Raw genomic sequence first — 47,537 nt, forward strand, 5'->3', positions numbered from 1 at the left:
GGTGATGGGGAGTAGGGGTGATGGGGAGTGATAATATATTTTCTAAATCAGAGCTTAGTTATTAATTGTCAATTTTTATTAGTCTTGATCTGTGTTACTTTTGAGTAAGAGATACACCACGAATACTTTCAGGATATTTTGTAATATTTTCTATGTCCAATGTTAACGATTTTGTTTCGAGCATTATTCCCATCGCTCCAGAAAATTTTAAGTCTGGTTTTATAGCTATTATAGGGCGACCCAATGTTGGTAAATCAACTCTGATGAATCAATTAATCGGTCAAAAAGTTGCCATAACTTCCCCCGTTGCCCAAACTACTCGTAATCGTTTAAGGGGTATTTTAACTACCGATGACGCACAAATTATTTTTGTGGATACCCCCGGGATTCATAAGCCTCACCATGAATTAGGACGAGTTTTAGTTCAAAATGCAGTTTCAGCGATTAACAATGTGGATGTGGTTTTGTTTGTGGTTGACTGTGCGCAAAAAGCAGGAGGGGGCGATCGCTACATAGCCGAATTATTGCATAATAGTTCTACCCCCGTAATTCTCGGTCTTAATAAAGCAGATTTACAAAAGGGGAATAGTGAAGATATTGACGCTAGTTATCAAGAAATTTGTGAACCCCATTGGCAACAAGTAAAATTCTCCGCTACCAGCGGTTTTGGCTTAGAAAATTTACAACAAAAATTAATTAATAATCTCGATCATGGTCCTTACTATTATCCTCCAGATTTAGTAACAGATCAACCAGAAAGATTTATTATGGGGGAATTAATTCGGGAACAAATTTTACTATTAACAAGGGAAGAAGTTCCCCATTCCGTTGCAGTTACCATTGAAAAAATGGTAGAAACCCCCAAATTAACTAAGATATATGCGGCTATTAGTGTAGAAAGAAAGTCCCAAAAAGGTATCATAATTGGCGATAAAGGTAGTATGTTAAAAGAGATTGGCTCTGCTTCCCGTCAACAAATGCAAAAAATATTAAGTGGAAAAGTATATTTAGAATTGTTTGTAAAAGTTGAACCTAAATGGAGACAATCAAGATTAAGGTTAGCTGAATTTGGTTATCAAGTTGATAAAGGTTAATTAATAACTACCATGTTTGACTATAATTAATTAAGGCAAGAAAATGTTTTCCTATGGTCTTTTTCCTGCTTTGATAATTTTATTTTTTGAGAATTAATTTTAATTTTTTATAATGTTAAATCTTATTACAAATCCAGATCCAAATATCATTTTTTTATTAGCTTTATTACATTGTTTGATCGGTTTATCCGCTGGAATTGTCGCTGATACTAAAGGTTATTCTTTCGCTCTTTGGTTGCTAATAGGTGCGATCGCAGGTACTTTAGGACTAATCACCTCCCTACGTCTTAAACCCTTGATAAGAGCAAATTAGGACATATTAAACCCGATAAAATTCCCTTGACTCAATCATTTCAAAAGAAATATTCCCCATTGCTACCTTAAACTTACTCTCGATAAACTTCAGACTCTCCACGGGGATAGCCTTCCACAAATCCCGAGAAGCCCAAGTAATCACAAAAATAATCTCATCCTCACAATCTGGATTAATCCAAATCTGCTTATCCACAAATCCTTGATAATTTTTTAAATTACGAGTCCAAATTAACCTATCTTGCTCCAAAAAAAAACCATGATGGCTAGGGCAAACCCGAAACTTTAACCACTCAATAACCATCCCTAAACCTTAACAATAAATAATGTTGAATATTTTAATGATACGATTAAGACACCTATATAATTATAAGACTGATTAAAATTTATTGATCCCAATTATGCCTGATTTTTTATCCATCGCCTACTTTGAAGGTAATTTTGTTCCCTTTGCCCAAGCTAATATTTCCATTGCTACCCACGCCCTACACTATGGAACAGGAGCTTTTGGCGGCCTAAGAGGTACTATTAACCCTCAAAATCCCCAACAGGTGTTATTATTTCGCTTAGATCGTCACTGCAAAAGATTAAGTAATAGTGCCAAATATTTGCATTATGATTTATCCGCCACAAAAATTTATGATGTAATCACCGACTTTGTTCGTAAAAACGCTCCCACAAAACCATTTTATATTCGTCCTTTTGTTTATACTTCCGATTTAGGAGTCGCCCCCCGATTACACAACATCGAGAAAAACTTTTTTGTCTATGGTTTAGAGATGGGTGATTATTTATCCCCCGATGGAATTAGTTGCCGTATTAGCTCTTGGTATCGCCAAGAAGACCGTAGTTTACCCCTCAGAGGTAAAATCAGTGGAGCATATATTACCTCTGCCCTAGCGAAGACTGAGGCGGTGGATGCTGGTTTTGATGAAGCTATTTTAATGAATTCCCAAGGTAAGGTATGTGAAGCGACGGGAATGAATATTTTTATGGTAAGAGATGGTAAGTTAATTACCCCTAGTTTTGATCAAGATATTCTTGAGGGTATCACTAGGGATAGTGTAATTACCATTGCACAAAATTTAGGTTTTGAGGTTCAACAAAGGGAAATAGATAAGACAGAATTGTTTATTGCTGATGAGTTATTTTTATGTGGCACTGCTGCTAAGGTTACTCCTGTTAAGAGGGTAGAAAATTATCATTTACCCCAAGATAAACCTATTACTAAACAAATTAAAGACTCTCTCACTGCTATTACTGAAAATCGTGATTCTAATTATCAAGATTGGATTACGGTAATTGATCTATAAAATTTGATATGGTTGCGCTGATATTTAACTTCAATTAGGCATGGTAGCCTTCAATACATGCTACTTCCGTACAGGTTATAAGCATTATACTTTTTTTATAGATTTAGTATTAAACCTATTTTCTGTCCAATGAAGTTGTTTAAGGGCTAAATTGAGTTTTGCCGATGATCTTATAGCCCTATAATAGTATTTTATGGGGCTACAGCCTAAACAATAGTTTTACACATAATCCCTAGTCTTTTGATGATGGGATATTTAGTTTTTCAATTTATTATTTTTTTGTTATGAGTAAAGTAATCGAAATCCAAGATTCTCAGTTTAATGACGAAGTGGTTAAGTCTGGTGAAACGGTGTTAGCATATTTTTGGGCGCCTTGGTGTGGCCCTTGTCGTTTGGTTTCTCCTTCGGTTAGTTGGGTGGCGGAAACCTATGGCGATCGCCTCAAGGTGGTAAAATTAGAAGTTGATGCTAGTCCTGATAGTGTGGCTACCTGTAAGGTAGAAGGTGTACCAGCCCTAAGAATTTTTAAGGAGGGCGAAATCATTAATTCCCATGAAGGGGCTATTGGTAAACAGGGATTACAACAGTTTGTTGAATCAGCTGTTTAATTTTTTTGTGAGGGTGGAAAATGGGGAATAGTTTTTGATTGTCAATTAATCATCTCAAAATCTTTTATTATTTCTTAATTCTACCCTCTTGATTTTCATAATTTTCCCTTAGAAAAAGAGAGATAATTGTTAATCATAAATTTGAATATTAATTAACTGCTCTGTGTTTAAAGCTAGTTTAAAAATTAATATAGCATAATAAAATAATTAAAAAATAATGGAATTATCTAAGAGAATTAAACCATTAAAAAGTAATGTTTTTGCTGATATGGATCAGGCAAAATCTGAGGCAGTAAAAAATGGTAAAAATTTAATTGATTTGTCTTTAGGTTCAGCTGATTTACCTACCCCTAAACATATTTTAAGGGCGATCGCCTCTTCTTTGGATAATTCCGCAAACCATGGTTATTTATTACACCGAGGCACATCAGAATTTAGACAGGTAATAGCAGATTGGTATGGGCAAAGATTTGGGGTAAAAGTTGATCCTGATACCGAAGTATTGCCCCTCATTGGCTCTCAGGAAGGCACTGCCCATTTACCCCTAACTGTCCTAAATGAAGGGGATTACGCCCTAGTATTAGATCCGGGTTATCCTTCCCATGCGGGGGGTGTATATCTGGCAGGGGGGCATATTTACCCCATGGCTTTGTTAGCCGAAAATGATTTTTTACCCCAATTTGAGCAGATTCCCCATGACATTTTATCTCGCTCAAAAATGATGATTTTGAGTTATCCCCACAACCCCACCAGTGCGATCGCCCCTAAAAGTTTTTTTGAAAAAGCAGTTAATTTTTGTGAGCAAAATGAGCTTGTTTTAGTTCATGACTTTCCCTATTTAGATATTTATTTTGACAATAAAAAACCCCCCTCAATATTACAAACAGATCCAGAAAAAAAAGTTTCTATCGAATTTTTTACCTTTTCAAAATCTTATAATATGGGTGGATTTAGAATTGGTTTTGCCATTGGTAATAGTCTATTAATTACCGCCCTTAAACAAGTAAAATCAGTCATCGACTTTAATCAATATAAAGGCATTTTAGAAGGTGCTATGGTTGCCCTCACCTCCTCCCAAGAATGCGTCCAAGAAACCGTCAACATTTATCGTCAAAGACGAGACTTTTTAGTTAACTCCCTAAGAAATATTGGCTGGGAAGTCGATACCCCCTCCGCCACCCTTTATCTATGGGCAAAATTACCCCCTAAATACAACGATTCCATTAAGTTTTGTGTCGATTTAGTTCAAGCCACAGGAGTCGCCCTTTCCCCGGGGGCAGGTTTTGGGAAGCAGGGCGAAGGCTATGTGAGGTTTGCCCTAGTGCAACCTGTGGAGGTTTTGCAAGAGGCAGTAGATAGAATTGGGGTTTTCCTTCACACCATGGACAAAAACAAATTATTATGAGAATATGAAGGGTGAATAATTTAAAAAATCGTCCTTTTATTTGGCGATAGTATCAATTTAATACATTTATAACAAAAAACTGGAGAAGTAAAAATGGACTGGAGAATTGTTGTTGTATTGTTACCTCTAGGGATTGCCGCAGGTTGGGCTGTTTTTAATATTGGTGCAGTGGCTATCAGTCAATTACAAAACTTCCTTGCTAAACGTAATGAGCAAGGCTAAATGAATAATTGACAATTAACAATGGACAATGGACAATTGAAGCTAATTGGTTTCTGGTAACTTATTATTTAGGTATCTTGAATTAATCTTTATTTTTGATAAACGTGCAAAAAGTTCAGGAAAATATGTCCTATTAACTTTTTGGATTAATAAGAATAGAGATTAGAAAAAACCAGATCAATTAATTTTGGTTGTATATTGTCCGTTGTGTTGTGGAACAAAAAAAAGAGTTGTTGCGAAATCCGCTCAGGAGAGTAAACTAATCAAATTAATCAACGAATATATTAAAACAACCTCAATTCGAGATAATGATTGTCAGTCTGGTAGGGGACGTAGCATGCTGCGTCCGTACAGGTTACTGGTGACAGGTTGCAGGTAATAGTTTGTTAATTGTCCATTATCAATTGTCAATTGTCAATTTGTAAAAAATTTCCCCCTTTGTGTTTGTGAAAGATATAGTTCAACAAGATACCATAGTTGCGATCGCCTCGGCAGTAGTACCAAATCAGGGTAGTATTGGTATAGTAAGATTGAGCGGTGTTGATGCCCTAAAAATTGCCCAGAAAATATTTAAACCCCTAGGAAAACCAAAATGGCAATCCCATCAAGTCATTTATGGTTATGTAAAAAACCCTATTACCGATAAAGTCGTTGACGAAGCATTGTTGATTTATATGCAATCTCCCCGCTCGTTTACAAGGGAAGACGTGATAGAGTTTCATTGTCATGGGGGTATTATTCCCGTGCAACAGGTATTAGAATTATGTTTAGAATATGGCGCGAGGTTAGCCAATGGGGGGGAATTTAGTTTACGGGCGTTTCTCAATGGCAGAATTGACTTAACCCAAGCTGAAAGTATTGCCGAGATGATAGGGGCAAAATCTGCCTATGCTTCTCAAGTTGCCTTGGCTGGATTACAAGGAAAACTCGCCCAACCGATTAGGGATATGCGTCACAATCTTTTGGATATTTTGGCGGAGGTGGAAGCAAGAATTGATTTTGAGGATGATTTACCCCCCCTCGATGAGACACAAATTATTAAAGATGTTGAGCAAAATTTAACTAAGATAAAACATATTTTAGCCACAAAAGAACAAGGAGAATTGTTGCGCAGTGGTTTAAAAGTTGCCATTGTCGGGCGCCCCAATGTGGGAAAATCTAGTTTATTGAATGCTTGGAGTAAGAGCGATCGCGCCATAGTTACAGATCTACCAGGAACCACTAGGGATGTGGTAGAATCTCAACTGGTGGTAAATGGTATCCCCATCCAAGTATTAGACACCGCAGGTATTAGGGAAACAGAAGATACCGTCGAAAAAATTGGTGTGATGCGATCGCTCAAAGCCGTTAACCAAGCAGATTTAGTCTTGTTTACCATCTCTGGGGAAACAGGATGGATGTCAGAAGACGAGGAAATCTATCAACAAATCAAACACCTTAATATCATCCTTATCATCAATAAAATTGATATTGCTAAGGAAAACTTAACCTACCCCCCAGAAATAAGCCAGATAGTCAAAACCGCCGCCACCATCCAACAAGGTATTACCGACTTAGAAAACGCCATCATCAACACCGTAGAAACAGGCATCACCCAAGCCCAAGATTTAGACATCGCCATCAACCAAAGACAAGCCGCAGCCCTTACCCGTGCCAAAGTAGCCTTAAATCAAGTACAAGAAACCATCGATAATCAACTACCCCTCGATTTTTGGACTATTGATTTACGTAGTGCCATTCAAGCCTTAGGAGAAATTACAGGGGAGGAGGTGACAGAGTCGGTTTTAGATCGAATTTTTAGCCGTTTTTGTATTGGTAAGTAGGGGCGGCCGAAAAGTGCTTAGGTTAGGATATTAAGAGGGATGGGGAGTATGGGAGATAGGGGGTGATAGCTTACACTAAACCCGTAAATAAAAATGGCGTTGGTAAATTAAGATATGATTTTTAGTTGAGTTTGGCAATAGGGAATGGGTAATGGGCAATAGTAATAATAGTTTTTATACTATACATTTACTGTAATTCAATAATGCTTCATACTCAAAATCAGCAATGCCATAAAAATATACCCTAGTTCAATTTATTGAACGATAAACCGTTAGCCTTGTAATTTATTGCAAGGGGAGTGATGATTTATTTTCTGTGGATCATTTTTCATTAAACCCTAACGACTTGTTTTAATTCTCATGTTAAAATGTCTTAATAAAAGTATCATTTCAAAATATATTAAATTTTCAGCACTTTTAAAGACAATTATCATTATTACATTTTAGTTATTAACTAACCTTAAAATCAACCCCCACGGGGTAAGTTTAATCAAACATTCTAATTATAAATCCAGTCAAACTATGACGACAAAAACTGATAACAAAAACAATTTGTTCTCTTGGCAAATAATATGTGTTTTCTTGGTACTTTTTTTTGGAGGAGTAGGATTTGCGGCCACCTCCATGTTATTAAGGTTACCAACAAATAATAGTTGCAATAGGTTGTCTTTGTTATTTAGTTCTGCTACCAACCGCTTATACTGCGCCCAGCTGAGGGCTGAAGATAATACCGTAGAAGGTTTTTTGGGAGCTATTGATTTAGTGGCAGATTTACCAGAAGATCATCCCCTGATTAGTGAAGTTGATCGATATATTACCACATGGTCCGATCGCATCTTAGCCATTGCCCAAGACAAATACGAACAAGGTAAGTTAGAGGAGGCGATCGCCATTGCCGAAAAAATTCCCACCCGTGAAGCTAACCAAGAATTAATTACTCAAACCATCGCTACATGGCAAGAGGTTTGGGAAGAGGGAGAAAGTATTGTGGCTGATATAGAAGAAAAGTTGCGCCGTGGACAATGGAATCAAGCATTTTTGGAAACCGTTAAACTTCTCGACTTAGATAATAACTATTGGAGTAGTACCCGATACGATGAAATGGTACAAACCATTACCCTTGCCCAAGAAGAAAGTGGCGAACTAGACGAGGCCTTTGCCTCCATTAACCGAGGAGGCATTGATAATTTAATTAAAACCATCGAGATTGCTTCAAAAATTCCCCAATCTAGCTTTTCCTATGATCGAGCAAGGGAATTAGCCATGGATGCCGAAAACCAAATCATGGATATTGTCACAGATTTAATAGATGATAATAACTGGAGCGAAGTTAGCGCCATTGCCCGTCAAATTCCTAACAATAGCCCCCTAAGAGATAAGGCCAATGATTGGTCAAGTTTAGCTAGTGCAGGAAGAAACGCCAATTTAAACACTGTATCGGGTTTGAATTTAGCCCTTTCCCAATTAGATAAAATTTCCCCTGATAGCGGGGTTTACTCTGAAAGTAGGGAGCTAAAAAATCGCTGGACTTTACAAAAAGAAGACCTAATTTATCTTACCGAAGCAAAAGACTTGGCAAGACCGGGTAATATTGATAGTTTACAACAGGCGATCGCCCGAGCCGAATTTATCAGCGACGAAAATCCTTTACACTCCGAAGCCCAACAAGAAATCAGAAAATGGAGAAGGGAAATTCAAATCAAAGAAGATCAACCCTACCTCAATCGAGCAAGGGAATTGGCCGCCCGTAATACCGTCAGCGGTTGGCAAGAAGCTATCACCCAAGCCCAAATGATTGAACCTAACCGAGCCTTACATAACGAAGCCAGAAACCTCATTGCCCAATGGAGAGGTAACATTCAACGGGTAGAAGATCAACCCACCCTCGACAGGGCCATAAACCTCGGTAGTCAGGGTAGATACCAAGAGGCGATTAATGTGGCTAGTAGCATTGCTAGTAATCGTTCTTTACATGGGGAGGCACAAACTAGAATTAGATCATGGCGTAGGGAAATTACAGCCCGACAAAACTTTGAACAGGCGAGTCAAATTGCCCAAAACAGAGATGCTCAATCCCTTTCCCGTGCCATTACCATTGCCCGTCGTATTCCTTCTTCTACGGATGTTTCTGCTCAGGGTAGAAATGCTGTTAACACCTGGTCAGAAAAGCTTTTAGCCATTGCTAGACGCACCAATTCTCTACAGGAGGCCATTAATATTGCGGAGATGATTCCGTCCGGTACTTCGGCTTATAATGCTTCTCGTCGAGATATTCAACAGTGGCGCTCTCGTTTAGCACCTCCCCCCGCTCCTCCTCGCAATAATAATACAAATCCCAATAATGTTACTCCCCGTAATAATGATTCTGGTTCAGAAATTACCCCTGTGCCTGAAAATGAGTTTCCCCCAGAACCAACTTTGGAGCAAACCAGTTTTTAATGGGTGGTGAGAAGGGGCAAGAAACATTTTATGATAGTTTTGCCTTTGTTTTATTTCTTTTGTTGTTATGAATATTTCTATTAAGAAACCAATTTTAATTTCTGGTGTGGGGCTTTCTTTCCTGATTTTTATCGGGCAACGGCTATCTATGTCTTTTCCCCATCTGGGGGAGTATGGTTTTTGGGGTTTAATTTTGGTAAGTGGTTTTTTTTGGTTGTTTAATCCTCGTGCTAACAAGGATGATTCTGTTACGGTTTTTGAGCCTATTACCCCAGAGATTTTTGATCAAGCCCTTGAGCAAGTTAAGCGGTTGATTACCATTTTTGCTCAGGAGTCCGCTTCTTCAGATACTATTTTTACTCAACGTCTTCAAACTATTGTTAAGGGCGATCGCACCATAGCCCACGTTGCCATGGTTAGTAACCATAAATTAAATAGTCAATATTTAAAAAATATCCTAGAACAAAAGATCCCCAAAAATACTTGTCAATTTACTAATTTTACCGCTTCTTCCCTAGATTATCATACCTTTGAAACACTACTTGTTGATTATGATTTAGTGTTACTTATGGTACAGGGAGATTTGACAGAGTCGGAAAAAGATATTATTCAAAAATTAATTAGTAATCAACAAAAAACTATCTTAGTATTTAATCAGTCTGATTATAATTTACCAGAAGAACAAGAAATCATTAAAGCACAATTAAAGAATAGAATTAAAGGCATTATTAACCTCGAAGAATTAATAATTATTTCTACTAAAAATGAAGTAATAAAAGTAAAAAAATATCAAGATAAAGAAAACTATCAAGAATGGCAAGAAAATATTAATCCTCAATGTGAAAATCTTCTTAATTATCTTTCTCAAACCCTTACCGAAAATTTATCTGATTTATTTTTAGCTACCAATTATAGACAATTATTAAAACTCAAAAAAGATATTCATCAACAAATTAATATTATCCGAAAACAAAAAGCCTTACCCATCGTTGAAAAATATCAATGGATTGCCGCATCCGCCACCTTCGCCAATCCCGTAGCGAGTTTAGATCTTTTGGCCGTCGGTGCTATTAACACTCAAATGATTATCGATTTAGGTAATATTTATCAACAAAAAATAACCGTTAATCAGGCTAAACAAATATCCCTTGAATTAGCTAAATTAATTATGAAATTAGGTATTGTGGAATTGTCCTCAAGGGCGATCGCATCTATCTTGAAAACCAATACTATTACTTATATTGCAGGGGGAGTAATGCAAGGTATCAGTGCCGCTTATTTAACTAGAATTTGCAGTTTAAGTCTCATCGAATATTTAGAAAAACAAGATATTAGTACCGCAAAAAATCATTCTACACTAAACATTGACTTTATTAAAAAAAGCATTGAAAAAATATTTAAAGACAACCAAAAATCAGAATTTTTAAATAACTTTATTGTTCAAACTACACAAAAACTAGGATGGCAGAAAGTATAACAAATGTCTAAAAAAACCTTAGCAATTTTTACTCGCTATCCCGAAAAAGGTAAAACAAAAACTCGTTTAATTCCCGCTGTAGGTGCTTCAAAAGCCACTCAAATTCAAAAATTGATGACCGAAAATATATTAAAAATAGTAGAAAAACTAGAGGAAGAAATCACAATTAAAATATATTATACAGGGGGTAATCAAACCTTAATGGAACAATGGCTAGGTAAACAATGGCAGTTTATACCTCAACAGGGAAAAGACTTAGGAGAAAAAATGTTTTCCGCCATAGAATCTAGCTTTAAAACAACAAAAATGCCCGTCGTCGTCATTGGCATTGATTGTCAATCATTAACCATTGATATTTTAAAACAAGCATTTTTAGCCCTAAACAATCATGATTTAGTATTAGGAAAAGCCGAAGATGGTGGCTATTACTTAATAGGTTTAAAAACTCCCCAAAAAGGAATATTTAATAATATTAAATGGGGAACAAATGCTGTTTATAAACAGACTATAAGTATTGGTGAAAAACATAATTTATCTGTGTTTAATCTACCTATTTTAGCTGACATTGATAGACCAGAAGATTTAGTTAATTTACCTCAAAATATAAAAAATTTATTAACTATATAAATGAATAATAAGGAGATAAGGCCATGGGGAGTAAGGTTGATAATAGTTTAATTTATTGAACCAAATACTGTTAGCCATGTAATCAATTACACGGCGGGGCAACTGGCAAGATAAAATCTATTTATAATGAATTTCCCGAATTCGATATTAGTTTCTATGTCGATATTTTTGAAGAATACCTTGCCTTTAAATTAATATCTTAGACGCAACTTTTGTGGGAAAAATTATTATCATTATGGTAACTAATCTATAATTTCTATCGGCCTTCTTTCATTGCCTACTTTCCTGTTAAATTTAAATTCAGCAATGCCCCCATTAATATTAAGATTTTCATTTTTTTCTTCATCCCTTTAAATTATATCAACCATGAAAATTGCGATCGCCCAGTTAAACCCCATTATTGGGGATATTAAAAATAATGCCCAAAAAATTATTGAAGTTGCCCATCAAGCCTCCCAAGACAACGTCGAATTATTATTAACCCCAGAATTATCCCTATGTGGTTATCCCCCCAAAGATTTACTATTTCGCCATGATTTCATTACCATGATGGCAGAAGAATTAAAGGCGATCGCCCTTAAAGTACCAAAAAATATTAGTCTTCTCATTGGTTTAGCCACAGAAAACCCCCAAGCCATGGAAAAAGGAGAAAAACCCCTTTACAACAGTATCGCCCTAATCCAAAAAGGAGAAATAAAACAAATCTTCCATAAACAACTGCTTCCCAATTATGATGTCTTTGAAGAAAAACGTTATTTCGCCATCGGTAAAAATAGCAATTACTTTGAAATAAATAACATCAAAATAGGAGTAACTATCTGCGAAGACTTGTGGAATGACGAACTATTTTGGGGGAAAAAAAATTATAAAATAAACCCCATAAAATCCATTCAAGAAAAAGGAGTAGAATTAATCTTAAACCTTTCAGCATCACCCTACGTACTTAGGAAACAACAACTAAGAGAAACCATGTTAAAATACTTAGTTAATAGACATAAAATACCCATTATTTATGCAAATCAAGTAGGGGGAAATGATGACCTTATTTTTGATGGAAATAGTTTTGCCGTCAATAAACAATCCCAAATAGTAGTAAGAGGAAAAGGCTACCAAACAGACTTAATCTACCTAGAATACTCATCACAAACCAAAGATATATTACCAGGCAACATCGCCACCATTGCCACAGAAGAAGAAGAAATCTATCAAGCCCTTATCCTTGGAGTCAAAGACTACGCCCATAAATGTGGCTTTAATAAAGCAGTATTAGGTTTAAGCGGTGGTATCGATTCCGCCCTAGTTGCCAAAATAGCCGTGGATGCCCTCGGCAAAGAAAACGTCTTAGGAGTGTTAATGCCTTCTCCCTATAGCTCAGAGTATTCTATCATCGATGCACAACATCTAGCCAAAAACCTAGAAATCAAAACCGAAAAAATACCCATCAAACCGATGATGGATAACTTTAACACCTCCCTTCAACCTGTATTTAACGATAACACCTTTGGCATTGCCCAAGAAAACTTACAATCTCGTATCCGAGGCACGATTCTTATGGCATTAGCCAATAAATATGGCTATCTTCTCCTTTCAACGGGCAACAAATCAGAAATGGCTGTAGGATATTGCACCCTATACGGCGACATGAATGGAGGATTAGCCGTCATTGCTGACATTCCAAAAACCAAAGTTTTCGGCCTTTGTCGTTGGTTAAACCATGAGCAAGAGATTATCCCCAATAATATTATCATTAAACCCCCGAGCGCAGAATTAAAACCAGAACAAAAAGACGAAGATTCTTTACCTCCATATCCCATTCTTGATGAGATTCTCGAACGTTATCTTAATTTTCATCAGTCGGAGAAAGATATTATTAACTCAGGTTACGACTACGACACCGTTAAAAAAGTCTTAAAATTAGTCGTGAGAGCAGAGTTTAAAAGGAAACAAGCCCCCCCTGTCTTAAAAATAACTGATAGGGCTTTTGGCACGGGTTGGAAAATGCCCATCGCTAGTCGATGGTAATAACCCATTATCCTAATCCTAATTCTTGTTTTAATAATTGAATCGATTTATCACCAATATAATTATCACTACAAATTAATTTGGGTGGGCGTATTAAATCTTCTTGGGTGGCTAAAATCATTTTTTTTACCCGAGAATAACTATGATTGTCGCAAATAATAGTATGCGCCCGACTAACTAAATTTTGAAGCCGACGATAATCATTGGGTTGGGCTATGATTGTCATAACTTCGTTGCCCCGTAAACTTTGTACCATCATTTCTGCTACCCTTAAAATACCGCTACTTAAACTGACAATTCCTAAACAAGAATCGGCGGGTAATTGTTTGATTATTTGTAATTCTTTGGCATAGTCAGATATATCTACGGGAATGACTCGGATAGATGGCAAGGTTATGATTTCTAATACTTGAGTCACAAAATAACGGCTAGTAACGATGGTGGCTGAGTTTTGTTGCTTAATTATTTTGTGTAATTCTTCGAGGGGAATTAGTTGAATGGGCATCATCAGGGCTTTTTCTAATTCTAATACGATTAATTTTCCCGCTCCCATGTCTGTGGATGGCACTGTCACGAATACAAGGGCGTTACAACTAAGTCTCCAGTCGATTTCTGCTAAAAATAATTCTTTGATTTGTTCGAGGTTTGAGCCTGAAAGTAATAATTGATCTATATTTTGACTGATAATTTGTTCAATTTCTGAGTTTTGGGGGGCGGTTAAATGTTTTAGGGGGGGAATTCCTTCATTTCCTTGGGCTTTGACGTAAATTCCTGAGCCTGTGAGGGATTCTACTAAACCGACTTTTTCTAGTTTTTGATAAACTTTACTGATGGTGTTGCGGTGTAATCCTGTAATTTGGGCTAGTTGACGGGTGCTAGGGAGTTTATGCCCCGGAGGATATTGCCTGGAGGCGATCGCAAATTGAATCTGATCAAATAATTGTTGTGAGGGGGAAATATCACTATCGGAGTGAATTTGGAAGTAAACCATAATCGGTCTTGGATTTTGGTGTTATTAACCCAAAATTTGCCATCAAAAAAGGGTTAGGCAAACTATAATTAACATTTAATTATTATAATCGCTCTAACCCTATCTCGAAATCTATTTGCCACCCAAGATTTGTTTTTTCAAACCATTAAACTCCGCAAATAATTCTTCACGGGTAGAAGCCTTAAGTAAATAGCGGGTGGTAAACCATGCACTGTAACCCAATCCTACCAATTCGAGAATGGAGGATAATAGGGGAATATTACCAATGGCATCTAATACCGAAAGAGTAATATAAACCGTAACCGCCGCCGTGACAATTAACCCAAGGGTAGTAAGGGGTTGTTTATATTCTCCAAAAAAGTTACCCAATTGCTCTGGCACTCCAGACAAAAAGTCCACCGCCACATCAACCCATTCTTGCCAAGGTTGCTCTCCCCCTGAGGCGGGTTGACTTGCGCTAATAATACCGCCCATTTCGTTATCTACTTTGTCCATGGTTTCTGAAGTTTTTGATTCTGTATCCTTAAATTGAGATTCCATAATAATAATTCTCCCTGATTTTTATTTAAATGAAAAATGTTACAGTCAGAATAACCCAATTATTAAATTTACTGACTTTTGCTCATATTATCAAACACTTTTACCAATTTTGGCTGAATTTCTTCGCACTGGTTCATTATTTTCCTTGATTAATCCCTCAAAGTGAACTTTTAATCAGGAATAATTCATTTATTGGCGTTGGAGTGTTTGTTTTTTGTCAAAACTTTATTAATAATAAACTATTAGCTCATTTTTTATTTATCACTAATCATATATCTCTGATTTTTAATACTTTACTAGGTTTGGCTATTTGTTGGACTTTTTTTAGTTTCTTTTTCATCAATCTTAATAACTGTTTACATATCATCTTTTTATGACTAAATCTTCCCCCGAAACATCTTCTATCAAAAAACAACAAATTAAGGAAAATTCTCTAATTATTTTGGTTGGTTTAATAATGGCGATCGCCATTAGAATTTTTATTGCTGAACCCCGTTATATCCCATCAGAATCCATGATACCAACTTTGGAGACGGGCGATCGCATCGTAGTAGAAAAAGTATCTTACAAATTTTCTTCTCCCCACCGTCAAGACATCGTTGTTTTTACTCCTCCTCCTCAGCTGCAAATTCTCGGTTACGAAACCAGTCAAGCCTTTATTAAACGTATTATCGCCATGGGTGGAGACATGGTGGAAGTAAAAGATGGACAAGTATATGTTAACGATATTGCCCAAAAAGAAGACTACATCCTAGAAACTCCTAATTACACCCTAGCGCCAACCATCGTACCAGAAGGAGATTTATTTGTGATGGGGGATAACCGCAATAATAGCAACGATTCTCACCTTTGGGGCTTTTTACCGCAAGAATATATCATTGGCAAAGCAATTTTTCGCTTTTATCCTTTAAACAGTATAGGTCAAATTTGAAAATGACGGCGTTGGTGAATGAAGGTATGATTTTTAGTTTGGTTGGGCAATAGTAATAATAGTTTTCATACTATACATTTACTGTAATTCATAATGTTTCATCCTCAAAATCAGCAAGGCCAAAATGACAAATCATATCAAGTCCACATTCAGAGAATATGTGCGATCATGAAGTGCTGGGCTACGCCCAATCATATAATCAAATCTTATGTTTAAACACTTGTAGAGGTTATAGCCTCTTTTTTTTATGCTTCATTGTCCAATTATGAAAAGATTATGATAAACTCTTATCTAGCAATTATGACAAGATTATGAAAATCAATGTTCAAAAAAATAGCCAAAATTAAATTAATCGTAGTAACCCTTTTCACCATCACAGCTTGTGGTAACAACCAAGTAATCAACAACACCGACGAGAAACTAAACGTAGTAAGTACAACTACCATCATCGCCAACCTTACCGAAGAAATAGGCGGAGAAGCCATTAACCACACAGGAATATTAGCCAGAGGAGCTGATCCACACTTGTACGAACCTGTACCACAGGATAACATCACCCTCGAAAATGCTGACCTAATTTTTTATAACGGTTATAACCTCGAACCCAATTTAATTAGACTCATTGACTCATCAGGGGTAAACGCTCAAAAACTAGCCGTAGCCGAATTAGTAACACCCCTAGATACCGAGGGAGAAGAAAATGTCCCCGATCCCCATGTATGGGGTAACGTAGAAAATGTTATTATCATGGTTAGGGGTATTGAAGAACAACTAATAGAAATATTGCCCCAAGAGGAAGAAACCTTCAGGCAAAATGCTGAAAACTTAGTCGAAGATTTAGAAGAATTACATATTTGGATACAAGAACAAATTGACACTATTCCCCCTTCCCAAAGGCAGTTAGTTACTACCCATGATGCCTTCCAATATTATGGGTTTGCCTATGGTTTAGAAATACCCGGTACTTTAATCGGTATTAGCACAGAAGAGCAACCAAGCGCCCAAACCGTCAGGGATTTAGTAGAAACTATTAATTCTAAGGGGGTAAAGTCGATTTTTGCTGAAACCACTATCAATCCTACTTTAATCGAAACCGTTGCCCAAGAAGCTGGGGTAGAGGTTGCACCGAATGAATTATACGCTGATTCATTGGGGGTTGAAGGTAGTGAGTCAGGTACTTATATTGGTATGATGAGAGCTAATACGGAAACTATTGTTAATGCTTTGAGTAGTCAATAAATATTAGGGCTGTAGGCGAGTGACAAGGAGTTGGAAAATAGCAAGACAAATAAAATCAATTATCGATGATTAGCTATGGTAAAAATAATTAAAAGGCGATCGCACGGCATCCAAAAAGTATATGATATAGGAGTAGAAAAAGACCATAATTTTTTATTAGCAAATGGTTTAGTAGCTTCTAATTGCTTTAACAAATCTCACTCTACCGCCTACGCCTATGTTACTTATCAAACAGCATATTTAAAGGCAAATTATCCCGTAGAATATATGTCGGCCCTGATGAGCGCTAGTAGTGATAGTCAGGAAAAAGTAGAAAAATACAGGGAAAATTGTCTTAAAATGGGCATAGAGGTTAAATCCCCTGATATTAATAATTCCCAAAAAGATTTTACCCCCGATAATAATACGATTATTTTTGGCTTATCTGCCATTAAAAACTTGGGCGAAAGTGCGATCGATAATATTCTTCATGCAAGGCAAGAAGCAGGGGGCAATTTTGAAGACATCAGCGATTTTATGGGTCGCATAAATTTAAAAACCGTCAACAAAAGAGCCTTAGAAACCTTAGTTTATGCAGGGGCATTTGATACCGTTCATAGTAATAGAAAACAACTTTTAGAAGGTTTAGAATTATTAATTAGTTGGTCACAAAAAAGACATCAAGAAAAGGAAAGCGGACAGCTAAATATGCTTGATTTATTGGCTTCTAATGACAAAAATGATACTAATGAAATAGTTTATGCCAATGCTCCTCAACTGCCTAAAATAGAAGATTTTTCTGCTCAAGAAAAACTAAAATTTGAAAAAGAATACTTAGGATTTTATGTTTCTGAACATCCTTTAAAACCCTTTATAGATTCAGCTAAAATCCTCGCTCCTATCAATATCGCTGATTTACCCGAACAAAAAGCAAGAAAAAAAATCTGTGTAGTAGCCATGCTTACCAGTATTAAGCCTCACATTGATAAAAACGGCAATACCATGGCATTTTTAACCGCTGAAGATATTTCTGGACAAGTAGATGCGATCGTTTTTGCCAGTACCTATGATGAAGTTAAAAGCCAACTTAGGGAAGATGTCCCCGTGATTATTTGGGGTAAAGCAGATAAAAATAAAAGAGATGATAAATCCCAAATTATTATTGATTATATAGAAGTAATTGATCAAGTCAAAATGGTATTAATTAATCTCAACTATCATCAAGCTGATAATCCAAAATTGCAAGGAAAATTAAAGAGTATTTTACAAGAACAATCAGGAGAAAAAAATAAAGCTAAAATACCAGTTTTTGCAGTTATCAACGAACTACAAGAAAAGATTTTTATTCGCCTCGGACACAACTACTGGGTACAAAATGCAGAAAACACAATCAACGCTTTACGCAACGCAGGATTTAGCGCCTATGGTCAATGTTTAAATCATTCAATTCAAGAAAAACAAACTATTGAAAATCATTAATTATGTAAATATGAAATAACAATAATTAATTATGCTCTAGCTATTATTAGTGTTTAAAAATTATCATAAAATAAAACAATATTATTTTAAATATACAACTTTACATATTAAATATCTATCAATAATAAAACCGTTATATGATTATGTGTAATCAAAAAAAATATTACAAACAACTGTACAAAATGAAAAGCCTAATCAGGTTAACATCTCTTTTTACAACCCTAACCATTTCAAGTATTTCCTTTTCAGGAATTGCGAAAGCTGAAATGATTGTAGAGACACAAGACGGCAGACAATATACCCTCCCCTTAACAAGAGGAGAAGTAAAAATCATTCGTTTTAGTGAAGACAATACAAATCACAGCGCCTTTGACTCTGCATTTAATTCCGTATGGCAAGGCCGCTGGAATACCTCCGAAGGGACAATGAATTTATCCCAATCAGGAAATATGGTTCAAGGGAGTTATAGTCAGGATAACGGGAGAATCAGAGGACAGGTTACAGGCAATACCCTCAATGGCTATTGGATTGAAAACGGTTCAGCTCAAAGATGCTCTCGAGCTATGGATGGTTCTTTTCATTGGGGGCGAATTTCCTATAAAATGAACGCTAATAGATCCGAGTTTGAAGGTTTGTGGAGCTATTGTGATGGCGAACCCAACAGCGGTTGGAACGGCTCAAAATCTTAAAATAAAAAGCCTTATCCATGCTTTTAGTCAGAGATTACATAACAACCACTAAATGTAACTCTTTTTCTGAGAAAAGTGTGACAATTTGTAAAATTTTTGTTAACAATGGTAAATAGCAAGTCATAAAAAAAGGATTTATTTTGGAAAACCATTAAGATATATCCTTGACTCATGCTATATTAAGAAAAGTTAATGACGTACTGGGAATATTACTCAGTATCAATTTCAGTTTTCTCTCATAAAACAGAGAAAACATCATAGTAAAACTCAAAAAGTTAAGAAAAGAAACATTATGACTATTGCAGTCGGACGCGCTCCAGCGCAAAGAGGGTGGTTTGAAGCCCTCGACGACTGGCTCAAAAGAGACAGATTCGTTTTTGTGGGTTGGTCTGGAATCCTTCTTTTCCCTTGTGCTTATATGGCTTTGGGTGGTTGGTTAACAGGTACTACCTTTGTAACTTCTTGGTACACTCATGGTTTAGCTAGTTCCTACCTCGAAGGTGCGAACTTCTTAACCGTAGCAGTATCTAGTCCTGCTGATGCTTTTGGTCATTCCATCCTATTCCTATGGGGTCCCGAAGCTCAGGGCGATTTTACTCGCTGGTGTCAAATCGGTGGTTTATGGTCTTTCGTAGCATTACACGGAGCTTTCGGTTTAATCGGCTTCATGCTACGTCAATTTGAGATTGCTCGTCTGGTCGGTATTCGTCCTTACAATGCCATCGCATTTTCTGGCCCTATCGCCGTATTTGTCAGTGTCTTCTTAATGTATCCTCTAGGACAATCTAGCTGGTTCTTTGCTCCCTCCTTCGGAGTAGCAGGAATCTTCCGCTTTATCTTGTTCCTACAAGGATTCCACAACTGGACTCTTAACCCCTTCCACATGATGGGTGTAGCAGGTATTCTTGGTGGTGCGCTACTTTGTGCCATTCACGGTGCAACCGTAGAAAATACCCTATTCCAAGATGGTGAACAAGCCAACACCTTCCGTGCGTTTGAGCCTACCCAGGCAGAAGAAACCTACTCCATGGTTACTGCTAACCGTTTCTGGTCTCAAATCTTCGGTATTGCTTTCTCCAACAAACGTTGGTTACACTTCTTCATGTTGTTTGTGCCTGTAACTGGCTTGTGGATGAGTTCTATTGGTATCGTCGGCTTAGCATTTAACCTTCGTGCCTATGACTTCGTCTCTCAAGAGTTAAGAGCCGCAGAAGATCCAGAATTTGAAACATTTTATACCAAAAACATCCTATTAAACGAAGGGTTGCGCGCATGGATGGCGCCCCAAGATCAACCCCATCAAAAATTTGAATTTCCTGAGGAGGTACTTCCCCGTGGTAACGCTCTCTAATAATTCCATAGGCGGTCGTGACCTACAATCTACTGGATTCGCTTGGTGGTCTGGTAATGCTAGACTTATCAACCTATCTGGGAAATTGTTAGGCGCTCACGTTGCCCATGCTGGTCTAATCGTCTTTTGGGCCGGTGCTATGACTTTATTTGAAACCGCACACTTCATTCCTGAAAAACCAATGTACGAGCAAGGTTTAATCCTTCTTCCTCACATTGCGACTTTAGGTTGGGGTGTAGGTCCTGGTGGTGAAATCACCGACACATTTCCTTTCTTCGTAGCTGGTGTATTACACATCATCTCCTCTGCCGTATTAGGCTTAGGTGGACTTTACCACGCCTTACGTGGTCCTGAAACCTTAGAAGAATATTCCAGTTTCTTCGGTTACGATTGGAAAGATAAAAACCAAATGACCAACATCATTGGTTATCACTTAATCCTTTTAGGTTTAGGTGCATTCTTACTTGTATTCAAAGCCATGTTCTTTGGCGGTGTGTACGATACATGGGCCCCTGGTGGTGGGGATGTCCGTATTATTACAAACCCAACCTTAAACCCTGCAACCATTTTTGGTTACTTGGTTAAAGCTCCTTTCGGTGGCGAAGGCTGGATCATGAGTGTTAATAATATGGAAGACATCATCGGTGGTCATATTTGGGTAGGTTTCATCTGTATTGCAGGTGGTATCTGGCACATCTTAACCAAGCCTTTTGGTTGGGCTCGTCGCGCCCTTGTATGGTCTGGTGAAGCATATCTTTCTTACAGCTTAGGTGCTTTATCTTTCATGGGATTCATCGCCTCTGTAATGGTATGGTATAACAACACTGCTTATCCCAGTGAATTCTATGGTCCTACTGGTGCGGAAGCATCTCAGGCTCAAGCATTAACCTATCTAATTCGTGACCAACGTTTAGGAGCTAACGTAGGTTCTGCTCAAGGTCCTACTGGTCTTGGTAAATACTTAATGCGTTCTCCTACTGGTGAAATCATCTTCGGTGGTGAAACCATGCGTTTCTGGGACTTCCGTGGTCCTTGGTTAGAGCCTCTCCGTGGTCCTAACGGTTTAGATTTAGATAAAATCAGAAATGATATTCAACCTTGGCAGGTACGTCGTGCCGCTGAATACATGACTCACGCTCCTTTAGGTTCTTTGAACTCTGTGGGTGGTGTAATCACTGACGTTAACTCTTTCAACTATGTATCTCCCCGTGCATGGTTAGCTACTTCTCACTTTGTATTAGGTTTCTTCTTCTTAATTGGTCACCTATGGCATGCAGGCCGCGCCCGTGCTGCTGCTGGTGGTTTTGAGAAGGGTATTGATCGTGAGAATGAGCCTAGCTTATTCATGCCAGACCTTGACTAATATCGTTAGTCTAGTTTAAAACATAGTTATATAGGGGGTGTTATTTAATAGCACCCTCTTTTTTTTGGTCTAATTTTTAAATGGTTTCTATGGTTTGTCATCAAAATATTCTTAAAATTAAAACCAGTGGTAAGTGTTTACATAATATTACCCGTGATGTTAATGATGTGGTTGCCCAATGGGGTATGGATATGGGATTATGTACGGTTTTTATTCGGCATACCAGTGCTAGTTTGATTATTCAAGAAAATGCTGATCCTGATGTGCTGACGGATTTAAGTAATTTCTTTAGTAAACTTGTTCCTGAAAGTCCTACGGACTATTATCATAGTGCTGAGGGGTTGGATGATATGCCTTCTCATATCCGCTCTGTTTTAACTCATACGTCTATCACTATTCCTGTTAATAATGGTCATCTTTTATTAGGTACATGGCAGGGGATTTATGTTTGGGAACATCGGGAACGATCGCACTTGCGCCAAGTAGTAGTTCATCTCAATAGCTAAAAAAGACGGTTATAAAATACCCCTTGGGGATCAAACTTTTCCTTAATTTTCTTCATCATTTCTAAACCATTGCCTACATAACCCCAAGGTTCTACTTGTTTTTGTAACGCTAAGGGCGATCGCACCATAGACAAATAACCACCATTATCCTCACAAAACCTACGGAGAGCCAAAACTTGATGAGCCCGAATATCTTCCCCAAGAAAAACAAAACCAACTCCACTACTAATATTAATAAAACCCTCATAACCAAAGCGACTAAATAAATTAATTATACGATTGCCCATAAGCCCCACCTTACAAATCGTAGGATAATCCATCACCTTAATATCTTTCCAAAAATTTCTCTCCAGGGCATCCCCAAAAACCAAAGAAGATAAACCCAAATCCTCAGCCCAACTTTCCACCTGTTTAACCTGTTGCTCTACACTAGGCTTAATACCTTCAAAACGTATCCCTAAACCAAAATCAGCCCCACTACCCAAAGCCCCAATGGCAGAATAATGAGCCACAAAATCAGCCATAGTAGGAGTTAAACTAGACTGAGTAATCATATTTCGCAGAACCCCTAAAACCTTCTTTTCTCCAGTGATAAACACAGAACTAGAAGAAGCCATCAAAGGATAAACACGGAAAGTAACTTCCGTAATAATCCCTAAACTACCATAAGAACCCGTAAACAACTTCATTAAATCATATCCCGCCACATTCTTAACCACCTTACCCCCAGCCTTTACAGCCTCACCATCAGCACGAACAAAGGATAAACCCAAAATTAAATCCCTAACCCCTCCATAACGCTGACGCCAACAAAGACTATTTCCCGTCGCCACCACCCCTCCTACCGTGGCATCATCCTCAAAAAAAGGATCAATGGGTACAAACTGACCCCTAGAAGCCAAAAAATGATTTAAATCTTTAATTTTCATCCCCCCTTGTACCGTAATAACCAAATCCTTCTCCCCATATTCCACCACCCCATTAAAGTTAACCATACTAATCAATAAATCAGCAGGTTGGCTTAACCCTCCCCAAGATAACTTCGTACCCTCACCAGTAGGGATAACACGGCAATGATTTCTATAGGCAAAATTAACTAATTGTGATAGCATGACGGTGGTATTTGGAAAAACTAAGTAACGAGGAATACAATCTGCCAACCCAGCCATTTTGATTTTATTTTGCCATCTTGAATTTTGCTTCCATTCTATGATTTCTATAGAATTAACATTACAAAAGTCTAATATTTCCTTGATTTGTCTTGGAGAAGAAGCCTGAAAAAATTGGTTCATTTTGAAAAGATATTAAATAAATTTTTAAACGAGTAATCGATAACTTGTGTCAACCATAACTCGCTTGAAAGAAATAAAAGGATAATACTAATATGCCATTGTAAATTATAATTTGATACTATTAGTGGATGATATATAATTTATTAACACTGACATCCATGTCAAAATAACAAACTGGTGAAAATTGGTAATTATATACCAATACCAATACCTGTTTTGTACTTGTCTTCTGAGTTTTAACCAAAGTTTAGGATTAAAATTTTAAAAACTTTTTCGTTTGACAAGATATGAAAATAAATTTAGTAAAGAATAGTCGAGTTTTAGCATAAAAATGACAGTTTCAACTTCAGAAAAATCACCACTAGCGTGGAACATAATCATATACATGGCTACTATTCATTTAGTGGCTCTTTTTGCCTTTTTACCCAGTAACTTTAGCTGGGGCGCAGTGGGCATTTTCTTCGTCCTTTATTGGCTAACTGCTTGTATTGGTATTACCCTAGGATTTCATCGCTTGGTTTCTCACCGTAGCTTTGAAACCCCTAAATGGCTAGAATATTTATTAGTTTTATGTGGTTGTCTAGCCTGTCAGGGTGGACCTATCCAATGGGTAGGTTTACATCGTGTTCACCACAAATTTTCTGACCATGATGGTGATCCCCATGATTCTAATAAGGGATTTTGGTGGAGTCATATGGGTTGGATGTTTATCAAAAATCCTGCCAATAAACTTGTCCCTAAATACACCAAAGACATTCAAAATGATCCTTTCTATCAATGGTGTGATAAATACTTTATCCCCGTCCAAGTAGCCCTAGGATTATTATTATTCTGGTGGGGCGGTTGGTCTTTTGTGGTTTGGGGAATCTTTTTACGCTTAGTTGTAGTATTCCATGTAACTTGGTTTGTAAACAGCGCCACCCATAAGTTTGGCTATGTAAGCCACGATTCTAAAGATCACTCCCGTAATTGTTGGTGGGTTGCCGTATTAACTTTCGGTGAAGGTTGGCATAACAATCACCATGCTTATCAGTATTCTGCCCGTCATGGTTTACAGTGGTGGGAAGTAGATTTGACTTGGTTTACCATCAAAATTCTATCCTTCTTCGGTTTAGCCAAAAATATTAAATTAGCACCGACAACACAGCCCACAAAGGCATAATATATAAGCCATTCATAACATTATTTCTTTAAGCTCAATCTCTCTTTTTTAAGGGAGATTTTTTCTAGGGATAATGTCTGTTTTCATTAGTTAACAAAAAAAATTAATCTTTTCTTTACCTAGGAGAAAGTAAACAAAGAAAGCCTAGACAGTATATATATTAAGGATTTCTTGAGGGCAAAGAAAAAAAATACTAACATAAGATACTGATTTCCGAACCAGATACTGTGTCAGTTGGCACAGACTGACCATATTCCTATGCTAAAATCAACAATAAACAAGGCATAAGGTGAATTAAGGTATATTATGTTTGAACGCTTCACAGAAAAGGCGATCAAGGTGATCATGTTGGCTCAAGAAGAAGCTCGTCGCTTGGGTCATAACTTCGTTGGTACTGAGCAAATTTTGCTTGGTTTAATCGGAGAAGGCACCGGTGTCGCCGCCAAAGTCCTCAAGCCCATGGGTGTTAATCTTAAGGATGCCCGTATTGAGGTAGAAAAAATTATTGGTCGTGGCTCAGGATTTGTAGCGGTGGAAATTCCTTTTACTCCCCGAGCAAAAAGAGTCTTAGAATTATCTTTAGAAGAAGCTCGTCAGTTAGGTCATAACTACATTGGCACAGAGCATTTACTTTTAGGGTTAATTAGAGAAGGGGAAGGAGTAGCCGCTAGGGTTTTAGAAAATCTTGGGGTTGATTTAGGTAAAGTAAGAACCCAAGTTATCAGAATGTTAGGAGAAACAGAATCGGCTCCTGTGGGGGCTGGTGGGGGCAATCGTTCCAATAAAACTCCAACTCTTGATGAGTTTGGCTCTAATTTAACTAATCTTGCCGCCGAAGGAAAGTTAGATCCTGTGGTGGGCAGACAAAAGGAAATTGAAAGAGTTATTCAAATTCTCGGTCGTCGCACCAAAAATAATCCTGTATTAATCGGTGAACCGGGGGTAGGTAAAACGGCGATCGCCGAGGGCCTTGCCCAAAGAATTGGTAATAAGGATGTTCCTGATTTATTGGAAGATAAAAGGGTTGTCACCCTCGATGTGGGTTTATTGGTGGCTGGTACTAAATATCGTGGGGAATTTGAAGAACGACTCAAAAAAATTATGGAGGAAATTCGTCAAGCTGGAAATGTGATTCTAGTTATTGATGAAGTCCATACTTTAATCGGTGCGGGGGCAGCCGAAGGGGCGATCGATGCCGCTAACATCCTCAAACCAGCCCTTGCCCGTGGAGAATTACAGTGTATTGGTGCTACTACCCTCGATGAATACCGCAAACACATTGAGAGAGATGCAGCCCTTGCCCGTCGTTTCCAACCTGTGATGGTGGGAGAACCTACCGTTGAAGAAACCATTGAAATTCTCTTTGGTTTACGGGAGCGTTATGAACAACACCATAAACTAAAAATTGGTGATGAAGCCCTTGAGGCCGCCGCTAAACTATCTGATCGTTATATCAGCGATCGCTACTTACCCGATAAAGCCATTGACCTCATTGATGAAGCAGGATCAAGGGTTCGTTTACTCAACTCCCAACTACCCGCCGAAGCCAAAGAGCTAGATCAAGAGCTACGGGAAGTTTTAAAAGAAAAAGACGAAGCGGTTAGATCTCAAGACTTTGATAAAGCAGGGGAACTGCGCGATCGGGAAATGGAAATAAAATCCGAAATCCGTGGTTTAGCGGATCAGAAAAAGAAAAATCCCGATGTCAGCGATAGTCCCGTTGTCGGCGAAGAAGAAATTGCCCAAATTGTGGCATCTTGGACCGGTGTACCCGTACAAAAACTCACCGAATCCGAATCTGAAAAACTACTTCACATGGAAGATACTCTTCACCAAAGAATTATCGGTCAAGAAGACGCTGTAAAAGCCATCTCCCGTGCTATTCGTCGTGCTAGAGTGGGCTTGAAAAATCCTAATCGCCCCATTGCTTCCTTTATTTTCTCTGGTCCTACAGGGGTTGGTAAAACAGAACTTACCAAGGCTTTGGCTACCTATTTCTTCGGTTCTGAAGATTCCATGATTCGTTTAGATATGTCTGAATACATGGAACGTCATACAGTATCTAAATTGATCGGCTCTCCTCCAGGATATGTTGGTTATAGCGAAGGGGGACAACTTACCGAAGCCGTGCGTCGTCGTCCCTATACCGTTGTATTATTCGACGAAATAGAAAAAGCACATCCAGACGTATTCAACCTTCTTCTACAAATCCTCGAAGATGGACGCTTAACTGATGCTAAGGGGCGCACCGTTGACTTCAAAAATACCCTCTTAATCATGACTTCCAACATTGGTTCAAAAGTCATCGAAAAAGGTGGCGGCGGATTAGGCTTTGAGCTTGAAGACGATCAAACCGAGTCTCAATATAACCGCATTCGCTCTCTCGTTAATGAGGAGTTGAAAAATTACTTCCGCCCTGAATTTCTTAACCGTCTTGATGAAATCATTGTATTCCGTCAACTCAACAAAGAAGAAGTCAAGGAAATCTCCGAACTTCTACTCAAAGAAGTATTTGCCCGTCTCACTGAGCAGGAAATTACTTTACAAGTAACCGACAAATTCAAGGAACGTTTAATCGAAGAAGGATATAATCCAGCCTATGGGGCTCGTCCTTTACGTCGTGCTATCATGCGTCTGTTAGAAGACGTCTTGGCAGAAGAAATCCTCTCTAAACGTCTCAAGGAAGGAGATGCCGCCTTAGTAGATGTGAATGAAGAAGGTAAGGTAACTATTAAAGCTGAAGAAAATACAACTCCTTTACTTGCTAAGGCAGGTAGTTAGTTGAATCATTTTTTCATCTTGTGTCGAAAAGTTTAGTTTTAGGGTGGGTTTTTTACCCACCTTTTTTTATCAATAAAATTAGCCTAAAGTTTTGTTATAGTTTTTTACACACCAAGCATCTAGAAAACTAGTCCAGTAAATATATATTTAAATTAAAGGCGATCGCATTGCAGTGTATATTTTTAATAAGGTTTATCACAAAAATCAAGTGTATTACATACAATTAAAGTAATGATAAAACTTGATAGGAATTAAAGTTCTCCCCTCATAGCTAACTTCATTTCCCTAACCGCCCTTTCGAGGCCCACCAAGACGGCACGGCTAATGATGCTATGACCAATATTTAATTCCTCCATGCCCTCAATACAAGCCACAGGAAAAACATTCCAATAGGTTAAACCATGACCTGCGTTAACCCTTAAACCTAAATCTAACGCTTGTTTCGTGCCTACTTTGAGAGCTTCCAACTCTTGGGCTTCAACGTGCTTATTTTCCGCATCAGCATATTTACCCGTGTGTAATTCGATAAATAAAGCCTTTGTTTTTGCTGCCGCCTCAATTTGAGCTTCATCAGCATCAATAAACCAACTCACAGGAATACCAGCGCCCTGTAGCTTCCCCACTACCTCAGTAAAACGATTTAAATTATTAACAATATCGATTCCCCCCTCCGTGGTGACTTCTTCCCTTTTTTCGGGTACAAGGGTAACATAATCAGGTTTTACACTCAGGGCAATATTAATCATTTCCTCCGTGGGAGCCATTTCCAGATTTAAATGGGTGCGCACTGTTTGCCTTAGTAGTTTAATATCTCTATCTTGAATGTGTCGTCTATCTTCTCTAAGGTGCGCTGTGATGCCATCAGCCCCTGCCAACTCGGCTAATACTGCGGCGCCGATGGGATCTGGTTCTACGGTACGTCTGGCTTGGCGAATGGTCGCCACATGATCAATATTTACACCAAGGGTTAACAATTTAACTTACTACTCCTGTTATAGAATTCAAACAAAAATTTTATGGCTAAGAAAAATTGGGAAATTTAACATTGACTCTTTTAGCGTCAAATCTCCCAATGATCATAGACTTTTGGGTTATGAAACTATTTTACTTTATTTTGTTGAGCTTGAATTTGATGTAACAATAAATCTATTTCAGCCTCTAAATGAATATATTTTACCTGCTGATCCGCATTGTAAGCTCTTTGTAATAATTCGATGTTTGAGTTTTTAGATTTTGATTGAGTCGTCATAGTTATAAAAGGTTTATTATTATGGATTTTATTAAAGTTAAGTAACTGATTGTAACTTAGATTTACATGGTATGTTATTTATTAAGAAAAGTAAAGATGTATTTACCTATTCCCACGGGGAACAAAAGGCGAATAACCTATAAAATATAAAAACAGTCAATAGTAACGGAGATACAGACCAAATCATTGTCGAATTTCCAAACAAAATTGTTTCACAGGTTGAAATATTATCCAAATATAAATTTGCTATATGCCTAAAATTGAAACTAGAACAGAACCCATGGTATTAAACATGGGACCTCACCACCCCTCCATGCACGGGGTTTTGAGGTTAATTCTTACCCTAGACGGTGAAGATGTGGTCGATTGTGAACCTGTCATTGGTTATTTACACCGAGGCATGGAAAAGATTGCGGAAAACCGTACTAATGTGATGTATGTTCCTTACGTTAGCCGTTGGGATTATGCTGCGGGGATGTTTAATGAGGCGATTACAGTTAATGCTCCCGAAAAATTAGCGGATATTGAAGTTCCCAAAAGAGCTCAATATATTCGAGTAATTATGCTTGAGCTTAATCGTATTGCCAACCACCTCCTTTGGCTTGGCCCATTTTTGGCTGATGTGGGAGCTCAGACTCCATTTTTCTATATTTTCCGTGAGCGGGAAATGATCTATGATTTATGGGAAGCTGCTTCAGGAATGCGTCTGATTAATAACAACTATTTCCGTATCGGTGGGGTAGCTGTTGATTTACCTTATGGTTGGGTGGATAAGTGTGAAGATTTCTGCGATTATTTCTTACCTAAGGTGGATGAGTATGAAAAGCTAATTACTAATAACCCTATCTTCCGCAGAAGGGTTGAGGGTATCGGTACTATTACCCGTGAACAAGCTATTAACTGGGGTTTATCTGGCCCTATGTTACGGGGTTCGGGGGTAAAATGGGATCTGAGAAAGGTTGATCATTATGAATGTTATGATGATTTTGATTGGGATGTGCAGTGGGAAACTGCTGGGGATTGTTTTGCTCGATATTTGATCCGAATTCGGGAAATGCGTGAATCTGTGAAAATTATTCGTCAAGCCCTCAAAAATTTACCTGGTGGCCCTTATGAAAATTTGGAAGCTAAAAGGATGGCTGAGGGTAAAAAGTCGGAGTGGAATGATTTTCAATATCAATATATTGCCAAGAAGGTAGCCCCTACTTTTAAAATTCCTGAGGGTGAGCATTATGTTCGCTTAGAAAGTGGTAAGGGTGAGTTGGGTATCTTTATTGTGGGAAATAATGATGTATTCCCCTGGCGTTGGAAGATTAGAGCGCCTGATTTTAATAATTTACAGATTCTTCCCCATCTACTTAAAGGGGTTAAGGTTGCTGATGTGATGGCAATCCTCGGTAGTATTGATGTAATTATGGGATCTGTGGATCGTTAGTTGATCAGGTTTAAGATCTCTGATATTTTTTTAGGGTGCTTTTCTAGGCATCCTTTTTTATCAAAATTTTTGGGTCTAAAAATCCCTCATTCATGACGGCTTTATCTAGGCAATTACCCCCGACAAAAAGCCATTACACTGGATATTTAATCACGATAGTTCCTACCGTAGTATTTTCCAAACTTTTATTTATAAAGTTTAATGAATTGGATTGATAAAGGGCATAATCATCCCGTTGAGATGATTTAATGTGGTGATTGAAGTGTGGTTTGCAGATTAAGATAGTTAGCAAACAGAGTAAACAATAATTGATTATTAATGACCTATCAATATTTTGCCACTGTGGGCAGAGGTTTAGAAGATATTGCTTCCCAAGAGATTATCAGTTTGGGAGGAGATAATGTTAAAGCAGATTTTACGGGGGTACATTTTCAGGGAGATTTAGAATTATTATATCGAGTAAATTTATGGTGTAGAACGATATTTCGGGTTTTGTGGACTTTAAAGGTTGTTCCTAGTTATGATTCTGAGCAGTTATATCAAAGTGTAAAAAAATTTGATTGGTCTGATTTTCTTAGTCCTTCTCAAACTTTTGTGGTTCACTGTACAGGGAAAAGTCCTCGTCTTAATCATAGTCATTTTACAGCTTTACAGGTGAAAAGGGCGATCGTTGACCAACAACAGGAGAAATATGGGGTTAGGTCTGATATTGATACAGAAAACCCTGATGTAATTATTAATGCCCATATTCGGGAAAATAAATGTACTTTAAGTTTAGATAGTTCGGGGGAAAGTCTTCATCGTCGAGGTTATCGCCCTGCCATGGGTAGAGCGCCCTTAAAAGAAACCTTAGCAGCTGCTTTGTTATACATGACTGATTGGACACCTGATTTGCCTTTGGTTGATCCTCTCTGTGGTTCAGGTACTTTTGCCATTGAAGCAACTTTAATGGCTTTAAATATCGCTCCGGGGTTGTATCGTAGAGAGTTTGCTTTTCAACGTTGGAATAATTATGATTCCGATTTATGGGATGACGTTTTTAGGAAAGCAGAAGAAGCAGAAAAAGATACCATGCCTATCATTGTCGGTAGTGATGCGGATGAAGATGTCGTTTTACAAGCTCAAAGTAATGCTCGTGCTTGTGGGTTTGCGGATAAGGTAAAGTTTTATCATCAAAAGTTGATTGATGTGGAAGCACCTGCGGATCATGGTATTTTGATTTGTAACCCTCCTTATGGTAAAAGGTTATCGGAAACAGAACAATTATTTCCTTTTTATAAGTTGTTGGGAGATGTTCTGAAGCAAAGATTTAAGGGGTGGACTGCTTATATTCTTTGTGGTAATAAGGAATTGAGTAAAAAGGTTGGTTTGAGAACTTCTCGGCGTATTCCTGTGGATAATGGCGGGATTCCTTGTACTTTACTCAAGTATGATTTGTACTAAAAAAGCAACGGGGCAAAAACCCCATTGCTAATTATTTTATAGAGAGTTAATTTATGACTGATTACCCTACGATTTACGGTAGGGAACTCTGTCTAAACTAATATTCATAGCAGACACACGGGGTGCGGGGGTGGCTTTAGAGCCGATGCTACGAGCTAAGTTTAGATAGCCAGAAGGATCTCCTGCTTTGACTTGTTTTTCTTGGGGAGTAAAACGACGTACTTGATTTTGCCAAATAATTTGGGGGAAACCAAGTTGGTTACGGTGATACTCGTTGTAACGAGGAGATTTGATATTGAAAGGTCTTTCACCGAGTTCGCGGGAGGGTAAGTTACGACGACGTTGATAGGGTACTATGTCATAACCAAAGTTTTCGAGGTATTCATCGGAGTTTAATAGTTCATCGATGAAGCCTTTATAACCTTTGGTGGCGATAACGATAGACCAAGCAATTTTTTCTTTTTCGTTGTAAACATCACGACCTAAAACTTTTTGTACGCAATGTTCTACAAAACGATAGTTACTATTTTTTTCGTAAAAACTATTTCTGAAAGTTTCGGATAATAATAAACCACGAATGAAATCACGGACGGTGATTTGACGATTGCGTAGTTGGGATTCTAGGGCGATTTCACGATCGGATTTGAAAGCATGGAAGAAAATTTGACGATAGGCCGTCTCAATTAAGTTGTCCATGTCTGATGCGAAAAGTAAGTTTTCCGCATTATAGATTTTAGGTTGTTCGTCTCCACCTACCTCGAATCCTTCTACACGAGAATTCTGAGAGCTGGGAGTGTAATTAAGAAGAGGAAGAGTCAAGGATTTTACCTCCGTATTTTGTTTATCTTAAAATATTTTTTCTTCAATCAATAGCATAATCGACAAGGGCTACGTAACTGAATAAACGTAAAGAATTGTTACACTCAATCCTAAGAAAACTTGAGTTGGGGATTACGTTTTTAGCGTTTTAAAGGTGTTATGTCACGTTCGGATAATTTGTTATAAATAGATTGTACCCCAGTTGCCCCAGTGTGTAATGAATTACAGGGCTAAGGGTAGTTGGTTCAATAAATTGAACTAAGATAACCTGAATTCGGGATAAAATTTACAGTCTTGTAAAGGTGTAAACAATGGACAATTAACAATTGATAGTTAATAAATTACGATCTAGCACCTAATACCAAATTCGATTTAGAAAATATATCATCTCTCGCCTTGCAATGAATTACAAGGCTAACAGTAGTTTATCGTTCAATAAATTGAACTAAGGTATATTTTGATTTACGGGTTTAGTATAAGCTATTATCCTCTTATGTCCCTATATGTCCTTAATACCTTTAACTTGAAACCTAACCCTACTGACAGTTATTATCCTCTTAACTAGGACATCTTAATTAAGGCTTCTTGTAAAATCGGTGGCAGTTGCCTTAGAATTTTTCCTTTTTGGGTATCTATTCCCACGAGGGTAACTCTACCGCTGAGGTAAAGTTGTTGGGAGGTAAAGGAGACGATTTCGTAATCCCAGTGCATTCTTACTTTTTGGATTTGGTTGAGACGGGTTTTTACGATCGCACTTTGTCCCATTTTGAGGGGTTGATGATAACGAAGATTAATTTCCACTACAGGTAATTCACAACCTGCATTAACTAAATCGACATAGTCAATGCCTATTTGACGTAAATATTCTATCCTCGCTTCTTCTAACCAGGGGATATAGTTACCGTGCCATACTACCCCGGCATAGTCGGTGTGATGGGGATGCACTGTTATGGGATATTCAAACCATTCTTCGGTGGTTGCTCTCAAACTGTGATCAACTTCTATGTCTGTGATAGGTGGTAATTGAGGATTATTTTTTGGTGTCATAAAATCGGTTTCGTGAAAAATAGAGTTGTGAGACTGGGAAGGTATCAGGTGTTAGGTTAAAGAATTGATAAAAAATCTATTTAAATAGATTGACAAAGGCTGGTCGTATTTTAAACCTACAACCAGTCACCTAAAACCTAACTATATTGACGACTATTATTCCGAATTGAGGTTCACTTTATAGGATTCCAACCATCTCTAATTGTTAACTGTCCATTGTTCATTGTCAATTATCCCTGCTCCCTTGGTATCAATTAAGAGCGATCGCACTTTAGCTTTTACCCCCATTCCCTGCCATGTTTTTTCCATGGCCTGAGCCACATTGTCAGCCTCATTCTGAGGGCATAAAGCCAAGAGGGTAGGTCCTGCCCCACTAATTACCATACCATAGCCTTTATGGCTCAATACTGCCTGTTCTAGTTCATCGTAACCCTTGATTAAAGCACGGCGGTAGGGTTGATGTAATTTATCTTTGAGGGCTTCGGCTAACCATTGTGCTTTACCTGTTTGTAATGCCCTTAAAAGTAAACCGAGATGGGCGATATTAAATACCGAATCACTGTAAGTTAAATTTTTCGGTAATACTCCCCTTGCTTCCTCGGTGGATAGTTCAAAATCGGGGATAGCCAAAACAAAGGCAATATCTGGATTAACGGGAATTGGTACAAAATGCCAATTATCACCGCTGCCCACCGAAAGGATACAGTTACCCATAAAAGCAGGAATTACGTTATCAGGATGTCCTTCAAGGGCGATCGCCAAGTTCGTCAACTCTTGGGAGGATAAGGGATTTTTAGCGAAATAATTAGCCCCCAATAAACCACCCACAATGGCAGTGGCTGAACTTCCCAAACCTCTAGCCATAGGTACACCCACCTTTACAGTGATCTGGACTTGGGGAATTTCCTCGCCGATATGTTCGTAAACCTTGACAAAAGATTGATATAACAAATTATCTTTAGGAAGGTTTATTATTTTGCCATCTACGCCAAAAGCCTTGAAAGTAGTAGCTTCTGAACTAAGTTTAAATTCAAATTCATTGTAAAGACTCAGTGCCATACCCAAACAATCAAACCCAGGCCCCATGTTTGCGGTGGTTGCAGGGACTCTAATTACCATAGAATTGTGTTTAGTCATTATATGTTCAACTATAAAAATATAATCTTGTTCTCCAGTGATGAATAATAGTTTAACCAGTTATGGACAATATTTAGTCACTCCCAAATATGCTAAAAAGGGTGTCAAGGTAGCTTTATTCGTTGGTACTGTTATATTCATGATTAATCACGGTACGGCTTTAACCCAAGGAAAAATGACCCCCCAACGTTGGTTGAGTGGTATTTTAAGTTATTCTGTCCCCTACTTTGTTAGCATTCACGGACAATGGGCTAATAGTAAATCAAAGGAAATGGGGTGATCAAAAAATACTATTAATTAACCTCAACTTATTGATCTTCTAAGGGTATTAAATTATCTTCTAAAACTCTTTTCATGGTGGGATTGGCAAAGAATACTTCTGTATCTGCCATTAGATTTTCCCCCCACAGATTGAGGATTAAAAATTCTGGATTACCGTATTTACCGTCTAATTGTAAGGCTTGAGTACCTAGACGGATAGCCTCAGTTTGTCTTCCTTGATGATATAGTCCCACTGCGATCGCCAGTAACGGTTCTGCTTGAGATTGATCTATATTCACTGTATCACGCCAAAGGGCGATCGCCCTTTCCTTATTGCCCTGCTCATATTCAGCTAAACCAATATTATTAATAGCCGGCCAAAATTCCTCATCTAAATCATATGATTGTTGATAAGAGGCGATCGCATCGGTAAACTGTCCTAACTGTAAATAAGAATTACCCAAATCAAAAAAAGCCTGAGGACTCTCACTATTAAAAGCTAAACCAGCCCGAATCTCACGAATAGCCGACTCATAATCCTCCACCTGAAAATAAGCATTACCCAAAGCAAACAACACCTCAGGCTCATCAGGCGCTAAATCCTTCGCCCTCACAAAAGCATCAACCCCCGCCTGATTATCCCCTTCTTGAATATGTAAAGTTCCTAAAATAAACCAAGTCTCATACTGATTCGGCAACAAACGAGCCGCTAACCTTGCCCTCGATAAAGCCAACCCATACTCCTGAAAACGAATCAACTGCACCGCATCCTGTAACAATTGAGAGCCATAGGGTGCTAAAGTTTCCGAACTTATCTCTGGAGTATAAGGAACTACAGCTTGAGCTTTTACCCTAGGGGGATTTAACGTCACCCCTAACATGACTAAAACAGATAATAACCAATGACGATATACCACTTTTGTTAAATTTCGCAAACTAAAATTACAAATCGCCTTAATTCTAACAATCAAATTACCATAATAGATATATCAGTCACAAAAAGTAAAACCATGAATAAACCCATCGGCTTTGTCTCCTTCCTCACCCTAATAAGCCTTATTTCCCCATTACTTTCAGACAGTAATACTATCTATTTATCCTCCACAACCCCCCAAATAATTTAACTAATCATCCCAATTTCTCATCCCTTAGAAAATATAGCTTTGTGAATTAAGGTCTGATTTTTACTTTTGTTCGGCAATAGGCAATCCTCATAATGGTTATAGCATTATATACCTGCTGTAGTTTGATGATGTTTCAGAAACAAAATAAGCAACCCTAATTCAACGAAATACCCCTAGCCTTGTAATTCATGATACGACGGGTTAACAGCAAAGATACAATCTCTTGAAACAGACAATTCAAGTAGTGTCACATGATTTCCATCATTGTCATTAACCTTGCATAAGATAAATATATTCTTTTCATATTCAGCATTAAAAATTCAAGAAAAAATAACTCAAAATCATAGCCGTGCTTGGGAAATTCAAACATGGTTATCGCTTATCATTTCCGTAATAAAAATAACTACTAAAACAGATTTTACAATCCTTTATTAACTCTAAAATACAATAATCAAATTAATCAAAATTTAAATATATGTGGCAAAAAATAAAAAGATTTATTAGGACATTTTTTCGCAAATCAAGAAAAATTGATGAAGAACCAATCAACAAAGTTAGTTTGGTGTTAATTATTATTATGGATATATTTATCCTTAGTAACGTTTTTATAGGGTTAAATGACATTGGAAATTGGTATATTAGCCCCTCAGATAGTCATCCCTGTTATTCTCAGTGGAATAATTATCGAGATAACAGCGATGAAGATAAACAATACACAATATTAACTAACAATAATTATAATTATTCTTACAACCCTAATCTAAATTTAAGAGATAATTATCAAAATATAGAAAATAAACACTTAGGAAGTGTTAGCCCTATTTGCTACGATTACGCTTCTTCCTTTGATGCAACCCAAACCCGTGAATTTAGAACAAAAGTTAACGAAATAGATTCTAAACAAGGTACTATTAGCACCATAGAAGCAGAAAATCGAACTATCAGAGAACAATATGACTCTACCCTTTTAGAAGAAATTGCAGGGCAACCTGGTGAGTTATCCATTAATCAGGTAGAAGCCAGAGAAGCAAGACAAACCCTAGAGGAGAATAATAATAGAATAAGTAATCTTAAAAATGAAATAGATACTTTAAAAAGGGAAATCTTTGCTTTACCGACAGTAGAAGAATTTTTTACCCTACTTAACTCCGATGATAATTTTAATAATTTAGAGGCGAGTTTTGAAAGAGCTTCCTTTTGGTATCCCAGTATTCAAATTATATTCCAAGTTCTATTTTTAGCGCCCCTAATTGCGATCGCAACGTGGCTTCATCTCAAAGCCGATAATAATGGAAACGGACAACTAGCCTTAATAACATGGCATTTGTTGATAATCTTCTATATCCCTCTAATCATCAAAATTTTTCAGTTTTTACAAGTAGGGGCGCTCCTATCCATCTTGACAGAAATAGTAACAGTATTATTTACAGGCTTACTCTTTGTCTTAGCATATCTATATATTTTTATTATTCCCCTAATTACCTTCGCCCTCATAAAATTTAGTCAAAAAGTAATCTTTAACACCAAAAATCAAGCCACCAAAAGAATTCAAAAATCAAAATGTCTGCGTTGTGCCAAAAAATTACCCCCCGACAGTCTCTATTGTCCCCATTGCGGTTACTATCAATATCAAGAATGTCACAATTGCCAAAACCTAACCTATAAACACTTACCCTATTGTATAAATTGCGGAGCATCACAACAACAAACCCAGACGAATAATTAAACTCAATCCGGGATAATAGTTGTAAGTATTGACACTCACACCATCAAATCAAAGATTGTGATGGGTGATTCTTACATCATTGACACTTAACTAGATTAAGCAAGTTACCTTGACTAATCCCCGTCAGTACGTCTCCGTAAGCATTTTTATTCACGGTATGCCCTACCGCAATTAATCCTCTATTTTTAATTACCTCTGCACTTACGACGTCTCTTGGTGCTGTATAACCGCAATACTGACAATTATGTATTCTTTCACTTATTTGCTTTTTACCAGTATGATTACCACAGTTACTGCATTCTTGAGATGTACCATCTTTATCTACTTTTAGATAAAACTTACAAAATTTAAAATGGACGGTGCATCGCCCTACAGATTAACTTTTAACCAATTGATTCCAACCCAAATCCTTAAGATTATTATTACGACGTAAAGGACGAGTAACCAACTCTAATACATCACGGGCATTGGTGAAACCGTGGATTTGAGCAAAAGTAAATTCTACCGACCATTTTGTACTAATTCCCCGTGCCTCCAAGGGATTAGCGTGGGCCATTCCTGTGATGACTAAATCGGGTTGTAACTCCTTGATGCGTTGTAGCTGATTATAGTTATCAGGTTTTTCCACAATGGTAGGCATGGTAACTCCCATTTCTTGGCAGGTTTGGGCAAGGAAATCTAGTTCCGCTTTTTGGTAACGTTTATCCATGTAGGGGATACCGATTTCATGGACTTTCATTCCGCATCGGGTGAGGAAACGGGCGAGGGATACTTCTAATAAATTGTCTCCCATGAAAAATACTGACTTACCTTTCACTAAATCCACATAGTCTTGTAAGTTTTCCCAAATTTGGGCTTCTCTTTCTTCTAAGCCATGGGTTTCAACTCCCAACACAGAACAAATTTTCTCAATCCATGCCCTAGTGCCATCGGGGCCAATGGGGAAGGGTGCGCCAATTAGTTTACATTTACGGCGACGCATTAGGGTGGTGGCGGTGCGACTGAGGAAGGGATTAACCCCTGCCACATAATAACCCTCTTCGATGACAGGTAATTCGGTATAGCGTTTGGCTGGTAGCCATCCATCAATTTTTACCCCTTGTTTTTTCAATTCTAGGGTTAAATTGGTGACAACGGGATCAGGTAATGAACCAAATAATACTAAAGGATGATGTTGTTTATATTCGCTTTCGGTGGCGGTAATTTCTTCTTTTTTCTTACCAAAGTTTAATAGTTTTTGGATGCCGTTGCGCTCTTCTTTTTCTTCGGTGTTAGTTGTTGCTTCTTTCGGACAACGATTCGCCATGGATGCTAAAACGGTGTCTTCTCCTTGGGTAAAGGCATAATCTAAGCCGTTGGCACGGGCAACCACGATGGGGATGCCGATTTCGGCTTCTAGTTTGGGGGCGATACCTTCTAAATCCATTTTGATGATTTCTGTGGTACAAGTACCAATCCACACTATAACAGATGGGTTGCGATCGCGCTTAATTTGTTCACAAAGTCTTCTCAACTCATTATAATCATTAAGCTGCGCTGAAATATCCCCTTCTTCTAACTCCGCCATAGCGTAACGAGGTTCAGCAAAAATCATCACTCCCATGGCATTTTGTAGGAAATAACCGCAAGTTTTTGTTCCGATGACGAGGAAAAAACTATCCTCAATTTTTTGATATAACCATGCCACACAACTTATGGGGCAGAAGGTGTGATAATTTCCTGTTTCACATTCAAAGTTTAATTCTGGGGTAATGGGCGCTTGGGCTAATGTCATTTTTATTTACTCCTATGTATAGATTTTTGTGTAGGGAGGGAATTTAGGTATAATTTCTGTTTGGGTGGGGAGTTAAGGTTAAATAACCTTACCTCACCATTAACAAATGAAGTATTGATAAATTTAAATTTGATTATTAGAGTTTAAAATCTGTTTACGAAAATCATCTAAAGGCGAAGTATAAGAAGGTGATGATTGCGTTATTTGTGCTGGTGATGTTTTTCTAATATCCTCTAGTTTTTTTAACTCAACATCAGGATCAAAATCCAAACCTAACGCCTGAATAATCGCATCTTCATCAGAGTTTAAATAAAGAAAAGTCTCTAAATATTCGGATAATTCTAACTCTAGGGCTGTCACTATACCCAAAATTAATTTAGCGGGGGGACGTTTACCATTATCTGATGTGTCATACCAATCATTATTTTCTTCGCAAAATAAAGTAATCCATTTTTTATTAATAGCCCAATAATCTAGCCATTTATCTTTAATTTTTAACTTCATTTGTTTCATATTTTTTATCTACATGATTTAATTCTCAAATAATTTACAAAATAACCAGAAAATTTTAATTGTCAATTGCTTTAAACCATCATTAAATCAAGCTCATCAACTTCCTGCTTGGGTGCATCCGCAGGGGGATTGAGATAGTAATCAGAAAGTAAAGTAAATAAATCTCTGTCTTGGGCTTCACTAGGCACAACCCCTTCAGGCATTGCCAAAATTTGGTCAGCAATATTGAGATAAAAATCACATACATAATCCAAACTAGGATCTTTTTCTGCCATTTCAAACAAGGTTTTACCCTTAACCCGTGATACCCGTATATCTTCAATGAGAGGTAATACTTCCAATACAGGCATGGCTACGTGGGAAATATATTTATCAATCAAGTCTCTTTTTGAGGTGCGATTACCAATTAAACCCGCTAGGCGTAAAGTATGAGTACGTGCTTTTTCTCTGACGGAGGCGGCGATACGATTGGCGGCAAAAAGGGCATCAAAACCATTATCGGTGACAATGAGACAATAATCGGCATAGTTAAGGGGCGCTGCAAAACCACCACAAACCACATCCCCCAACACATCAAACAAAATTACATCATATTCATCAAAGGCGTTCAATTCTTTGAGTAGTTTTACAGTTTCACCGACTACATAACCACCGCAACCAGCGCCCGCGGGTGGTCCTCCTGCTTCGACACAATCTACCCCTGCATAACCTTTGTAGATTACATCTTCGGGCCAAATGTCTTCGTAGTGAAAATCTTTTTCTTGGAGAGTGTCAATGATGGTGGGGATTAAAAAGCCTGTGAGGGTAAAGGTGCTATCGTGTTTCGGATCGCAACCTATTTGTAATACTTTTTTTCCTCTTTTGGCGAGGGCGGTGGAAATGTTACAGCTGGTGGTCGATTTGCCGATACCGCCTTTTCCATAAACTGCTAATGTCAATGTCATTTTGTCAGACTCCAGAATTTTGCTCTGTTTGCATTATTGACTAATTTGTTATTTTTCACAGAATCTTTTTTGTTATAAGGTGCTGTAATTTAGGTTTAATCGTTTTCTAAAATATTTAAAAGCTGTTAAATCTTTTATTAACTTTAATTTAAGCCTAAAAAAAGTTTTATAAAACTTTTATATTAGCTAATATAGTAATTAATTACAAAAGCAAAAAACGTATTGACTAAAAATCAACATGGGCTAAAATTTAATAAAAAGCACTGTAAATATAGGGTTGTGGATGTTTTAAAGACTTAGCTCTAATGTGGAGGTGTAATTTTGTTTATAATTAATTAACATTTACCTTGTAACCTTTATATTAATAGGCTTTGAGATAATTTACTTCGTTAATATGCTAGTATTGTTGCTAGTTTAATTAGATTGAATGTTAATATTTGCTACGATTTGATTTTTTATTGAAAATAATGCGTATAAATGCTCAATTAGCTCCCCGAATATTAAGAATATTAACGATTATTACTCTCCCTTTGTCTATTATTCTTTATCTGTTGCGAGGATTTGGTTTACTGGGTTTTTTATCTGGATGGGTGGTAATTTTATTGATTATGACGGCTATATTTAGTTCTATTTTTTATTTAATTGAAAAAACTTACTATTGATACTGGTAAATTTATTCAGTGATGGAATATTGGTTACAAGTGGTTTATTATTTTTTCCTTGCTTTATTTTTTTATCTAGTTAATCATAAATTTATTGTGATTTAAAATAGTATAAATGATTAATAATTAAATGTTAAATATATGAATATTTCAACCTAAAATTTAATTGGTAATACTTTTATATGGTCTGTTTTATTTTTTGTGGAAGTATAATTTTTTAGTTATTTTTTATTTTTTTGTATTAAAAATATTATGAAAAAAATTTTTCTTTGTTGTTTAGTTATTTTTTATATTCTGCTTTCAGGAATAGTAGCAGTGCCTAATGCCTATGCTTTTAGTGAGGAAGAAAAGTTAGTGCTTCAGTGCTGGCGTTTGGTTAATGAAGCCTATGTAGATAGTTCTTTTAATGGTCAAAATTGGTGGGGATTACGCCAAAAAATTCTCAGAAAACCTTTAAATAATAGGGAGGAAACTTATGGAGTAATTAGGGAAATGTTGGCTAGTTTGGATGATCCTTATACTCGTTTGTTGCCCCCAGAGCGCTATCATGATTTGCAGATTACTACTTCTGGGGAACTTTCTGGGGTTGGTTTACAAATCAGCGTCAATCCTGAAACGAAACATATTGAGGTGGTTTCTCCTTTGCCTAATTCTCCTGCGGAAGATGCGGGGATTCATCCTCGGGATGAGGTTATTAGTATTGATGGGGTAAGGGCTGATACTCTTTCTTTGGATGAGGCGGCTAGTCGTATTCGGGGTAAGGTTGGTACTGAGGTTACTTTGGAGATTAAACCTAAAGATAAGGATATTGTTAATGTATATCATTTAAGGCGCGATCGCCTTTCTCTGAGTTCGGTTATTAGTCGTTTAGATGATTCTAACCCCGATTTTCCTGTGGGTTATCTGCGATTAAATCAGTTTAGCGGTAGTGCTACCAAGGATTTAGCCCATGCGATCGCCCTTTTTGAACAAAAAAACGTTAAGGGTTATATTTTAGATTTACGTAATAACCCAGGGGGTTTATTACAAGCAGGGGTTGAAATTGCCCGTTTATGGCTAAAACCTAGCACCATTGTTTATACCGTCAATAGACAAGGTACTATGGGTAGTTATGATGCTATGGGAGAACCAATTACAGACGCACCCTTAGTAGTTTTGGTAAACCAAGGTACGGCTAGTGCCAGTGAGATTTTAGCAGGGGCTTTACAAGATAATGGTAGGGCGATTTTAGTGGGGGAAAAAACTTATGGAAAAGGTTTGATTCAATCTTTATTTGAACTTCCCGACGGCGCAGGATTGGCGGTAACAGTTGCCAAATATGAAACCCCTAACCATAAAGATATTAATAAACTCGGGATTTCTCCTGATTTTGTTGTCTCTCAAGAGCCGATTAACTATTTTGAAATTGGCACTGATGTTGATTTGCAGTATCAAAGGGCGATCGCCTCTTTGCAACAATCTTAATATTTCTTAATGTTTATAAACTATGTATGGTAATGGTTTATTGAACCTAAAAAGCTAAATTATGATATTCTAGTTACCGTTAGTTTAATATCTGAAAAATAAGAAAATGCAAGTTAACGATCTAGGTTTTGTTGCTACTCTACTGTTTGTGCTTGTGCCTACCGTTTTCCTTTTAATTTTATATATTCAAACAGGAAAAAACGAAGCATAATAAACTATTTTACCTTTTGACTTTGCGGGACTGTTAGAACTATTTGAAAAATACAAGACAATCTATTCTTGTAAAGTAACCATAGTTTTGAACCCTGTCAAAGTCAAAATTATTTAGTTACAAAATTATATTAACAATTTTTAAAAAGTATTTTTAATTAATTAAAAGCATCCTTTAAAGCCGTACGAGCTGCCAAATTTCCCCTGGTGGTAACTAAAATATCAGCTTCCCGTTGCAAACGCTCAGCAGTATCCTGCATTTCTAACAATGTTTGTTGTTCCACCGCCACACCATATAAATTACTAGCTACCCAGTAAGACAATTCCATGGGGGCAGTGGGTAAATTTTCAGGAAGCTCAATTTTTTGGTCGGTTAATTTTGCTGAGAGTGTAACCACATCTGTTAATAAAGTTCTCACTTCATCAGCTTTATCTTGTAAATTAATTTGGGTAGGTTGATCATCAATCCATTCCACTAAACCAACTCGATAAGGTTTTTCTCTCACATATTCCAAAACTCTAAACCGTTGCTGTCCTAAAGTCAGGATTTTCATGCGATCATCAGGTAAACGTTCAAAATGGATAATCTCCGCACAACAACCAATATTAGCAATTTCCCCGTTACTAGGATCGATCATTAGCACACCAAAACGGCGATCATATTCTAAAATAGTATTCATCATCATACGATAACGAAATTCAAAAATATGTAGAGGTAACGGACGCCCTGGAAATAAAACCACTTCGGGCAGAGGAAACAATGGTAATTCTCTAACAGCGATGGAAGGTGATGTCATAGTTTTAAGTTTTGTTATGCTCTTTTTTCTAATTTAACGGATTTTGAACAGGATTAGAGATTTTCTTACCTAAGGTGCGCTCGATGGTATGGAGTCATAATCAGAAAATTATCTTTTTATCATGGAATGAATAATATTTTCATGGTCGCAAAAAATATATTTATAGTTTTAAAAGTAGGCAATATCTTAAACTAAATTTTAGTTAATGGGTATTTAAATTAAGACTAAAAAGGTTTTGTAATATATGTCAGTTATCTTCATGAAAATAGTTTTTTGAAAGAATTCCTTGATAGTTTAAGATCGTATTTCCTCCATTACCTTGTATCAAAAGACAAAATTTCCAGCGCACCTTAACCCTCTAGTTAACTATTCTCAAGATGCTAGAAACAATATCGAGTTAAGATAGTAAATATCAAAAATAATCAAAAGTACCTTACCTCGTAACTATGAAAAGCCCTTCCCTTAATAAAACTCACCTAGAAAATGAACTAATTCCCTGCTCTCCCCACGGAATAGATGATAACTTATGTGGAGTATTTGAGGGAAAAATTCTCAGCCATGAAAAATCTCAAACTATGGCAGACTTTTTTGGTTTATTAGGGGACGCCAATCGTCTGAGGATTCTATCAGTATTAGCCCAACAAGAAATGTGTGTTTGTGATTTAGCAAATATGTTACAGATGAGCGAATCAGCTGTTTCTCATCAACTTAGAACATTAAAATCCATGCGCCTAGTAGCATATCAAAAAAGAGGTAGAAGGGTTTATTATCGTCTCTTAGATCATCATGTTCTGGAATTGTATCGCGCCGTGGCAGAACATTTAGACGAGGTAGATTAATATCATTAAAACATTACCATAAATGATTCTATGAGCTATTTTTATGTATCCGAAATAACTGAAATAGTAGCAGAATAGGGTTTAAAAGGAATTGATGTTTTTGCCTAGTAGAATTATCCCTATCACAAAGATCTTAATTCTGTTATAAGCTATAAAGGTATAAGAAAATCATAAGGTATTAAACTATGAGCAACATACAAGATAAAATTCAAGAAGAATTAAAACAAGCTAGGGAAGTATGTACCACCGAGGGGGCAACCTCTGGGGATTGTGCGGCGGCTTGGGATGCTGTGGAGGAGTTACAAGCTGAGGCTTCTCACCAACAACAAGGAGAGAAAAAGAAAAATTCTTTAGAGCAATATTGTGAAGATAATCCTGATGCGGCTGAGTGTCGTATCTATGACGACTAATTGTTCAATTTGTTGTTTAATAAAAGCAAGGGGTGGGGTTATCCCACCTCTTTTTGTGGTTAAATATATTTTTTTATTATGGAAGATACGTTATTAAGGGCTTTAGTTTGGACTAACTATAAGTTATTTTTAGTTTTTTGTTTATTTTTTCCTCTTGTTTTATCTGTTTGGAGTTTGTTTTCTAATATTCCTTCTATTCAGCGGTTATTATTGATTTTTTGGCGGGTGGCTAGTTTATTGGCGATCGCCATTTATTTGTTTATTCCTGTGTGGCAATGGGGATATTTAGCTTGGTTTATAGGACATATTTTAATTGTCATTAGTCTTTGGTTTTGGGTGGATATTAACGATGAAATTCAAGATTTACCAAAAAGCCCCTTGCGTTTACTACTCACTTCGTGGCGCTGGGCAACTTCTATTTATGGTATCCTAGGTGCGATCGCCTTTACTCCTTTTTTAAAATGTACTTTCTCCGAAGATGCCGCGGTAGAAAAGGTTTGTCGAGCATGGTTAGAAGCCCCATGGCACTATAAAAGTTGGTTTCACCCCAACGCTACCACAGGATTTTTAGGGTTTTTAGGTATGTCTGGTTTAATTATTTATGGCATTTATTTACTATACTTCCTTGCCTTCCGTCTCATTCGACAAGGTAGAATTGCCATTGAACAATAGTAGGAGGTAGGTTATAGCTTGTTAGTTATCCATTGTCCATTCTTTCAAAGACTAAACATATTATCCTAAAATCAAGTAAGCCAATAATTTTTGATGAATAATCTACTCTTAAAAATAGAAGAATATACCAAGGAAAATCCACAATGGCTGGTAATTGTAAAAGCAGAAGAAAATGGGCAAAATTTAGAAATTATGACCTTTAGGGGGTTTTCTAGTAGTTTGACAGGGGCTACGGAATATGACCCTGATTTGCCTGTTTTATCATCTTCTGGGATAATTTTATCCGTTGACTTGCTCCAAGCCCCTTATAACCCCGTCAATCCCTTATATATTGAACAAAATTTGACCCCTGCACAATTTGAAGCAAACTTTTTGTCTTAAAAATTGATCATGACAGAAACCATTATCCCCATAGATGACTTAATCACAGCCGTAGAAAAAGCCGATTCAGCCCCCAAATTGTTTTTAGCAGTCAGTAACTTAGCTAAAGTGCGATCGCCCCTAGCCATTCCCACCCTCATCGAAGTATTGGGATACAATAATCCAGGCGCCGCCGTAGCCGCCACAGAAGGCTTAATTGCCATCGGCAAACCCGCCGTCACATCCCTCCTCGAAAACGTTGACGACTACAACTACGGAGCAAGGGCATGGGCTATTAGAGTCTTTGCAGGAATCGGCGACCCCCGCGCCCTACAATTATTGTTAAAAGCCGCCAGTAGTGACTTTTCCCTGAGCGTGAGAAGGGCTGCCACCAAAGGACTAGGGAGCATCACATGGTCAGAAATTCCCCCCGAAAACCGACCCCAAGCCCAACAAAAAGTATTAGATACCCTTCTCATTACCGCCCAAGATGGAGAATGGGTGGTACGTTATGCTACCGTTGTTTCCTTAGGAAATCTATATCAGGCCGTAGATAACCAAAACATGAAACATATCATTCAAAAAACCCTGATTAACCTCAAAGAAGATGACGAAGAAATAGCCATTCAAACTCGCTCAACATTAGCTCTTCGACATCTTACTTAAACTTTTGTGACAAACAGATTAAACTTCTAAACCCTATATTTTATAAAGTTTTCACCGACATATCTTCTTCTATGTGTAACAAAAAGTAACAGTTTTTTGAGTTTTTTTCATAAAATCCTTGACAAAACTTTACATATTCGTTAATATATAAATGTGAGGCAAACAACTTCACACAAAGTACCTAGAAAAATTCATAACGCAATCATATAACATATGACTACCACTTTACAACAACAACAGTCTTCCGCATGGGAGCAGTTTTGTCAGTGGATCACTTCTACCAACAACCGCTTATATGTAGGTTGGTTCGGTGTATTAATGATCCCTTGTTTATTAACTG

The 47,537-nt window shown here is 37.4% G+C and carries 45 protein-coding genes and 2 pseudogenes; 32 read left to right on the forward strand and 15 right to left on the reverse strand.

Annotation, left to right across the window (positions count from 1 at the left end; genetic code table 11):
* Window positions 1–152: 152 nt before the first annotated feature.
* Window positions 153–1,094, forward strand: coding sequence for a GTPase Era (era, locus tag IQ215_RS11400; protein ID WP_193801474.1), 942 nt, complete (start codon window positions 153–155; stop codon window positions 1,092–1,094).
* 112 nt (window positions 1,095–1,206) lie between these two features.
* Window positions 1,207–1,407, forward strand: a complete 201-nt coding sequence (locus tag IQ215_RS11405; protein ID WP_193801476.1) for a hypothetical protein — start codon at window positions 1,207–1,209, stop codon at window positions 1,405–1,407.
* 6 nt (window positions 1,408–1,413) lie between these two features.
* Here the strand turns inward: IQ215_RS11405 and IQ215_RS11410 are convergent, their stop codons facing one another.
* On the reverse strand, window positions 1,414–1,710 hold the full coding sequence (locus IQ215_RS11410; RefSeq protein WP_193801478.1) for a TIGR03792 family protein: 297 nt from the start codon (window positions 1,708–1,710) through the stop codon (window positions 1,414–1,416).
* A 97-nt stretch (window positions 1,711–1,807) separates the two neighbouring features.
* Here IQ215_RS11410 and IQ215_RS11415 point away from each other — a divergent pair, with 97 nt between their 5' ends.
* The 9 genes from IQ215_RS11415 (at window position 1,808) to IQ215_RS11455 (ending at window position 13,342) form a co-directional block, all read left to right on the forward strand.
* Window positions 1,808–2,719, forward strand: a complete 912-nt coding sequence (locus tag IQ215_RS11415; protein WP_193801480.1) for a branched-chain amino acid transaminase — start codon at window positions 1,808–1,810, stop codon at window positions 2,717–2,719.
* A gap of 284 nt (window positions 2,720–3,003) precedes the next feature.
* Window positions 3,004–3,327, forward strand: a complete 324-nt coding sequence (locus tag IQ215_RS11420; protein ID WP_193801482.1) for a thioredoxin family protein — start codon at window positions 3,004–3,006, stop codon at window positions 3,325–3,327.
* 217 nt (window positions 3,328–3,544) lie between these two features.
* Entirely contained in the window at window positions 3,545–4,732 is a 1,188-nt protein-coding gene (locus IQ215_RS11425; RefSeq protein ID WP_193801484.1) for an LL-diaminopimelate aminotransferase, read from the forward strand.
* A gap of 93 nt (window positions 4,733–4,825) precedes the next feature.
* Entirely contained in the window at window positions 4,826–4,954 is a 129-nt protein-coding gene (locus tag IQ215_RS11430) for a photosystem II protein Y (protein WP_193801485.1), read from the forward strand.
* Window positions 4,955–5,400: 446 nt separating this feature from the next.
* The gene (gene mnmE / locus IQ215_RS11435) at window positions 5,401–6,777 is read left to right on the forward strand and encodes a tRNA uridine-5-carboxymethylaminomethyl(34) synthesis GTPase MnmE (protein WP_193801487.1); all 1,377 of its coding nucleotides are present in this window, start codon (window positions 5,401–5,403) and stop codon (window positions 6,775–6,777) included.
* Window positions 6,778–7,299: 522 nt separating this feature from the next.
* On the forward strand, window positions 7,300–9,216 hold the full coding sequence (locus IQ215_RS11440; RefSeq protein WP_193801488.1) for a hypothetical protein: 1,917 nt from the start codon (window positions 7,300–7,302) through the stop codon (window positions 9,214–9,216).
* A gap of 67 nt (window positions 9,217–9,283) precedes the next feature.
* Window positions 9,284–10,693 carry a YcjF family protein gene (locus IQ215_RS11445; protein ID WP_193801490.1) on the forward strand — a complete coding sequence of 470 codons (1,410 nt, stop codon included), beginning with the start codon at window positions 9,284–9,286 and terminating at the stop codon, window positions 10,691–10,693.
* A 3-nt stretch (window positions 10,694–10,696) separates the two neighbouring features.
* The gene (locus IQ215_RS11450) at window positions 10,697–11,320 is read left to right on the forward strand and encodes a TIGR04282 family arsenosugar biosynthesis glycosyltransferase (RefSeq protein WP_193801492.1); all 624 of its coding nucleotides are present in this window, start codon (window positions 10,697–10,699) and stop codon (window positions 11,318–11,320) included.
* A 366-nt stretch (window positions 11,321–11,686) separates the two neighbouring features.
* Window positions 11,687–13,342, forward strand: a complete 1,656-nt coding sequence (locus IQ215_RS11455; protein WP_193801494.1) for an NAD+ synthase — start codon at window positions 11,687–11,689, stop codon at window positions 13,340–13,342.
* A gap of 7 nt (window positions 13,343–13,349) precedes the next feature.
* Here IQ215_RS11455 and IQ215_RS11460 read toward each other — a convergent pair whose 3' ends face one another.
* Window positions 13,350–14,333, reverse strand: a complete 984-nt coding sequence (locus tag IQ215_RS11460; protein ID WP_193801495.1) for a GntR family transcriptional regulator — start codon at window positions 14,331–14,333, stop codon at window positions 13,350–13,352.
* A 111-nt stretch (window positions 14,334–14,444) separates the two neighbouring features.
* On the reverse strand, window positions 14,445–14,873 hold the full coding sequence (locus IQ215_RS11465; RefSeq protein WP_193801497.1) for a CAAD domain-containing protein: 429 nt from the start codon (window positions 14,871–14,873) through the stop codon (window positions 14,445–14,447).
* Between the two features lie 373 nt (window positions 14,874–15,246).
* Here IQ215_RS11465 and lepB point away from each other — a divergent pair, with 373 nt between their 5' ends.
* The 7 genes from lepB to IQ215_RS11500 all read left to right on the forward strand — a co-directional run bounded on the left by lepB (window position 15,247) and on the right by IQ215_RS11500 (window position 22,410).
* Window positions 15,247–15,804 carry a signal peptidase I gene (lepB, locus tag IQ215_RS11470; protein ID WP_193801499.1) on the forward strand — a complete coding sequence of 186 codons (558 nt, stop codon included), beginning with the start codon at window positions 15,247–15,249 and terminating at the stop codon, window positions 15,802–15,804.
* 321 nt (window positions 15,805–16,125) lie between these two features.
* A complete protein-coding gene (locus tag IQ215_RS11475) occupies window positions 16,126–17,043 on the forward strand; it encodes a metal ABC transporter solute-binding protein, Zn/Mn family (RefSeq protein ID WP_193801506.1) in 918 nt (305 codons plus the stop codon).
* Between the two features lie 75 nt (window positions 17,044–17,118).
* Window positions 17,119–18,501, forward strand: a complete 1,383-nt coding sequence (locus IQ215_RS11480; protein ID WP_193801514.1) for an OB-fold nucleic acid binding domain-containing protein — start codon at window positions 17,119–17,121, stop codon at window positions 18,499–18,501.
* A 266-nt stretch (window positions 18,502–18,767) separates the two neighbouring features.
* Window positions 18,768–19,190, forward strand: a complete 423-nt coding sequence (locus IQ215_RS11485) for a hypothetical protein (protein ID WP_193801516.1) — start codon at window positions 18,768–18,770, stop codon at window positions 19,188–19,190.
* Between the two features lie 292 nt (window positions 19,191–19,482).
* Window positions 19,483–20,541: a photosystem II D2 protein (photosystem q(a) protein) gene (psbD, locus tag IQ215_RS11490; protein ID WP_015221810.1), complete on the forward strand. Its 1,059-nt coding sequence runs from the start codon at window positions 19,483–19,485 to the stop codon at window positions 20,539–20,541.
* Window positions 20,525–21,904, forward strand: coding sequence for a photosystem II reaction center protein CP43 (gene psbC, locus IQ215_RS11495; RefSeq protein ID WP_193801523.1), 1,380 nt, complete (start codon window positions 20,525–20,527; stop codon window positions 21,902–21,904). The genes psbD and psbC overlap by 17 nt, the downstream gene beginning before the upstream one ends.
* 89 nt (window positions 21,905–21,993) lie before the next feature.
* On the forward strand, window positions 21,994–22,410 hold the full coding sequence (locus tag IQ215_RS11500) for a secondary thiamine-phosphate synthase enzyme YjbQ (RefSeq protein WP_193801575.1): 417 nt from the start codon (window positions 21,994–21,996) through the stop codon (window positions 22,408–22,410).
* Here the strand turns inward: IQ215_RS11500 and IQ215_RS11505 are convergent.
* Complete coding sequence (locus tag IQ215_RS11505; protein WP_193801525.1) at window positions 22,407–23,702, reverse strand: FAD-binding oxidoreductase; 1,296 nt, start codon at window positions 23,700–23,702, stop codon at window positions 22,407–22,409. The two genes, IQ215_RS11500 and IQ215_RS11505, sit on opposite strands and share 4 nt — an antisense overlap.
* Before the next feature lie 331 nt (window positions 23,703–24,033).
* Here IQ215_RS11505 and IQ215_RS11510 point away from each other — a divergent pair, with 331 nt between their 5' ends.
* Together IQ215_RS11510 and IQ215_RS11515 are read left to right on the forward strand one after the other, a co-directional pair.
* Window positions 24,034–24,864: an acyl-CoA desaturase gene (locus tag IQ215_RS11510; RefSeq protein ID WP_193801526.1), complete on the forward strand. Its 831-nt coding sequence runs from the start codon at window positions 24,034–24,036 to the stop codon at window positions 24,862–24,864.
* Between the two features lie 306 nt (window positions 24,865–25,170).
* Entirely contained in the window at window positions 25,171–27,645 is a 2,475-nt protein-coding gene (locus IQ215_RS11515; protein ID WP_193801528.1) for an ATP-dependent Clp protease ATP-binding subunit, read from the forward strand.
* A 251-nt stretch (window positions 27,646–27,896) separates the two neighbouring features.
* Here the strand turns inward: IQ215_RS11515 and IQ215_RS11520 are convergent, their stop codons facing one another.
* Both IQ215_RS11520 and IQ215_RS11525 read right to left on the reverse strand, forming a co-directional pair.
* Complete coding sequence (locus tag IQ215_RS11520; RefSeq protein WP_193801530.1) at window positions 27,897–28,619, reverse strand: pyridoxine 5'-phosphate synthase; 723 nt, start codon at window positions 28,617–28,619, stop codon at window positions 27,897–27,899.
* A gap of 125 nt (window positions 28,620–28,744) precedes the next feature.
* The gene (locus IQ215_RS11525; protein WP_193801532.1) at window positions 28,745–28,894 is read right to left on the reverse strand and encodes a hypothetical protein; all 150 of its coding nucleotides are present in this window, start codon (window positions 28,892–28,894) and stop codon (window positions 28,745–28,747) included.
* A 250-nt stretch (window positions 28,895–29,144) separates the two neighbouring features.
* Between IQ215_RS11525 and IQ215_RS11530 the strand changes: the two genes are divergently transcribed.
* Window positions 29,145–30,329 carry an NAD(P)H-quinone oxidoreductase subunit H gene (locus IQ215_RS11530; RefSeq protein WP_193801534.1) on the forward strand — a complete coding sequence of 395 codons (1,185 nt, stop codon included), beginning with the start codon at window positions 29,145–29,147 and terminating at the stop codon, window positions 30,327–30,329.
* Between the two features lie 318 nt (window positions 30,330–30,647).
* Complete coding sequence (locus IQ215_RS11535; protein ID WP_193801536.1) at window positions 30,648–31,772, forward strand: THUMP domain-containing class I SAM-dependent RNA methyltransferase; 1,125 nt, start codon at window positions 30,648–30,650, stop codon at window positions 31,770–31,772.
* Window positions 31,773–31,838: 66 nt separating this feature from the next.
* Here the strand turns inward: IQ215_RS11535 and IQ215_RS11540 are convergent, their stop codons facing one another.
* The 3 genes from IQ215_RS11540 to thrB form a co-directional block, all read right to left on the reverse strand.
* Entirely contained in the window at window positions 31,839–32,591 is a 753-nt protein-coding gene (locus tag IQ215_RS11540; RefSeq protein ID WP_193801538.1) for a phycobilisome rod-core linker polypeptide, read from the reverse strand.
* A 561-nt stretch (window positions 32,592–33,152) separates the two neighbouring features.
* Complete coding sequence (locus tag IQ215_RS11545) at window positions 33,153–33,638, reverse strand: acyl-CoA thioesterase (protein ID WP_193801540.1); 486 nt, start codon at window positions 33,636–33,638, stop codon at window positions 33,153–33,155.
* 198 nt (window positions 33,639–33,836) lie between these two features.
* Entirely contained in the window at window positions 33,837–34,775 is a 939-nt protein-coding gene (gene thrB / locus IQ215_RS11550) for a homoserine kinase (RefSeq protein WP_193801542.1), read from the reverse strand.
* Between the two features lie 40 nt (window positions 34,776–34,815).
* On the opposite strand from thrB, the gene nrtS reads away from it, so the two are divergent.
* On the forward strand, window positions 34,816–35,055 hold the full coding sequence (gene nrtS, locus IQ215_RS11555; RefSeq protein WP_193801543.1) for a nitrate/nitrite transporter NrtS: 240 nt from the start codon (window positions 34,816–34,818) through the stop codon (window positions 35,053–35,055).
* Window positions 35,056–35,083: 28 nt separating this feature from the next.
* Here nrtS and IQ215_RS11560 read toward each other — a convergent pair whose 3' ends face one another.
* Window positions 35,084–35,971 carry a tetratricopeptide repeat protein gene (locus IQ215_RS11560; RefSeq protein WP_241735311.1) on the reverse strand — a complete coding sequence of 296 codons (888 nt, stop codon included), beginning with the start codon at window positions 35,969–35,971 and terminating at the stop codon, window positions 35,084–35,086.
* Window positions 35,972–36,635: 664 nt separating this feature from the next.
* Between IQ215_RS11560 and IQ215_RS11565 the strand changes: the two genes are divergently transcribed.
* Complete coding sequence (locus IQ215_RS11565; RefSeq protein ID WP_193801548.1) at window positions 36,636–37,886, forward strand: zinc ribbon domain-containing protein; 1,251 nt, start codon at window positions 36,636–36,638, stop codon at window positions 37,884–37,886.
* A gap of 76 nt (window positions 37,887–37,962) precedes the next feature.
* Here IQ215_RS11565 and IQ215_RS11570 read toward each other — a convergent pair.
* The 4 genes and pseudogenes from IQ215_RS11570 to bchL form a co-directional block, all read right to left on the reverse strand.
* Window positions 37,963–38,244, reverse strand: a pseudogene (locus IQ215_RS11570) (zinc ribbon domain-containing protein); the annotation flags it as partial.
* Window positions 38,245–38,262: 18 nt separating this feature from the next.
* On the reverse strand, window positions 38,263–39,660 hold the full coding sequence (locus IQ215_RS11575; protein ID WP_193801550.1) for a ferredoxin:protochlorophyllide reductase (ATP-dependent) subunit N: 1,398 nt from the start codon (window positions 39,658–39,660) through the stop codon (window positions 38,263–38,265).
* A 123-nt stretch (window positions 39,661–39,783) separates the two neighbouring features.
* Window positions 39,784–40,164 carry a DUF5331 domain-containing protein gene (locus tag IQ215_RS11580; protein WP_193801552.1) on the reverse strand — a complete coding sequence of 127 codons (381 nt, stop codon included), beginning with the start codon at window positions 40,162–40,164 and terminating at the stop codon, window positions 39,784–39,786.
* Window positions 40,165–40,244: 80 nt separating this feature from the next.
* Window positions 40,245–41,117, reverse strand: coding sequence for a ferredoxin:protochlorophyllide reductase (ATP-dependent) iron-sulfur ATP-binding protein (gene bchL, locus IQ215_RS11585; protein WP_015222314.1), 873 nt, complete (start codon window positions 41,115–41,117; stop codon window positions 40,245–40,247).
* A 914-nt stretch (window positions 41,118–42,031) separates the two neighbouring features.
* On the opposite strand from bchL, the gene ctpA reads away from it, so the two are divergent.
* Together ctpA and psbM are read left to right on the forward strand one after the other, a co-directional pair.
* Window positions 42,032–43,243, forward strand: coding sequence for a carboxyl-terminal processing protease CtpA (gene ctpA, locus IQ215_RS11590; protein ID WP_193801561.1), 1,212 nt, complete (start codon window positions 42,032–42,034; stop codon window positions 43,241–43,243).
* A 106-nt stretch (window positions 43,244–43,349) separates the two neighbouring features.
* Entirely contained in the window at window positions 43,350–43,454 is a 105-nt protein-coding gene (psbM, locus tag IQ215_RS11595) for a photosystem II reaction center protein PsbM (protein WP_015221999.1), read from the forward strand.
* 157 nt (window positions 43,455–43,611) lie between these two features.
* On the opposite strand, the gene IQ215_RS11600 is transcribed toward psbM, so the two are convergent.
* A complete protein-coding gene (locus tag IQ215_RS11600; protein WP_193801563.1) occupies window positions 43,612–44,250 on the reverse strand; it encodes an LON peptidase substrate-binding domain-containing protein in 639 nt (212 codons plus the stop codon).
* 446 nt (window positions 44,251–44,696) lie between these two features.
* Here IQ215_RS11600 and IQ215_RS11605 point away from each other — a divergent pair, with 446 nt between their 5' ends.
* The 6 genes and pseudogenes from IQ215_RS11605 to IQ215_RS14405 all read left to right on the forward strand — a co-directional run.
* Window positions 44,697–45,089 (forward strand): ArsR/SmtB family transcription factor, encoded by a 393-nt coding sequence (locus tag IQ215_RS11605; protein ID WP_193801565.1) that lies wholly within the window; start codon window positions 44,697–44,699, stop codon window positions 45,087–45,089.
* Window positions 45,090–45,274: 185 nt separating this feature from the next.
* A complete protein-coding gene (locus IQ215_RS11610; RefSeq protein WP_193801567.1) occupies window positions 45,275–45,499 on the forward strand; it encodes a Calvin cycle protein CP12 in 225 nt (74 codons plus the stop codon).
* Between the two features lie 78 nt (window positions 45,500–45,577).
* Window positions 45,578–46,171, forward strand: a complete 594-nt coding sequence (locus IQ215_RS11615; protein WP_193801569.1) for a DUF3177 family protein — start codon at window positions 45,578–45,580, stop codon at window positions 46,169–46,171.
* A gap of 93 nt (window positions 46,172–46,264) precedes the next feature.
* Window positions 46,265–46,552 carry a hypothetical protein gene (locus IQ215_RS11620; protein ID WP_193801571.1) on the forward strand — a complete coding sequence of 96 codons (288 nt, stop codon included), beginning with the start codon at window positions 46,265–46,267 and terminating at the stop codon, window positions 46,550–46,552.
* A gap of 9 nt (window positions 46,553–46,561) precedes the next feature.
* The gene (locus IQ215_RS11625; RefSeq protein ID WP_193801573.1) at window positions 46,562–47,197 is read left to right on the forward strand and encodes a HEAT repeat domain-containing protein; all 636 of its coding nucleotides are present in this window, start codon (window positions 46,562–46,564) and stop codon (window positions 47,195–47,197) included.
* 213 nt (window positions 47,198–47,410) lie between these two features.
* A pseudogene (locus IQ215_RS14405) lies at window positions 47,411–47,537 on the forward strand (photosystem II q(b) protein); the annotation flags it as partial.

This window comes from Cyanobacterium stanieri LEGE 03274 (genome assembly GCF_015207825.1).
Taxonomy (GTDB): Bacteria; Cyanobacteriota; Cyanobacteriia; order Cyanobacteriales; family Cyanobacteriaceae; genus Cyanobacterium; species Cyanobacterium stanieri_B.

Bases quoted from the DNA above. Each gene is read 5' to 3' on its own strand.
- era (WP_193801474.1), top strand. From the start codon at position 153: ATGTCCAATGTTAACGATTTTGTTTCGAGCATTATTCCCATCGCTCCA.
- IQ215_RS11405 (WP_193801476.1), top strand. From the start codon at position 1,207: ATGTTAAATCTTATTACAAATCCAGATCCAAATATCATTTTTTTATTA.
- IQ215_RS11410 (WP_193801478.1), bottom strand. From the start codon at position 1,710: ATGGTTATTGAGTGGTTAAAGTTTCGGGTTTGCCCTAGCCATCATGGT.
- IQ215_RS11415 (WP_193801480.1), top strand. From the start codon at position 1,808: ATGCCTGATTTTTTATCCATCGCCTACTTTGAAGGTAATTTTGTTCCC.
- IQ215_RS11420 (WP_193801482.1), top strand. From the start codon at position 3,004: ATGAGTAAAGTAATCGAAATCCAAGATTCTCAGTTTAATGACGAAGTG.
- IQ215_RS11425 (WP_193801484.1), top strand. From the start codon at position 3,545: ATGGAATTATCTAAGAGAATTAAACCATTAAAAAGTAATGTTTTTGCT.
- IQ215_RS11430 (WP_193801485.1), top strand. From the start codon at position 4,826: ATGGACTGGAGAATTGTTGTTGTATTGTTACCTCTAGGGATTGCCGCA.
- IQ215_RS11440 (WP_193801488.1), top strand. From the start codon at position 7,300: ATGACGACAAAAACTGATAACAAAAACAATTTGTTCTCTTGGCAAATA.
- IQ215_RS11445 (WP_193801490.1), top strand. From the start codon at position 9,284: ATGAATATTTCTATTAAGAAACCAATTTTAATTTCTGGTGTGGGGCTT.
- IQ215_RS11450 (WP_193801492.1), top strand. From the start codon at position 10,697: ATGTCTAAAAAAACCTTAGCAATTTTTACTCGCTATCCCGAAAAAGGT.
- IQ215_RS11455 (WP_193801494.1), top strand. From the start codon at position 11,687: ATGAAAATTGCGATCGCCCAGTTAAACCCCATTATTGGGGATATTAAA.
- IQ215_RS11460 (WP_193801495.1), bottom strand. From the start codon at position 14,333: ATGGTTTACTTCCAAATTCACTCCGATAGTGATATTTCCCCCTCACAA.
- IQ215_RS11465 (WP_193801497.1), bottom strand. From the start codon at position 14,873: ATGGAATCTCAATTTAAGGATACAGAATCAAAAACTTCAGAAACCATG.
- lepB (WP_193801499.1), top strand. From the start codon at position 15,247: ATGACTAAATCTTCCCCCGAAACATCTTCTATCAAAAAACAACAAATT.
- IQ215_RS11475 (WP_193801506.1), top strand. From the start codon at position 16,126: ATGTTCAAAAAAATAGCCAAAATTAAATTAATCGTAGTAACCCTTTTC.
- IQ215_RS11480 (WP_193801514.1), top strand. From the start codon at position 17,119: ATGGTAAAAATAATTAAAAGGCGATCGCACGGCATCCAAAAAGTATAT.
- IQ215_RS11485 (WP_193801516.1), top strand. From the start codon at position 18,768: ATGATTGTAGAGACACAAGACGGCAGACAATATACCCTCCCCTTAACA.
- psbD (WP_015221810.1), top strand. From the start codon at position 19,483: ATGACTATTGCAGTCGGACGCGCTCCAGCGCAAAGAGGGTGGTTTGAA.
- IQ215_RS11500 (WP_193801575.1), top strand. From the start codon at position 21,994: ATGGTTTGTCATCAAAATATTCTTAAAATTAAAACCAGTGGTAAGTGT.
- IQ215_RS11505 (WP_193801525.1), bottom strand. From the start codon at position 23,702: ATGAACCAATTTTTTCAGGCTTCTTCTCCAAGACAAATCAAGGAAATA.
- IQ215_RS11510 (WP_193801526.1), top strand. From the start codon at position 24,034: ATGACAGTTTCAACTTCAGAAAAATCACCACTAGCGTGGAACATAATC.
- IQ215_RS11515 (WP_193801528.1), top strand. From the start codon at position 25,171: ATGTTTGAACGCTTCACAGAAAAGGCGATCAAGGTGATCATGTTGGCT.
- IQ215_RS11525 (WP_193801532.1), bottom strand. From the start codon at position 28,894: ATGACGACTCAATCAAAATCTAAAAACTCAAACATCGAATTATTACAA.
- IQ215_RS11530 (WP_193801534.1), top strand. From the start codon at position 29,145: ATGCCTAAAATTGAAACTAGAACAGAACCCATGGTATTAAACATGGGA.
- IQ215_RS11535 (WP_193801536.1), top strand. From the start codon at position 30,648: ATGACCTATCAATATTTTGCCACTGTGGGCAGAGGTTTAGAAGATATT.
- IQ215_RS11545 (WP_193801540.1), bottom strand. From the start codon at position 33,638: ATGACACCAAAAAATAATCCTCAATTACCACCTATCACAGACATAGAA.
- thrB (WP_193801542.1), bottom strand. From the start codon at position 34,775: ATGACTAAACACAATTCTATGGTAATTAGAGTCCCTGCAACCACCGCA.
- nrtS (WP_193801543.1), top strand. From the start codon at position 34,816: ATGAATAATAGTTTAACCAGTTATGGACAATATTTAGTCACTCCCAAA.
- IQ215_RS11565 (WP_193801548.1), top strand. From the start codon at position 36,636: ATGTGGCAAAAAATAAAAAGATTTATTAGGACATTTTTTCGCAAATCA.
- IQ215_RS11575 (WP_193801550.1), bottom strand. From the start codon at position 39,660: ATGACATTAGCCCAAGCGCCCATTACCCCAGAATTAAACTTTGAATGT.
- IQ215_RS11580 (WP_193801552.1), bottom strand. From the start codon at position 40,164: ATGAAGTTAAAAATTAAAGATAAATGGCTAGATTATTGGGCTATTAAT.
- bchL (WP_015222314.1), bottom strand. From the start codon at position 41,117: ATGACATTGACATTAGCAGTTTATGGAAAAGGCGGTATCGGCAAATCG.
- ctpA (WP_193801561.1), top strand. From the start codon at position 42,032: ATGAAAAAAATTTTTCTTTGTTGTTTAGTTATTTTTTATATTCTGCTT.
- psbM (WP_015221999.1), top strand. From the start codon at position 43,350: ATGCAAGTTAACGATCTAGGTTTTGTTGCTACTCTACTGTTTGTGCTT.
- IQ215_RS11600 (WP_193801563.1), bottom strand. From the start codon at position 44,250: ATGACATCACCTTCCATCGCTGTTAGAGAATTACCATTGTTTCCTCTG.
- IQ215_RS11605 (WP_193801565.1), top strand. From the start codon at position 44,697: ATGAAAAGCCCTTCCCTTAATAAAACTCACCTAGAAAATGAACTAATT.
- IQ215_RS11610 (WP_193801567.1), top strand. From the start codon at position 45,275: ATGAGCAACATACAAGATAAAATTCAAGAAGAATTAAAACAAGCTAGG.
- IQ215_RS11615 (WP_193801569.1), top strand. From the start codon at position 45,578: ATGGAAGATACGTTATTAAGGGCTTTAGTTTGGACTAACTATAAGTTA.
- IQ215_RS11620 (WP_193801571.1), top strand. From the start codon at position 46,265: ATGAATAATCTACTCTTAAAAATAGAAGAATATACCAAGGAAAATCCA.
- IQ215_RS11625 (WP_193801573.1), top strand. From the start codon at position 46,562: ATGACAGAAACCATTATCCCCATAGATGACTTAATCACAGCCGTAGAA.